General features: G+C 63.4%; 48 protein-coding genes, 1 tRNA gene and 1 pseudogene (1 of these 50 running past the window's edge). 21 read left to right on the forward strand and 29 right to left on the reverse strand.

Translation table 11 applies throughout. From position 1 onward, the window contains the following. Positions 1-161: 161 nt before the first annotated feature. Positions 162-238, forward strand: a tRNA-Met gene (locus NKI96_RS24645). A 319-nt stretch (positions 239-557) separates the two neighbouring features. Here NKI96_RS24645 and NKI96_RS24650 read toward each other — a convergent pair. Continuing rightward, entirely contained in the window at positions 558-1,352 is a 795-nt protein-coding gene (locus tag NKI96_RS24650; protein ID WP_023685704.1) for a SapC family protein, read from the reverse strand. Positions 1,353-1,590: 238 nt separating this feature from the next. Between NKI96_RS24650 and NKI96_RS24655 the strand changes: the two genes are divergently transcribed. Both NKI96_RS24655 and NKI96_RS24660 read left to right on the forward strand, forming a co-directional pair. Further along, a complete protein-coding gene (locus tag NKI96_RS24655; RefSeq protein ID WP_023672960.1) occupies positions 1,591-1,860 on the forward strand; it encodes a DUF6916 family protein in 270 nt (89 codons plus the stop codon). A 72-nt stretch (positions 1,861-1,932) separates the two neighbouring features. After that, entirely contained in the window at positions 1,933-2,511 is a 579-nt protein-coding gene (locus NKI96_RS24660; RefSeq protein WP_023672959.1) for a 2OG-Fe(II) oxygenase, read from the forward strand. Positions 2,512-2,526: 15 nt separating this feature from the next. Here the strand turns inward: NKI96_RS24660 and NKI96_RS24665 are convergent, their stop codons facing one another. The 5 genes from NKI96_RS24665 to NKI96_RS24685 all read right to left on the reverse strand — a co-directional run bounded on the left by NKI96_RS24665 (position 2,527) and on the right by NKI96_RS24685 (position 17,098). Next, on the reverse strand, positions 2,527-3,054 hold the full coding sequence (locus NKI96_RS24665) for a GNAT family N-acetyltransferase (protein ID WP_023833000.1): 528 nt from the start codon (positions 3,052-3,054) through the stop codon (positions 2,527-2,529). Positions 3,055-3,064: 10 nt separating this feature from the next. After that, on the reverse strand, positions 3,065-3,592 hold the full coding sequence (locus NKI96_RS24670; RefSeq protein WP_023686661.1) for a phage tail protein: 528 nt from the start codon (positions 3,590-3,592) through the stop codon (positions 3,065-3,067). 9 nt (positions 3,593-3,601) lie between these two features. Next, positions 3,602-4,123: a phage tail protein gene (locus NKI96_RS24675; RefSeq protein WP_023672956.1), complete on the reverse strand. Its 522-nt coding sequence runs from the start codon at positions 4,121-4,123 to the stop codon at positions 3,602-3,604. A 12-nt stretch (positions 4,124-4,135) separates the two neighbouring features. Beyond that, positions 4,136-4,642 carry a phage tail protein gene (locus tag NKI96_RS24680; protein ID WP_023672955.1) on the reverse strand — a complete coding sequence of 169 codons (507 nt, stop codon included), beginning with the start codon at positions 4,640-4,642 and terminating at the stop codon, positions 4,136-4,138. Positions 4,643-4,759: 117 nt separating this feature from the next. Then, entirely contained in the window at positions 4,760-17,098 is a 12,339-nt protein-coding gene (locus tag NKI96_RS24685; protein ID WP_352806721.1) for a hypothetical protein, read from the reverse strand. 262 nt (positions 17,099-17,360) lie between these two features. On the opposite strand from NKI96_RS24685, the gene NKI96_RS24690 reads away from it, so the two are divergent. Further along, positions 17,361-17,909, forward strand: coding sequence for an invasion associated locus B family protein (locus tag NKI96_RS24690; RefSeq protein ID WP_031197668.1), 549 nt, complete (start codon positions 17,361-17,363; stop codon positions 17,907-17,909). Between the two features lie 55 nt (positions 17,910-17,964). On the opposite strand, the gene NKI96_RS24695 is transcribed toward NKI96_RS24690, so the two are convergent. The 9 genes from NKI96_RS24695 to NKI96_RS24735 form a co-directional block, all read right to left on the reverse strand. After that, positions 17,965-19,473, reverse strand: a complete 1,509-nt coding sequence (locus NKI96_RS24695; RefSeq protein ID WP_023692049.1) for an aldehyde dehydrogenase family protein — start codon at positions 19,471-19,473, stop codon at positions 17,965-17,967. A 20-nt stretch (positions 19,474-19,493) separates the two neighbouring features. Next, the gene (locus NKI96_RS24700; RefSeq protein WP_023672951.1) at positions 19,494-19,838 is read right to left on the reverse strand and encodes a cupin domain-containing protein; all 345 of its coding nucleotides are present in this window, start codon (positions 19,836-19,838) and stop codon (positions 19,494-19,496) included. A gap of 23 nt (positions 19,839-19,861) precedes the next feature. After that, a complete protein-coding gene (locus NKI96_RS24705; RefSeq protein ID WP_023672950.1) occupies positions 19,862-20,203 on the reverse strand; it encodes a cupin domain-containing protein in 342 nt (113 codons plus the stop codon). A gap of 21 nt (positions 20,204-20,224) precedes the next feature. After that, positions 20,225-20,575 (reverse strand): cupin domain-containing protein, encoded by a 351-nt coding sequence (locus tag NKI96_RS24710; protein WP_023692048.1) that lies wholly within the window; start codon positions 20,573-20,575, stop codon positions 20,225-20,227. After that, positions 20,572-21,846: a glycosyltransferase gene (locus tag NKI96_RS24715; RefSeq protein WP_023672948.1), complete on the reverse strand. Its 1,275-nt coding sequence runs from the start codon at positions 21,844-21,846 to the stop codon at positions 20,572-20,574. Before NKI96_RS24715 ends, NKI96_RS24710 begins: the two co-directional genes overlap by 4 nt. 9 nt (positions 21,847-21,855) lie before the next feature. After that, positions 21,856-22,929 (reverse strand): ABC transporter ATP-binding protein, encoded by a 1,074-nt coding sequence (locus tag NKI96_RS24720; protein ID WP_023692047.1) that lies wholly within the window; start codon positions 22,927-22,929, stop codon positions 21,856-21,858. Beyond that, entirely contained in the window at positions 22,926-23,717 is a 792-nt protein-coding gene (locus tag NKI96_RS24725) for an ABC transporter permease (protein WP_023672946.1), read from the reverse strand. Before NKI96_RS24725 ends, NKI96_RS24720 begins: the two co-directional genes overlap by 4 nt. Before the next feature lie 186 nt (positions 23,718-23,903). After that, entirely contained in the window at positions 23,904-24,746 is an 843-nt protein-coding gene (locus NKI96_RS24730) for an ABC transporter permease (RefSeq protein WP_023672945.1), read from the reverse strand. A gap of 94 nt (positions 24,747-24,840) precedes the next feature. After that, positions 24,841-25,905 (reverse strand): polyamine ABC transporter substrate-binding protein, encoded by a 1,065-nt coding sequence (locus tag NKI96_RS24735; protein ID WP_023685711.1) that lies wholly within the window; start codon positions 25,903-25,905, stop codon positions 24,841-24,843. Between the two features lie 234 nt (positions 25,906-26,139). Here NKI96_RS24735 and NKI96_RS24740 point away from each other — a divergent pair, with 234 nt between their 5' ends. The 5 genes and pseudogenes from NKI96_RS24740 to ggt all read left to right on the forward strand — a co-directional run bounded on the left by NKI96_RS24740 (position 26,140) and on the right by ggt (position 32,687). Beyond that, on the forward strand, positions 26,140-27,078 hold the full coding sequence (locus NKI96_RS24740; protein ID WP_023685712.1) for a GntR family transcriptional regulator: 939 nt from the start codon (positions 26,140-26,142) through the stop codon (positions 27,076-27,078). Between the two features lie 10 nt (positions 27,079-27,088). Beyond that, positions 27,089-28,366, forward strand: a complete 1,278-nt coding sequence (locus NKI96_RS24745; protein ID WP_352806724.1) for a glycosyltransferase — start codon at positions 27,089-27,091, stop codon at positions 28,364-28,366. A 14-nt stretch (positions 28,367-28,380) separates the two neighbouring features. Further along, entirely contained in the window at positions 28,381-29,763 is a 1,383-nt protein-coding gene (locus tag NKI96_RS24750) for a glutamine synthetase family protein (RefSeq protein ID WP_023712270.1), read from the forward strand. A gap of 2 nt (positions 29,764-29,765) precedes the next feature. After that, a pseudogene (locus tag NKI96_RS24755) lies at positions 29,766-31,065 on the forward strand (NAD(P)/FAD-dependent oxidoreductase). Between the two features lie 35 nt (positions 31,066-31,100). Further along, complete coding sequence (ggt, locus tag NKI96_RS24760) at positions 31,101-32,687, forward strand: gamma-glutamyltransferase (protein WP_352806726.1); 1,587 nt, start codon at positions 31,101-31,103, stop codon at positions 32,685-32,687. A 22-nt stretch (positions 32,688-32,709) separates the two neighbouring features. Here the strand turns inward: ggt and NKI96_RS24765 are convergent, their stop codons facing one another. The 5 genes from NKI96_RS24765 to NKI96_RS24785 all read right to left on the reverse strand — a co-directional run bounded on the left by NKI96_RS24765 (position 32,710) and on the right by NKI96_RS24785 (position 37,096). Then, on the reverse strand, positions 32,710-32,874 hold the full coding sequence (locus NKI96_RS24765; protein ID WP_023714150.1) for a hypothetical protein: 165 nt from the start codon (positions 32,872-32,874) through the stop codon (positions 32,710-32,712). Further along, positions 32,871-33,926, reverse strand: a complete 1,056-nt coding sequence (locus NKI96_RS24770) for an ABC transporter ATP-binding protein (protein ID WP_352806728.1) — start codon at positions 33,924-33,926, stop codon at positions 32,871-32,873. Before NKI96_RS24770 ends, NKI96_RS24765 begins: the two co-directional genes overlap by 4 nt. A 12-nt stretch (positions 33,927-33,938) precedes the next feature. Beyond that, positions 33,939-34,772 carry a carbohydrate ABC transporter permease gene (locus NKI96_RS24775; protein WP_352806731.1) on the reverse strand — a complete coding sequence of 278 codons (834 nt, stop codon included), beginning with the start codon at positions 34,770-34,772 and terminating at the stop codon, positions 33,939-33,941. Between the two features lie 10 nt (positions 34,773-34,782). Continuing rightward, positions 34,783-35,715, reverse strand: coding sequence for a carbohydrate ABC transporter permease (locus NKI96_RS24780; RefSeq protein ID WP_352806734.1), 933 nt, complete (start codon positions 35,713-35,715; stop codon positions 34,783-34,785). 67 nt (positions 35,716-35,782) lie between these two features. Further along, entirely contained in the window at positions 35,783-37,096 is a 1,314-nt protein-coding gene (locus tag NKI96_RS24785) for an ABC transporter substrate-binding protein (protein WP_023826303.1), read from the reverse strand. A gap of 237 nt (positions 37,097-37,333) precedes the next feature. Between NKI96_RS24785 and NKI96_RS24790 the strand changes: the two genes are divergently transcribed. Genes NKI96_RS24790 through NKI96_RS24810 form a run of 5 tightly spaced genes read left to right on the forward strand, consistent with a single transcriptional unit; the run spans position 37,334 to position 42,371 of the window. Next, positions 37,334-38,011: a beta/alpha barrel domain-containing protein gene (locus NKI96_RS24790; protein WP_023820479.1), complete on the forward strand. Its 678-nt coding sequence runs from the start codon at positions 37,334-37,336 to the stop codon at positions 38,009-38,011. Continuing rightward, complete coding sequence (locus NKI96_RS24795) at positions 38,011-39,468, forward strand: xylulokinase (RefSeq protein WP_352806738.1); 1,458 nt, start codon at positions 38,011-38,013, stop codon at positions 39,466-39,468. Before NKI96_RS24790 ends, NKI96_RS24795 begins: the two co-directional genes overlap by 1 nt. 14 nt (positions 39,469-39,482) lie before the next feature. Beyond that, positions 39,483-40,775 carry an iron-containing alcohol dehydrogenase gene (locus NKI96_RS24800; protein ID WP_081731197.1) on the forward strand — a complete coding sequence of 431 codons (1,293 nt, stop codon included), beginning with the start codon at positions 39,483-39,485 and terminating at the stop codon, positions 40,773-40,775. Positions 40,776-40,782: 7 nt separating this feature from the next. Further along, a complete protein-coding gene (locus NKI96_RS24805) occupies positions 40,783-41,586 on the forward strand; it encodes an HAD-IIB family hydrolase (RefSeq protein WP_023820482.1) in 804 nt (267 codons plus the stop codon). Between the two features lie 2 nt (positions 41,587-41,588). Further along, positions 41,589-42,371 carry a DeoR/GlpR family DNA-binding transcription regulator gene (locus NKI96_RS24810; protein ID WP_023820483.1) on the forward strand — a complete coding sequence of 261 codons (783 nt, stop codon included), beginning with the start codon at positions 41,589-41,591 and terminating at the stop codon, positions 42,369-42,371. 10 nt (positions 42,372-42,381) lie between these two features. On the opposite strand, the gene NKI96_RS24815 is transcribed toward NKI96_RS24810, so the two are convergent. The 6 genes from NKI96_RS24815 to NKI96_RS24840 all read right to left on the reverse strand — a co-directional run bounded on the left by NKI96_RS24815 (position 42,382) and on the right by NKI96_RS24840 (position 48,249). Continuing rightward, on the reverse strand, positions 42,382-42,891 hold the full coding sequence (locus NKI96_RS24815) for an L-2-amino-thiazoline-4-carboxylic acid hydrolase (protein WP_023704257.1): 510 nt from the start codon (positions 42,889-42,891) through the stop codon (positions 42,382-42,384). Between the two features lie 58 nt (positions 42,892-42,949). Then, complete coding sequence (locus tag NKI96_RS24820) at positions 42,950-43,726, reverse strand: ATP-binding cassette domain-containing protein (protein ID WP_352806741.1); 777 nt, start codon at positions 43,724-43,726, stop codon at positions 42,950-42,952. Further along, positions 43,723-44,724 carry an ABC transporter ATP-binding protein gene (locus tag NKI96_RS24825; protein ID WP_023820484.1) on the reverse strand — a complete coding sequence of 334 codons (1,002 nt, stop codon included), beginning with the start codon at positions 44,722-44,724 and terminating at the stop codon, positions 43,723-43,725. Before NKI96_RS24825 ends, NKI96_RS24820 begins: the two co-directional genes overlap by 4 nt. Continuing rightward, positions 44,721-45,551 (reverse strand): ABC transporter permease, encoded by an 831-nt coding sequence (locus NKI96_RS24830; RefSeq protein WP_023735154.1) that lies wholly within the window; start codon positions 45,549-45,551, stop codon positions 44,721-44,723. Before NKI96_RS24830 ends, NKI96_RS24825 begins: the two co-directional genes overlap by 4 nt. Further along, positions 45,548-46,534 carry an ABC transporter permease gene (locus NKI96_RS24835; protein ID WP_352806744.1) on the reverse strand — a complete coding sequence of 329 codons (987 nt, stop codon included), beginning with the start codon at positions 46,532-46,534 and terminating at the stop codon, positions 45,548-45,550. Before NKI96_RS24835 ends, NKI96_RS24830 begins: the two co-directional genes overlap by 4 nt. Positions 46,535-46,644: 110 nt before the next feature. Beyond that, positions 46,645-48,249 (reverse strand): ABC transporter substrate-binding protein, encoded by a 1,605-nt coding sequence (locus NKI96_RS24840; RefSeq protein WP_352806746.1) that lies wholly within the window; start codon positions 48,247-48,249, stop codon positions 46,645-46,647. Positions 48,250-48,612: 363 nt separating this feature from the next. Between NKI96_RS24840 and NKI96_RS24845 the strand changes: the two genes are divergently transcribed. After that, positions 48,613-49,803, forward strand: coding sequence for a M24 family metallopeptidase (locus tag NKI96_RS24845; RefSeq protein ID WP_352537066.1), 1,191 nt, complete (start codon positions 48,613-48,615; stop codon positions 49,801-49,803). Positions 49,804-49,972: 169 nt separating this feature from the next. Here the strand turns inward: NKI96_RS24845 and NKI96_RS24850 are convergent, their stop codons facing one another. The 3 genes from NKI96_RS24850 to NKI96_RS24860 are packed head-to-tail and all read right to left on the reverse strand — an operon-like array spanning position 49,973 to position 52,455. Beyond that, a complete protein-coding gene (locus tag NKI96_RS24850; protein WP_023753232.1) occupies positions 49,973-50,389 on the reverse strand; it encodes a cupin domain-containing protein in 417 nt (138 codons plus the stop codon). 4 nt (positions 50,390-50,393) lie between these two features. Continuing rightward, entirely contained in the window at positions 50,394-51,248 is an 855-nt protein-coding gene (locus tag NKI96_RS24855; RefSeq protein WP_352791265.1) for a phosphoenolpyruvate hydrolase family protein, read from the reverse strand. 10 nt (positions 51,249-51,258) lie between these two features. Beyond that, positions 51,259-52,455: a Tm-1-like ATP-binding domain-containing protein gene (locus NKI96_RS24860; protein ID WP_023754223.1), complete on the reverse strand. Its 1,197-nt coding sequence runs from the start codon at positions 52,453-52,455 to the stop codon at positions 51,259-51,261. Between the two features lie 111 nt (positions 52,456-52,566). Between NKI96_RS24860 and NKI96_RS24865 the strand changes: the two genes are divergently transcribed. From NKI96_RS24865 to NKI96_RS24890, 6 genes are all read left to right on the forward strand, one after another. Beyond that, positions 52,567-53,250: a TetR/AcrR family transcriptional regulator gene (locus tag NKI96_RS24865; RefSeq protein ID WP_023704248.1), complete on the forward strand. Its 684-nt coding sequence runs from the start codon at positions 52,567-52,569 to the stop codon at positions 53,248-53,250. Between the two features lie 359 nt (positions 53,251-53,609). Then, a complete protein-coding gene (locus tag NKI96_RS24870) occupies positions 53,610-54,926 on the forward strand; it encodes an ABC transporter substrate-binding protein (RefSeq protein WP_023669849.1) in 1,317 nt (438 codons plus the stop codon). Between the two features lie 68 nt (positions 54,927-54,994). Continuing rightward, the gene (locus tag NKI96_RS24875; protein WP_023682997.1) at positions 54,995-55,900 is read left to right on the forward strand and encodes a carbohydrate ABC transporter permease; all 906 of its coding nucleotides are present in this window, start codon (positions 54,995-54,997) and stop codon (positions 55,898-55,900) included. A 1-nt stretch (position 55,901) separates the two neighbouring features. Continuing rightward, the gene (locus NKI96_RS24880; RefSeq protein ID WP_023682998.1) at positions 55,902-56,861 is read left to right on the forward strand and encodes a carbohydrate ABC transporter permease; all 960 of its coding nucleotides are present in this window, start codon (positions 55,902-55,904) and stop codon (positions 56,859-56,861) included. After that, entirely contained in the window at positions 56,858-57,079 is a 222-nt protein-coding gene (locus tag NKI96_RS24885; protein ID WP_023669846.1) for a hypothetical protein, read from the forward strand. Before NKI96_RS24880 ends, NKI96_RS24885 begins: the two co-directional genes overlap by 4 nt. Beyond that, positions 57,076-57,671, forward strand: partial view of an ABC transporter ATP-binding protein gene (locus tag NKI96_RS24890; protein ID WP_023692023.1) — the 5' portion only. 508 nt of this gene lie beyond the right edge of the window; 596 of the gene's 1,104 nt are visible here — the first part of the coding sequence; its start codon is at positions 57,076-57,078; its stop codon lies beyond the right edge, outside the window. The genes NKI96_RS24885 and NKI96_RS24890 overlap by 4 nt, the downstream gene beginning before the upstream one ends.

Consider the following 57,671-nt stretch of genomic DNA (forward strand, 5'->3'; position numbering starts at 1 on the left):
TCTGTAAGCCATCCTGTTCATAGGCCCAGGCTTACGTCCAGATAAGCAAGCAAACGCTTGCTTCAGATCCGGAGCAGGCAAGAGCTTGCCCTGGAGAGTCCGGAGCAAGCAAGAGCTTGCCCTGGAGAGTCCGGAGCAAGCAAGAGCTTGCCCTGAGGTGACGCGGGGTGGAGCAGCCCGGTAGCTCGTCAGGCTCATAACCTGAAGGTCACAGGTTCAAATCCTGTCCCCGCAACCAACAAAAAAAGCCCGCTTCACGCGGGCTTTTTGCGTTCGGACCGTGATCGATGGCCGCGACCGGCTATTCAACGATCGAGGAGGGCAGCAAGGCTGGCGTGCTCGACTTTATTGACAGGTCCGCGAACCGGGGGGTGATGCCGCCTCGGCGCATTTCGGCGAGAGCTACACGTCGAGCATTGGGAGTTCGCCAGCCCGTCATGGCAAGCGATCTGCACGACAACAGCATGATTCGAGCGGCGGAGAGATCGTCGTACGAAGGCGCGAACCGTTGATTTAAACAACCCGCGCCTTGCCGAAGCTTTTCGTCGCGGGCCGCGTCAGCCAGCTCGCCGCAATGACGCCTGGAAGACCAGCGAGGTCCAGCTGTTGCTCGAGGCGAGATGGCAATAGAGCAGCGCAAGCGCGCCGGATTTCCTGAGATCGAGAAACGCCTCGTCGCTCAATTTGTTGAAGGCCGGCTCGTCGATCACCTGAAAGTCGGTGAGGTTGAGGGTCTCGCCGCCCTCCAGCGTCACCTTGCTCTGCCGCGGCGCGAACAGGCCGTGCGCATCGATCTTGTCGATCATGGCGCGAGTCGCATTGAAGTCGGTCTGGAACTGGCTGCAGAAGGCGAGCGCCTGCTTCGAGGCCTCGGCCGGCTCGTTGCCGTCGAAGAAGGGCGCGATCTCGTCGCTGTCCTTGGACGAAGGCATCTGCTCGACGACGCGTTCGCTGGCACGGTCGATGCACAACGTCAGGCGGCCGGTCGTTTTCGATTCATCGGCGAGGATGAAGGGGTAACGGCGGACATAGGCGGGAATGTAATGCGGCTCCGCCCATTTGCCGTCGGCGCCTACGAACAGGTTCTGGTCCTGGCGCAGACCGGTGATGATGACAGGCGCCTTGGCGTCGCCAATGAAAACGATCGGATAGGAGCGCATCGCCGCCGGCATTTCCGATGCGACGACGGGGATGGCGTGCGCGGTGCGGGCAAAGGAGAAATCGGCCCGCGCCGTAAGGCCGAGTGAGCCGTGCCGCAGCGGATTGAGCGCCTCGGGTTTTTTGTAGAACAGCGGCAGCGCGTTGGTCGCGGTGCTTCCGGCCGGGGCCGTGTCTGTTTTCGCGTCAGTCATCCCTAGTGTTCTCCTCTTATACCATTCCGGTTTAGGCCAGTGGCTGCCGGTGCGCAACGCGTTGACGGCTGCTTCACCCTACGTGGCCAAGATAAATCTATCTGTTTGTTTGATCGTGCTCTTTTGTACTTCTGGAGATCGAGCTCTATAGACAGCACGCCATGAAGCGGCGAGATTGGCTGACGGGATAGACATCTCAAGAGAGCCGTCTGAAAGACAGACGAACCAGGGCAGGCGCATGGCATCGCTTTCGGATTTCGAGCAGGGGCAGAGCTTTTCCGTCGAAGCCGGCGGTCAGACGCTCACGATGGAACTGAGCGCGGTGCAGCCCATTGCCAACAGCCCGCGCGACGGCGGTGGCTTCACGCTGCTGTTCAGGGGGCCGCGCGACGCGGCGCTGCCGCAGGCTATCTATCGGTTCAACGGCAAAAGCGGCGCCCATGAGATCTTCATCGTGCCGATCGCTGCCGATGAGGCAGGGCGGCTTTACGAGGCGGTATTCAACTGATTTTTTTCGACCGGATCGGCCACGGGGACGCTCCGGCCATCAGGGCGATTTGGCAGCGCGGCGGCTCGACATATGATCGACTATATCGAGATTGCGGACGTATTTGACGGAGCGGCGTGTAGCGCACTGTGCGCGGAAATTCGGGCGGCCTTGGGCCGTCCGGCCGGCCTGCTGGGGCGTGCCGACCAGAAGATGGCATGGCCGGAGATCCGAAAGACCGTGCGCGCCGATGTTTCGCAGGCCACTGAAGAGCGAGTGAGTGCCCTGTTGGCGCAGCAGAAGGCGGCTCTGGAGCGGCATTTCGGGCTGCTGCTCGGCCAGGTCGAGAAACCTCAGTTCCTTCACTATCGGCAAGGCGATTTCTTTGTGCCGCACCAGGATGGCAACACGCCGCTCATTCACGACGAGTCGCGGTTCCGAAAGATCTCGGTGGTGATCTTTCTCAACCGTCAATCGGACAACCCTTCGCCAGAAAGCTATGCAGGCGGCTCGCTGGTCCTGCATGGGCCTTACAGCGGCCCGGACCTGCGCATTGCCATGCCGGCATTGCCGGGCTCTCTCGTCGCCTTTCGCTCGGAAACGACGCATGAAGTCACCCCGGTCACGTGCAACGAACGTTTCACCATCGTCTCCTGGTATCGCGGCACGTGACGACCGGCACGGCCCTTACGGCGAACGGATCATCAGGTCGTAGACGCCCTTGTCCTCGGCAACGGTGAAGCCGAGGCGCTTGTAGAGCCGCCGCGCTGGATTGTTCTTCTCGACATGGATCGAGACCGACTTGCCGACGGCGGCGGCCTCATCGATGAGATCGGCGAGCAACGCACCGCCAGACCCCTTGCCGCGATGCGCCGGCAGGAAGGCGATATCTATGATGCAATGCTCGCTCGCCGAGCGCTCGATATACAGGCGACCGATATCTTGCCTTGCCTGCTCGATCACCAGCCAGTCGGCGTTGGGATAGTATTTCTGGTAATGCGCGTGCTGCGCTTGAAACTGCATGTCGAGGAACGCCGTTTTCTGCGCGTCGCTCCACGGCGTGACGGCAAGTTCTTCGGCGCGGGTCGAGGCGTAGAGCGCCGACAGGAACGGCAGATCGGCGTCCGCCATCGGGCGGAACGTCAGATCAATCCGCGCCGCGCGCACCCAGCAAAATATAACAGGCCCGTTGTCCACAATCGGAAGCTGGATCATGGAGTGGCGCTTACGGACGCGCCGGATAAACGCCTTGCATGGCAATGATGAACGTCATCGCCAGATAGGGAGGCAGGTTGTTGTGAGGCAACGTACTGCCCGTTATGCTCAGTGCCTGGGGGTCCATCTGGACCAGATTTTGCGAAGTGTTGTTCTGATAAAGCGTTCCGCCCCCCGACTTCCCCAGAACAACCGCATCGGTAAGAGTTCCCTGGGCGCCACTCTCGGTGGATATCGCGACAAAATGATTATGTTGCGGCATTTCCGTTTGCAGAAGGGTGACGGACGTTTCGCCACCCGTCTCGCCGAGAAACCGCTCCGACAAGCCATTGCCCTGTCCTTGCCCCATGGGCGCGGAGCCAGCCATATTCGGCAACGCGAAGGTCGACTTGCCGTCGCCGCCGTAAACTGTGCCCAGCAGCGAAAACAGCGCCGTATTCTGCGAGATTGGCAGGAGCTGGCCATCGCAGGTCGCCCACCCCGTCGGGGCGAAATCTCCGGCAAAAATTCGAATTTCGGCGACGAACGGATTGGTCATGGCAAGTCTCTAGCTTTGCTGGGGGAAGATGCCAAATAGCGAGATGATGAAACTGACGGCGAGGAACGGCACCATATTGTCGTGAGGCTGGCTGCCGCCGGCCGGCGAAATGGCTCCGGCGGCCATGTTGCCATCAGGTGCGATACCCACATAGGGCGTCAGCAGGCTCGATGTCGCCAAGACACCGCCGGACGGACCCGGATTCTTGGCGATATTCGACGAACCGGTCCAGGTATGGGAATGGTTCGGCATTTGTTGGGTTGAAACAGTGACGGATTCGACCCCGCCCAGTTCTCCGATGATATAGGTCTGGCTGACCAGCGGGCCCTTGCCAGCATGGACGGGGATGCGGGATGCGAGGTTGGGCAGGGCGAATGTTTCCTCCCCGTCGCCGCCATAAGTCGTACCGATCAGATTGAACAAAGTTTCGTTCTCGGAGATCGGCATCAACTGGCCTTGGCAGAACGCCCAGCCATTCGGAGGGAAATTGCCACCGAACATCCTGATCTCGCCGACAAAAGGTTGGCTCATCGAAGCGTCCTCTTAATTTCGCGACGGGAATATGCCTTGCAGGGCAATGATGAAATTCAAGACGAGATAGGGCGATCTGTTCTCATGCGGCTGGCCGCCACCGACGAAAGTGATGTTTTCCTTCGCCATAGCCACCGCGCTGCCAGGCGGCTGATAGATCGGGCTGGCGTTCGCCCCCAACAGCGCGCCGGATGGATTGTTGACGTTGCCGGCAGTGTTCGATGCGTTGACGAAATGGTTGTGTGTCGGCATTTCGCCGAGCGTGAGCGTGTGAAACTCTTCGCCGCCCTGGCCGCCGACAATTGCACCGATAGGGCCGCCCGTATGAACCGGCGCACGTCCCCTCATATCCGGAAGGGCAAAATTTGTCTGGCCGTTGCCGCCGTACCTGGTGCCAAGAAGTGAGAACAATGGCTGGTTCTGGTTAAGCGGCAACAACTGGCCGTTACAAAATGCCCAGCCGCGCGGTGCATAGTTCCAGGAAATGATCTTGACTTCACCTAAATAAGGCTCACTCATCCCCGTCCCCTCCGTTGGCCGCTTACTGTCTGAATTCTTGTATTATGCCTAAGTAAGACAACAAGTCGATATCAGATTCATAAAATATATTTCCTAGGACGAATCCAAGGTTGCTGACTACGGTGTCGCGGCAGGCAGCAGTGGCAGCGGCTGGTTGAAGAACGTCCGGGTGTCCGTCAGCGCCGTTGCCCCGCCATTGATGGTTTCGATACCGGCCTCGCTCGCCTGCGGTACGTTGATCGTGCCGTCGGCGCCGCCGAGGCCGTCCGCGAGGAAGCGGATGGCATTGGCGTTGTTGACGTTGGTGATGGTGTTGGCATGAACGTCGGCATTGATGATAGCGCCGGCAAATGTGGCGGTGACCGTGATGCCGCGGCTGTCGGCATTGTCGCGAATGGTGTTGTTGGTGACCGTCGCGTGCACGGTGCCCGGCTGCACGAGCTGCGTGATCGAGACGCTGTCGCCACCGCTTATGCCGTTGACGCCGATGCTCTGGATAATGTTGTTGTCGATCAGCACCTTGGCGACGCCGAGGCTTTCATGCCCAACCCTGATGCCGTTGCCGGTTCGCGATCCCGAGGTTGCTACGCCTTGCGTACCGATGACGTTGTTGGCGATTGTGCCGTCAAGCGTCCGTGCGAGGTCGCCGCTGCTGAACACGTTGATGGCCGTCGAGTCGCTGTTGGTGACGGTGTTGTTCCGGACGGTGAAATTCAGATTGCCGCCCGTGCCGGCGCCGGAATTGCTGCTCTGGGTAAGGTTGATGCCGTTGTTCAGATTGTTGAATAGATTTCCCGTGGTCTCGCCGATGTGAGCGTTGACGGTGCCGTCATTGGCAATGACGAACAGACCGGTTCCAGGGATGACTCCCGGTCCGGGATAGGCGTTGTTGCCGGTGAAGGTTGCGCCGTCGACGGTCAGCGTCATCGTCGGCGCGCCGGCGACACCGGCGCCGTCCGCCTCGAAGATGAAGTCGCTGCCGGCATTGTTTGAGGCGCCGTTGTTCGAGAACGTGCCGCCGCTCACCACCAGGTTCGCCAACGTGCCGCCGGAATTGATGACCTGCACGTTATGGGTGAATGAGTTGGAGACCGTGAGGTTGGTGAACGTGGTGACGTGCGAGGCGTTGCCGGTAAGTTCGTTGAACAGGATTCCGGACTCGGTGTTGGCATCGGCATTGCTGTTCAGGGTCAGACCGTTGAGCACCACACCGTTGACGCGCAGGCCCTTTATGCCGTTGCCCGCATTGTCGCTGATAATCATGTTGCTCAGGCTGACATCCTGAGTGTCGGTCAGGCTGACGCCATCGCCGGTCGAGTTCTGGATCGTGCCGCCGCTGCCCCCCGTCGCGCCGGTGCCGGTCACCACCAGATTGCCGCTGGTGCCGGTGTTGTTGAGCACGATGCCGTTGGCTGCACCATTGGACGCAATGCTCCTGAACGTCACGTCGCCGGCGCCGATCGTCGTGTTGGCGACATTAAGGGCCGTGCCCGTGCCGGACACGATGGTGTTGCCGGTGCCCTGCACCGTCATCGTGCCGCCGGTGGTGGCTGCCGGACCGGGGCCGGTGGCGCTGAAACCGGCGCCGCTGGTCGTGGCGATGACCAGCCCGCCATTGGTGAAGTTGATCGTCGCGCCGGCATTGTCGCTCAGGCTGACGCCAGCCGCCGTGGTCGAGGTGATCGATTTCGACGCGCCGGAGAAGGTGATGATGCCGGCGACATTGTCGTCCAGCAGGATGCCGATCTGGCCCGCCGCATTATGCGTGATGTTGCCCGACAGGGTGATGTTGCCGGCGGTCAGGGCGCGATCCTGGATGTTGACCGCCTGGCCGGTGCTGCCGCTGGTGATCGCGCCGGCATAGGTGAACGCCGCCGTGCCGCCGCTGTTGGCGGTGCCTAGGCCATCGCCGATACGGATCACGGCGCTTGTTCCGCCCACCAGCGCGCCGGTGCCGAGGTCGATCGCTCCCGAACCGGTGACGGAATCGAGGATGACGGCGCTGGTGCCGCCGGCGCCTTTGTTTGTGGAAGCGAAGGTCACGCCGCCCGCCGCGATAGCAACGCTGTCAAGGTTGACCGCGACGCCGCTGCCGGTCGAAATCGTGTTGCCCGAGCCGATAACGGTCACGGTGCCAGTACCGTTGCTCGTGGCGTTGAAGCCGGTGCCGGAGGTGGTGGTGATGGCTAGGCCGCCGCCGGTGAAGTTGACCGCCGTGTTGGTGTTCGCCGTCAGGTCGACGGCATTGTTGGCTCCGGTGGTCAGTATCTTGCTGGCGCTGGAGAAGTTGATCGTGCCGCCGGTGTTGGCGTTGACGAGGATCCCGTTGGCCACGCCGCTGGTGGCGCTGAGAGTGCCCGACAATGTCGTGGTGCCGGCGGTACGGGTGGAGATGCTGACGACGTTTCCGGCCGTGGTCTTGGTGACCGAGCCGGCATAGCTGACATTGGCCGAGCCGCCGGTGACCAGGAAGGCCGCGCCGGTCGCGCCGCCGAGCGCACCGGAGCCGAGGCTGACAGTGCCGGCGCCGGTGACATTGGTCAGCGACACGTTGTTGGTGCCGCCGGTCGAATTGGTCGAGGTGAAATTGATGCCGGTGGTGGCGATGCCGTTGAGGTTGACCGCCTGCGCGGAAGTGGAGCTCACCGTGCCGGTCGTGACATTGACCGTGCCGCCATTGCTGGCGCTGAATCCGGTGGTGCCGCTTGTGACGATGTCGAGGTTTGCGAAGCTGACGGTCGAGGCCGTGGCGCCGTTGTTGATTGCGACTGCGGTGCCGGTCATCGGCGTCGTGGTGCCGAGATCGACCGTACCGGTGAAGCTCACCGTATTGGCCGCCGTCGCGCCGGAAATGCTGATGCCGCTCGCAGCGCCGTTGGCGATCACCGAGCCGGCGAAGGTGAAGCTGCCGCCAGCGCGGGTCGAGATCGTGGCCGCCGCGCCCGACGTGCTGATGATGGAGCTGGCGCCGTCGAAGCTGATCACCGCGTTGCCGCCGGTCACCGAAAGGCCGCTGCCGCCCGATATATCGACATTGATACCGGCAATCGTGCCGCCAGCGCCCGACGCGCCGCCGAAGGCGATGCCGGTGCCGGTCGCTGCGGTGGTGATGTTGACGTTGGTCAGCGTCGTCGTGCCGACGGTGTTGTCGAGCCTGAAGGCAATGCCGGTGGCGCCGGTGCTGGTGACGTTGGTGATGGTGGTGTTGGACGCGTTCAGCCACACATCGCTGGCGTTGCCGGAGAAAGTAACGTTGTTGATCGTCGTGCTGTTCGACGGGGTAATCTCGATACCCTGCGTGGCGAAATTGCTGATGGTCATGTTGCTGATGACGGTATTCGCAGCACCCGCGCCATTGTCCTTGACGCCACGCGCGGCACCCGCCGGGCTGCCATTCAGGATGAAGCCGTCGATGATGTTGCCGCTGGCGCCGAGCGTGATGACATTGTTGCCGGCGCTCGTCGTCAGCGTCGCGGCGCCATTGGGCGTCTGGTCGATGATCGAGATGCTGTTGCTGGCGAGCTGGATGGTGGAGGGCACCGTCAGCGCCAGATTGATGTTGCCGTTGCCGAAGCCGCGCACCTGCTCGACGGTGGCGAGAGCCAGCGTGTCGTTGCCATTGCTGCCTGCCGCGGTGATGGTGCCGCCATCGTTGACGAGAACCAGGATGTCCGTCGCCACGGCTGCTGCTTCGGCGGTGGCCAGCGTCGCGAGATTGTTCTGGTCGCGACCGCTGCCGTCACCGGTCGCGGACGCGCCGACGAAATAGACCTTGCCGACTCCGAAGCCCAGGCCGGGAGCCGACTGGAAGTTCACATCCTGGAAATTGTAGGTGCCGGTAACCGGCGCACTGGATGCGTCGATGCCTACATTGGCGCCGATGGTCGAGAGCTGGTCGGTCGCCGATTCGCCGTCGCCATAGGTGAAAGCGAGGTTGGTGGCGCTGTTGAGGAACACGCCGGTGTTGACGCCGGCAATGCTGGAGCTGGCGCCGCCGACAACGGCATCGCCGAGGCGTACCGTCTGGCCGCCAGTGGCGCCACGCAGGTCGACGCCTATCGAGGTGCCGGCGGCGGCGGCATTGGTGACATCGAAGTCATTGGCCGTCACCGCCGCATTGATGGTGGCACCGTTGAGATCGAAGGCCACGCCCGTGGTGCTGTTCAGGCCGATGTCGAGATCGTTGAAGGACAGCGCCGCGCCAAGCGCGCCGGAAACATCGACACCACGCGTGGTGATGCCTTGCAGGTTGACCGTGCCGAGAATGATGGCGCCGCCGCCCGACGAGGCGATATTGGTCAGCGAGATGCCGGTTGCGGCGGCAGTGGCCGAAACACTGTCGAAATTCATGCCCTCAGCGCCAATCGTAACGCCATTGAGGTTCAACGCGGTGCCGCCGGCAGTCGTGGTGATGCTGTTGTCGCTGAGGAGCGCGCCGACGCTGACCGTGCCACCGCCGCTGGCGTTGAAGCCCGTGCCGGAGGTGGTGGTAATCACCAGGCCACCCGTATCGAAGTTGATCGTCGCGCTGGTGTTGGTCGTCAAGTCGACCGCCGTATTGGCGCCAGTGGTCAGCGTCTTCGTGCCACCGCTGAGAGTGATGGTCCCGCCGGAGTTGCCGTGGACATAAATACCATTGTCGAAACCGCCGGTGGCGCTGAGCGCGCCGGACAGTGTGACCGTGCCGCCGGTGACGCCGGAGATGTCGACGATCTTGCCGGCGGTGGTCTTGGTGACCGTGCCGCCATAGCTGACGGTCGCAGCACTGCCATTGAGCAGGAATGCGACGCCCGAAGCGCCGCTCAATGCGCCGGATCCGAGGCTGACTGTTCCGGTGACATTGGCCAGGCCAACATTGTTGGTGCCGCCGCCCGACGAGGTCGAGTCGAGCGCAATGCTGGCGGCGACGTTGATGAGGTTGATCGCCTGGCCGCTGGTCGAATTTACCGTCTGGGCTGCAGCGGAAGCGGTGATGCCCATAACGCCACCGGTCCCGACAATGCCGGTGCCGCTGGTGGTATCGATGGTCAGGCCGTTGAGGAAGTTCACCGTGCCGGCGCTTTGCGAGAAGCCGACGCCGCTGCTCGTGTCGATGTTGGCGAGGCCGGCGATGTTGAGGTTGCCGCTGACCCAGTTGATGCCGCCGCCGGTCGTCGCGACGTTGTTCACCGTCACCGTGTTGAAGGTGAACGTGCCGGTGTTGGCGCCGGTGACGTCGATGCCGAAGCTGCCGGTGCCGGTGATGCTGGTTGCGCCGGAGACATTCACCGCCCCGGTGACGCCGTTGAGGATGATGCCGCTGGTGGCGCCGCTCGAGGTGATGCTGTCGAAATTGACACCGCCGGCGCCGAGTGTGCCTTGCAGCGACAGCGCGGTCTGGCCCGTGGCGTTGATCGTCGTCGAACCGGCATTGGCGACGGTGAGGCCATTCAGTCCCGAAAGGCTGAGGCCGGTGGCCAACGATGTCGTGATGTCGAGGCCGCCATTGAAGTTGACCGCAGCTGCCGCGCTGCCGCCCGAAATCGAAACGCCGTTGCCGCCGGTGATCGTCACCTGGTCGGTGAAGGTCACCGCGCCGCCGGTGCGGTTGGCGATATTGATGCCGCCACCGGTCAGCGTTCCCGGAGTGGCGCTGTTGGGCAGGATGCCGCGCGACACCGAAATGGTGCCGGTGCCGCCGTTGACGTCGATCAGCGTGCCGGCAACGTTGATGTTGTTGTTGATGATCGACAGATTGCCGTTGAGGCCGGCGACCTGGATGGCCGTCTGACTAGCGGCGACGTTGCTGATCGTCACGCCTTCGATGGTGATGCCGCTGGCATTGCTGAAGCCGACCGCGCTCTGATCGATGAGGAAGGCGGCACCGGTCGCGCTGCTGAAGTCGAAAGCGGTGTGGCGCACGGCGTTGTCGCCGAGCAATTGCATCAGGTTGGCCGTCCCGCTGACCACGGCCTCGTCGCCGGTGATGTTGCCGCCGGTGGCGCCAAGATTGCCCTGGACGTTGGCCGGCTGGATCGTGCCGGTCGAAACCACATTGCTGTTGCCGAAGCCGGTGATCGTCTGGCCGGAATCGAGCGTGAAGGCGGTGGCGCCGAGATTGATCGTGCCGACGAAGGCGAAGTTCTGCGTGCCGGTCAGCGCATCGGCGGCGGCGAGCGAAATGGTGTTGACGCCCATGCTGAGATTGCCGGTCGTGCCGGCGGCGATGAAGCCGCCCGACTGCGAGACCAGCGTGATCGAACCGGGCGCGGTGGCGAGGTTGGCGCTGCCGGTGAAGAACACGTCGTCGAAATCGTAGTTGCCGAGCGTCGGATCGAGACCGACCGTGTTGACGGTGAAGCCGCCGGCGGCGGCGATGATGAAGGATTCCAGCCCGTCGGTCGAATCGCCGTCGCCGAAGGTGAAGTTGGCATTGGCGGAGGTCGCCGTGGTCTGGCCGGACGACAATTCGACGCCGATGCCGACATTGTCGATCTTCGAGCCCTGCAGGAAGGTGATGACCTTGTTGCCGGTGGTCGACGACAGGTCGATGCCGCGCGAGGTCAGGTCGCCCAGGCCGGTGATCGTCGTCAGGCCGAAATCGGCCGTCGTCGAGGAGCCGCTGAAGTCGATGCCGGTCTGGTTGGCGCCGACATCGTCGATGGTGGTCGTGCCGAAGCTGACATCGTTGTTGGTGCCGGCGAAGTTGATGCCGGCAGTGCCGCTCGTGGTGCCCAGCGTGACCTGGGTCGTGCCGAAGGTCACCGGGCCGGCATTGCCGACAGTGTTGATGCCGATGCCGCCGGCGCCCGTCACGGTCACCGCCCCGAAGGTTGCCGATGCGGTGCTCGCGACACCGGAGACGGACAGGCCGGTGCCCAAGGCATTGGTGATCGATAGCGGGGTGGTAACATTCAACGTTGCGGTGCCGATCAGGCCACCGACCACCGCGCCGCCGCCACCGCTTGCCGACAGGGTCGGGCCGGTGAAGCTGAACGCACCGCCTGCCGGGGGCAATGTCGAGCCGATGGCGAACAGATTTCCGGTGCCGGTCGACGTGACGCTGCCGCTGAACTGGGCCGAGCCGCCGATGGTGCCGTCGATCTTGACCGCCGTGCCTGGTGCTGTTGCCGAGCTGGAGATGTTGGCCGAGACCGTGATCGCGGCGCTGCCGCCAAAAACCACGACGCCGTTGCCGGTGCCGGAACCGGTGATGGTGCCGCCGATGTTGATCGTGCCGGTGTTGTTGGTCAGGCTGACGTCGTCGCCCGAAACCAGCGTCGTCACCAGATTGTTGACATTGACCGTCGCGGCGCTGCCTTGCACCACGAAGCCGGGGCCACCGCCAACAACCGTGTCGATCGTCGTCGTGCCATTGAAGGTAACGGCGTTGGCCACGTTGGTGAGGCGGATGGCGTCGCCATTGACGCGATTGATGTCGACAGCGCCGAAGGTGACGCTGCCGCCGCTGGTGTTTTCGATGAGGATGCCGGTCTGCACGGCGCCGCCTGAGCCGTCGACGGTGACGCTGTGGAAAATGACGCCGCCTGCGCCGATGGTCAAACCGCCGGCGCCACCGAGATGGATGCCGTTTTCGACAGGGCCGAGCCCAGATGCGGTCGTGTTGGTGCCGGTGACGGTGAGCGTGCCGCCATTGATGGCGCTGAAGGCAAGGCCGCCATCGGTGGTGAGGTCGAGCCCGCCGGTGAAATTGATCGTGCCGCCGGCATTGCCGGTCAGGTCGATGGCGTTGGCCGCGCCGGTGCTGGCGGTGATTTGGCCGGCGAAGGTGGCGGAGCCGCCGGTCATGCCGCTGATCATGACCGCGCTCGCGGCACTCGTCTGATTGATGATGCCGTTGTAGGTGAGGTTAGGCGTTGCTCCAAGAATGCTGAGCGCCGTGCCCGTCGTGCCGGCGATCGAACTCGCATTGTCGAAGGTCAGCGTGCCCGTGGAACCGCCCGTGACGCTGACGCCGATACCGGCGCCGGTGATATCCAAATTGTTGAAGGTGCCGGTGCCGCCGAAGTTGCTGGCCAGCAGGCCGGTGCCGCTGACGCCGCCCATCGTCGTGTTGGTGATGTTGATCGCACCCGTTGCGCCGGTCAGGTCGATGCCGGTTACGGCGCTGCTGATCGTCACCCCGGTGATGGTGGCCGCGTTTACATTCGATCCGTTGATCGCCGAGCCCGAACCCGCATTGCTGACGCTGAGGTCGGCGACGCGGTTGCCGTTGGCGAGATCGATGGTGCTGCCGGCCGAGTTGTTGAGAGTGGCGGCGCCATTGCCGAACGGATCGACCTGGGTGCCCGAAGTAACCACCTCGGCGCCGGTGACGTTGGCCGGCGGCCCGCCGAGAGCGACGGTGTTGCCGTTGGCGAAGGAGACGATCTGCTGGCCGTCGGCAAGCGTGAAGCCGTCGGCATCGGTGTTGATGGTTCCAGCGCCGTTGTTGACAAGGACGAAGATGGTGTTGGCGTCGGTCGTCAGACCGTCGGCGGCGTCGGCGTTGATAAGGTCGCCAACGCTCGCGCCGGAGCCGGTCCCGGTGTTTGCTGCGCCGACGAAGATGACGTTGGCGGTGTCGAACAGCTGCGGGCCGACCAGATGGGTGGCGTTGAAGGCATAGGTGCCGTTGCCGGCTAGCAGGCCGCGCATGTCGAGCGAGGCGGTCGTCCCGGTGATCGAACTGGTGCCGACACCGGCGCCGAACGAGAAGGTCGTGTTTGCGCTGGTGCCTGCCGCGCCGTTGGTGCCCATCTGGACGCCGGTGCCGGCGGAGATCACACCGGTGCCGATCGTCACCGAGCCGCCGGTGGTGCCGGAAAGGTCGATGCCCTTGGAAGTGCCAGCTCCGGCAATGTCGAGCGACGTGGCGGTGAAGGTCGACTGGCTGCCCGACAGGTCGAGCCCGGTCTTGCCTGTGGGCAGGCCGGTGATGTCGATGTTGGCGAAGCTGATCGTGCCGTTGGCGCCCTGGACGTCGATGCCGCTCTGGGTCGGCTGGCCGATGCTGGCGTCGCCGAACGTTACCGCGCCGGAATTGCCATTGAGGAGGATCCCGTTCACGCCGGCCTGGTTGATCGTCACCGTGCCGAACGTGGTGGCGCCGGAACTGTTGTTGATCGAGATGCCGTCGCGCGATGGCTGGGTGATGGTGGCCGCGCCGCCGAAATCAACCGTGGCGGCGCTGTTTGTGATGAAAATGCCGTCGAAAAGGGTGTTGGAGGTCGTCGTCGTGCCGGTAACGGAGAAATTGCCGCCGACGTTGCCCAGGCCGATTCCACTCTGTCCGCCGGACTGGCTCACCATGTCCAGCGTGACATTGAGCGCCATCGGGTTGATAAGCCCGAAAGTGACGACATAGACGGCCTGGAGGCCGTTGCCCGAAACCGTGCCGCCGGTCGTCGTCAGGCTTCCGCCGCCCGTCGAGTTGACGAAGATGCCTAAGCCGCCATTGTCCTTTGCATCGAGCGTCTCGAATCCATAGTTTCCGCCGCTGACGATGAACAGGCCGTGGCCGGTATTGTTCGAGAGTGTCGTCGTGCCGGTGAAACTGTAAGTTCCGCCACCATTGTCGATGAGCAGGCCGCTGCCGGTATTGCCGCTTGAGTTCAAATTGTCGGCGGAAACATTGTTGATGGCGCCATCGAACAGCACGCCGTTCAGGCTGGCGCCTGAAACATTCAGCCCCGACATCGTGACATTGCTGACGCCGCTGCCATGCACGCCATTGCCGTTCGCCACACCGGCGATGTTGAAGTCGAGCAGCGACGTGTTGTTGGCCAGCGTCACGGCGTCGCCGGTGCCGGTATTGGTCAGCGTGGCTGCGCCGCCTGGATCCGAGACGACCTGGTCATGCTTGACGTTGTCACCGGTGACGTTGACGGGAATGCCGCCGAGCGAGAAAGTACGCCCGTTGCCGAACGAAGCCATTGTCTGTCCGGCACTCAGCGAGAAGCCGCCAGAGGCGTCGATGGGCGTCCCGTCATTGACCAGCACGAAGATCGCGGTGCCGTTGGTGATAAGGTCAGCCTGGTTAATCGCAAGCAGACTAGACGTGGAAGAGCCGTCACCCAATGATCCGACGCCGCCGACGAAAATCACATTCTGCTGGTCGAACAGCTGCGGGCCGCTGAAGGTCGTCGAGCCGAAAGCATAGAGCCCGAGCGTCTGGTTGAGCCCCCGCGCGTCGAGGGAGGCGGTGATGCCGGCAATCGAGCCGCCGCCGAAACTGAATTGGGCATTGGCCGAATTGGCCGGCGAGCCGGAAATGCCGAAGCGCACGCCGGTGTCGACATTGGCGATCGCGCCGCCATCGGTGATGACGATCGTTGCCCCGCCCGCGCTCGGGGAAGACAGATCGATGCCGATCGAGCCGGCGGCGCCTGTGCCAGTGATGTTGAGCGACTGCGCGGTGAAATTCGTCTGGCTGCCGGAGAAATCGAGGCCGACGCCGGAGCCGAGGCCAGCAATGACGATGTTGCCGGCAATTATTGATGTGTTGGCGCCCGCAAACACCATGCCGTCGGTGCCGGGATTGGTGATGTCGATGTCGCCGAAGCGGATCGCGGCCGGCGAATCCGTGATCGCGATGGCCGGTCCGGTCGTGTTCGAGATCGTCGTCGCGCCGTTGACGGTGAAGCTGCCCGAAAGATTCTCGAGCACGACGCCCGATGCGCCGCCGGTCTGGGTGATCGAATCCAGCACGATATGGGCGGTGATCGGATCGATGAAGACACCGACCCCGTCGTCGCCGAGCGCCTTGTTGCCCGACACCTGGCCGCCGTTGATGGTGATCGAGCCGGCGACCCCGGTGCCCTTCACGGTAATGCCGGCATCGTTGTTGTCGAGCGCGTTGAGGGTGGCGAAAGTGTAGGTGCCGTGGCCGGTTATATCCAGGCCGTCGTCGCCGTTGCCCTGCAGCAGCGTCGTGCCGGTGAAGTTATAGGTGCCGTCGCCTTCGATATGCAGTCCGTCGAGGCCGTTGCCGGTCGCGGTGAAGTTCGAACCATTGACGCCGGTCGAGGTGCCGGTGAAGTCGGCGCCGTGGCCGCCGGTGCCGGTGACCGTGACGTTGGTCAGCGTGGCGCCGGCGATGTTGTTGCCGAAGATGCCGTCCTTGCCGCCGGTGATGATGATGCCGCTCAGCGTGTTGCCATTGGCGAGCGTCAGGACGTTGTTGGCGGGGTTGGTGCCCTGGAGGGTGCCGTTGGAGCCGCCGAAATTGTAGGTGCCGATGCTGCCGTCGACGAGCCGCGCCTGGACGCCCCCGCCACCGCCGATGACGGTCTGGCCGTTGGCGAGCGTCACACCGGCTGTCGTAATGTTGCCCTTGCCGCCGAGCGCGACGACGACGCCGTTCGCGCCGGCGCCGGCGACCGCATTGTCGAGCGTGGTCGGGTCGCCGATCGTGCCGAGGCCGAGCGCGTCGTTGTCACCATCGGCAAAGAAGAACTGGCCGAATGCCGTGTTGGTGGCGGCATTGATCGCCACCCGCGTCGACGTGCCGGTAACTTTGTCCTGGCTCTCGATGCGAACGCCGATATCGCCACGCACGCGCTCGTTAACGCGTTTGCGCAGGCCGGGGCTGACCGGATAGACCGGCTCGGCGCCGTCATCGGCCGAAGACGAGCCCTTGTCGAAAGCGTTGAGCGGCACCGTCAGCCGGATGCTGCCGGCGAACTGGGTGTCATCGCGGTTGTCGTTGCGCACCTCGCCGGTGAAGGTCAGCGACGTGCCTTTGCCGATGACGTCGCCGATGGAATATTCCAGGCCGGCCTTGGCGCCGGTGATGCTGCCGTCGTCGCCGTCGGGATCGCCGAAATGGTAGGCGCCGACATCGAAACGCAGTGAATGGTTCTCGGGCAGGTTGAGCGGCACCTGAACGCCGACCTCGCCCTCGATGCCCCAGGCCGCGTAATCGCGGTGGGCGATGGCCGATATCTGCTCGATCAGCTGATGACCGACCAGCGACAGGCTCGACTCTTGCCCGGCCGTGCTGCGGTCGCCGCTGATCGGCAGATAGACGTTTACGTGCGCATCGTATTTTGAGGTGATGGCCTCGAGGCCGAGCGTCGAGGCGACGAACTGGTGACTGTCGTGGTTCTGGATGTTGAGATAGGCGTAGCCGCCGATCATCAGATCCGGATTGACGATGCGGCGAACGCCGAGGGCGACGTCCTGGCCGAAGCCGTCGTCGAAATCGTATTTCGAGCGCACATCGAGAAAGAGAACGGATTCGAGGTTCTGCTTCAGCGGCAGGAAACCCTCGATCGCCGTGTTGCCGCCATTGTTGTTGGCGCCGATGATGGCGCGGACCTGCGGCTGCCACAGTCCGGTGTCGCCGGCATGGGCGGCTATGCCGGAAAGGGCAAGTGCCAGAGTGGACAGCGCAGTCGTCTTCCAGAGATGTCTGGAAAAACCTGACCGGCGATACTTGGTATTCGCCCGGAACCTTCTTCCGTGCGTCGCCATGTCATTGATCTGCCGAGTTTTCTCGGTCGTCTCCATCCCTTGCGAACCCCGACGAGTACACGCTCCGTCGATAATACTATCCGAATCCCAGTGTATAGCGAGCATCGATCGTTTGCTTTACACATACAAGATTTCAAAGTTGTTTATTGTGGTAATCCAGCAACAGTAATTTAGCCGACGCTCATGTACCGTATTGGCTTCCCCGCCAGGCTCGGCTGTTGTATCAACGCGCTCGGCGAAACCCTGACACGACGAGGATCGGGTGGCTTCATTGCTGAGAACCGTTTGTGGGCGGGCCGCCTGGGTCGGCGCGCTATGGCTGGTTGTGTCGGCAGGGTCGGTGCTTGCCGAAGAGCCGAAGTCAACCAAATCTGCCGAGACGAAGCCTGCAGAAGGCAATCCGTGGGCGCTAAACTGCGCCAGCGGATCGGCCGGCACCGAGCTTCAATGCCAGGTCTCCCAAAACCTTACCGAGGCCAAGACGGGGCAGCGCGTTCTTACCGTTACGGTTCGCCGCGACAATGGCAACGGCAACCTCGCCATGCTGCTGGCCTTGCCGCACGGGCTGTTCCTGCCTTCCGGCGCCTCGTACCAGATCGACCAGGGGCAGAAGACGACCATCGCCATCCAGACCAGCGACCAGAACGGCGCCTATGCCGCGACCCCTTTGTCGGCGGACCTCGTCAAGGCGATGAAATCGGGAACCAACCTGAACATCGGCATGGAGTCGGTGACGCGCAAGCCGGTGACCATTCCGGTCTCGCTTGCCGGATTCACTGCCGCGATCGACAAGCTTCAAGCGTTGAAATAGCCGGCCTATCTCGGCAGATGCGTAAGCATCAGCTTACGTTTTGGACTGGCCGGGCTCACACGTGCTTGCGGCCGCCTGTCTCGCGGAACCAGCTGTCGGGGTAAGGGTACCACCAGTCCTGGATCGCCGGTCTGTGGTCGATGATGACCATCTTGGAGCGTCGGAAGGCGTCGAGTCCCTGGCGTCCCAGCTCGCGGCCAAGGCCTGATGCCTTCCAGCCGCCGAAGGGCAAGGCGTCATTGTCGATCAGCGGGTTGTTGACCCAGACCATGCCGGCCTCGAGCCGCTCGGCCGCCTCATGCGCCTCGGCGAGGTCGGTGGTGAACACCGAGGCGCCGAGGCCGAACGGGCTGTCATTGGCAAGCCGGATCGCCTCGTCGAAATCCTTGACGCGGCAGATCGCGGCGACCGGTCCGAAACACTCTTCGCGTACGATCGCCATATCGGGGGTGACGCCGGTCAGGATCGTTGGCTCGTAGAACCAGCCAGTGTTGTGCGCCGGCGGAATGCGCCCGCCGGCAACGGCTATAGCGCCGTTGCTGATAGCATCATCGACCAGCCGCATCACTTTCGCCCGGGCGGCTTCGCTGACCAGCGGGCCGATCTCGGTCTTGTCCATGCCATTGCCGATGCGCAGCGCCCGCGTCTCCTCGGCGAACAGCTCGACGAAGCGATCGTGAACCGAGTCGACGACAAAGAAGCGTTCGGCCGAGGTGCAGACCTGGCCGGTCAGGTGGAAGGCTGCGGTGACGCTGCCGGCAGCGGCCACCTCCAGCGGCGCGTGCTCGCTGATGATCAGCGGATCGCTGCCGCCGGCTTCGATGACGCAAGGCTTCATGCGCTCGGCGCAGGCGACTGCCACGGCTTTGCCGGCGGCGAACGAGCCGGTGAAGGCGACAGCGTGGGTGCGCTCGGAGGCGATCAGCGCCTGCGCGGTGGCGGCCGTGCCGGGCAGGCAGGAGACCAGCCCTTCGGGCAGCGAGCGGAACACGGTCATGTAATCGAGTGTCGACAGCGTCGTGGCTTCGGCCGGCTTGATGATGCAGCCATTGCCGGCGGCAAGCGAGGCCGCAACGGTCCAGCACATCAGCAGGATCGGGAAGTTGTAGGGCATGATGTGGACGGAGACGCCATACGGCTCGTAGCGCGCATACTGGAACGAACCGGCCTGGGTCGTGCCGGCGATCTTGCCGGCATCGTCGCGCGCCATCTCGGCGTAGTAGCGGAAGATCGGTGCGCAATTGGCGATCTCGCCGATCGCTTCGGGATAAGGCTTGCCCATCTCGCGCACCATCAGCTCTGCGCAGCGGGTGAAGTCTGCCGCCTCGATAGCGTTGGCGACGGCGTGCAGGTGTTTGGCCCTGCTCTTGGCATCGAGCTTCTTCCAGGCGGCTTGTGCCGTGGTTGCGGCACACAGCACCGCATCGATCTCACCGTCCGTTGCGGCGGAGATCGAGCCGACGGTCTCCAGCGTCGCCGGATCGATCACCGGTTTTGCCGTGCCGGTCATCGGCCGGTAGTCCGGATTGACGAAGAAAGCCGGTCGGTCAGCGGAGAATTGCATGGTCATCCTTTCAGGTCCGCTCAGCGGATCATGTAGACCTTCTTGATGGTCTCATGGACGGTGCAGACGCCTTTCCAATTCTGAGGAAAGAACGCCGCCGTGTCCGGCTCGATCTGGATGACCTCGCCCGATTCGTGCACATAGGTGCAGCGGCCCTCGAGGAAGTGGCAGAACTCGTCGCGGGTGACATGGCAGTGCCATTTGCCGGGGGTGCAGACCCACAGGCCGCATTCCGAACGGCCCTCCGGCCCCTTGTAGAGCAGCTTGCCCGAGGTGTGGGACACGCCCTCGATCATGGTCGGGATGACGCCCCAGTCGACGAGGTCGGTGATGGCAAGTGGGGATTGCATGATGGGCGTGGTCATGGCGATTTCCTTTAAAAAAGTGCTCAGCGGCACATGAAGGCCTTGGTCAGTGTTTGCGTGATGGTGGAGGTGCCGGCCCAGCCGGCGGGGAAGAACACCAGCATGCCGGCCTCGACCGGGATCTCTTCGCCATTCTCGCGGACATAGGTCCCGCGGCCCGACAGGAAATGGCAGAACTCGTCGGCGGCAAAGGTAACCTTGCGGCTGCCTGGCGTGCACGACCACAGGCCGCATTCGCTTGAGCCGTCCGGGTTCTGCGAGAGGATCCTGCCCGAGGCGCGCGGCGAGCCGGCAAGCGTGTTGCTGCCCCCGCCCCAGTCCTCCAGTTTCACGGTCGAGGCCTTTGGCCAGTGCGGTGTCGGCATATTGGGAAGCTCCGTTGCTGTTCAAGCCAGCATGTAGACGTTGCGCATGGTCTCATGCACGGTGCATTCGCCTGTCCAGCCGGCAGGGAACATGACCACGGTCCCGGCTGCGACTTCTACCACCTCCCCAGCATCCGACCGGTACGTCGCGCGGCCGGCGACGAAATGGCACAATTCGTCGCGCGGAATCGAGAGCCGCCAGCGGCCGGGCGTGCAGACCCAGATGCCGGATTCCGGCTGGTTGTTGGGTCCTTTGTGGACAAGCCTGCCGGTCGAGTGCGACGCGCCGTCGAGCGCGTCGGACTGGACGCCCCAGTCGACGAGGTCGGTGCGGGTGGAGGCTTGGTAAAGGTGCGGGGCGGAGGAGGTCACAGCAACTTCTCCAGCAACCCTGCGGCCTTTTCCGGTCCGTTCTGTGCCCGCATCTGCGACGAGGTCTTCGCCAGCTTGGCCTTCATCTTGGGGTCGGTCAGGCAAGCCTCGATCCTGCTGACCAACTGGGCGTCGCTCCAGTCGTAGCGCGGCATGCCGAAGCCGTGGCCGGTTTCCTGGACGCGGGTGGCGTTGTCGTGGCCGTCCCAGACATAGGGCATGATGATGGCCGGCTTGCCGAAATAGAGGCACTCCGTGAACGAGTTGTTGCCGCCATGGTGGATGACGGCATCGACCTGCGGGATGACTGAAGGCTGCGGAAACCAGCTCTCGACGATGACGTTGTCCGGCACATCCGTGTACAGGTCCTTGTAGCCGCCGACATTGACCAGCGCGCGGTAACGGGTCTTGCCCAGTGTTGTGATGATGCGCTTCAACAAATCGACATCGCCAGCGCCGAGGCTGCCGAAGGAGACATAGAGCAGCGGCCCGTCATTGTTCTCGGCGAAGGTCGGCACGGCGTATGGCTTTTCCTGCCGCACGCAGCCTTCGAGATACTGGAATTTCGTCGTATCAAGCGGATGGCGGCGTTTGAACTTTGCCGCTTCGGGATAGAGCAGCAGATTGAGATAGGGCGAGGCCTCGAAGAACTGACCGACCGGGTATGGCGCTTCATTGTTTGCGGTGAGGAAGGCGTTGAAGTCGTCGTGGATGGGCTTGATCACCGCATTGAAATGATCGCGATAGCGCTGGTGGCCGACATGGTCGTTCTCGCCGCAACCGGAGAGATGCGGCGGGATGTCCTCATCCTCGATCTCGTTTTCCGAGCAGGAGATGACGCGCACCCAAGGCTTGCCGAACTGTTTGATGGCCGGAAACAGGATGACATTGTCGACGCAAATGACATCAGGCTTGATGGCGGCCAGGACTCGCGGCAAATCCTTCTGCGCCCATTTGGCGCTGTCGACAATCGCGGTCCAGCAATCCTTCACGTAATTGTCGACCTGATCGTAGGGCGATTTGCGGAAGTTCGGGATGTGGCCGTTGATGAAGTCTTCCCAGAATTTCGCCATCTGCTCGGGCGGCATCGGCTCCGACAGGTTCACCGGATGCGCTTCGAAGCCGTAACCCTTGTAGACATCGACAAAGCCGGGGTCGGACAGGAACACTGCCTTATGGCCGCGCGCCTCGACGGCTTGCGCGATGCCGACCGAATTGAGCGCCGGGCCGTAGGCCGCTTCGGGAAAAAACGCGATCGTCTTCTGCGCCATCAAGCTCTCCTATTCCTGAAAAATTCTGACATCGGCGGCGTCCCAGCCGAGTTCGACCTGATCGCCCGACGAGACCGGCCGGCGGTCGGCGGCATCGGCGGTGACGCGCACCAGAAATGGTTTTGGCGACAGAGGCGTGCGGACATGCAGCTGCAGGTCGAGCCCGTGATAGGCCAGCGCCTCAACCGTGCCGGCGATGCGGTTGGCGGTCTCGGCTGACGGGAACAGCCGGATGCGCTCGGGTCGCACCGAAGCGACAGCGGAAGCGCCGGGTGTGAGCTTGGCGGGAACCTTGCCGGTGATGCGCGCGCCGTTCGCGGCGATCACGCCATCCGCAGACATCTTGCCCGGTACGAAATTCATCACGCCGATGAAGTCGGCGACGAAACGGTCGGTGGGATGCTCGTAGATCACGTGCGGCGTGTCGCATTGCAGCAGCTGGCCGTCCTTGAGCACCGCCATGCGGTCGGCCATGACGAGTGACTCTTCCTGGTCGTGGGTGACGATGACGAAGGTGATGCCGACTTCGTGCTGCAGGCGCTTCAGCTCCATCTGCATGGCGCCGCGCAGTTTCTTGTCCAGCGCGCCCAGCGGTTCGTCGAGCAGCAGCAACCGAGGCCGTTTGACCAGCGCGCGGGCGAGCGCGACGCGCTGCTTCTGGCCACCCGACAATTGCTCAGGCTTACGGTCGGCGAAGGGGACAAGCTCGGTGGTGGCCAGAATGGCCTCGACGCGGGAACGGATTTCAGCTTTCGGCAAGCGCTCCATCTCCAGCCCGTAGGAGACATTGGCGCGCACGCTCATATGCGGGAACAGCGCGTAGGACTGGAACATCAGATTGACCGGCCGCTTGTTGGGCGGGGTCCGGGCGATGTCTTTGCCATCGAGCAGTATGCGGCCGTCGGTTGGCGTCTCGAAGCCGGCCAGCATGCGCAGCAGCGTGGTCTTGCCGCAGCCGGAGGGTCCAAGCAGCGCGAAGAACTCGTTTTCGCGGATGTCGAGCGAGATGCCGTCGACGGCGGTGACCCGGCCGAACTTCTTCGAAACGTTATCAATGGCCAGCAGCGTGCGCGGTTCGCTCATTGGCCGATGATCCCACGGTTGAGCCGCTGCGACAGGGTCAGCGCGGTGATGGATACCGCCATGACGATGGTCGCCAGCGCGTTGATCTCCGGCGTGATGCCGAAGCGGATCATGGCGTAGATCTGCATAGGCAGCGTCGTCGAGGCGCGGCCGGCACCGGCGGTGAAGAAGGCGATGATGAACTCGTCGACCGAGAGCGTGAAGGCAAGCAGAGCGCCGGCAATCACTGCCGGCGCGATGACCGGCAATGTCACACGCCGGAAGGTGGTCAGAGCCGAGGCGCCGAGGTCGGCGGAGGCCTCGACGATCGACCAGTCGAAACTCTTTAGCCTTGCGCGCACCACCGAGCAGACGAAGGCGAGGTTGAAGACGACATGGGCGAGGATGATGGTGTGCAGGCCCATGGTCAGGTTTAGCATGGAGAAGAACGACAGCAGAGCGATCGCCAGGACGATGTCGGGGATGATCATCGGTGCGAAGATCAGCGCCTCGAGACCCCTGCCGTATTGCCGGCGCATCTCGATGCCGATGGCCAGCAGCGTGCCGAGCAGCGTGGCGATGGCCGTGGAGACCAACGCCACGATCAGCGTGTTGAGCGCAGCGGAAAGGATGGCGGAATTGCCGGCCAGCGAGGCATACCATTTCAGCGAAAAGCCCGACCATGCCGTCGGCAATCCGCCTTCGTTGAAGGACAGCGCCACCAGCACGGCGATGGGGATGTAGAGGAAGGCGAAGACGAGGGTGAGGATCGTCCGCATGCCGAGCGTACGGGTGAAGGAATGGGTCATCGCCGGCCTCCGACAATTGGAAGGCAAGCGAACGACCAGAGTCCTTCTCCCTGTTCACGGGTAGAAGATACCGGCAGGCAGACGGGGGGCAGCGCTGAGCGTCGCAAAGGTTGACGCCGCCCCTCATCCGCCCCTTCGGGGCACCTTCTCCCGGTGAACGGGGAGAAGGCAAGAATTGCGCAGCGCTCAGCCATCGGCGTCACCCTTTGCCTCAGCCGCACGCCCCGCAGCGCGGTCGGCGGCGAGCGCCTGCGCCATCAGCACCAGAAGCATGATGGCGATCAGCGCCATGGCGAGCGCTGCGCCGAACGGCCAGTCATTGGCAGTCAGGAACTGGTCGTAAACGAGGTTGCCGATCATCTGGAAGCGGCCGCCACCGAGCAGCGCCGGGGTGACGAAATTGCCGATCGACAGCACGAAGACGAAGACAGCACCCGCAGCGATGCCGGGCACGGTCAGCGGCAGGATGACACGTCGGAAAGTGGTGGCAGCGGAGGCGCCGAGATCGCGCGATGCCTCGGCCAGTTCCGGGTTGAGGCGCGACAGCGGCGCGTAGCAGGCGAGGATGACGAAGGGCAGATAGTTGTAGACGAGGCCCGCGATGACCGAGCCTTCGGTATAGAGCATCGAGGGCGGTTCGCCGGTGTAGCCGAACCAGCGCAGCAACTGGGTGATCAGCCCTTCGCGGTTCAGCAGCACGATCCAGGCATAGGTGCGGATCAGATAGTTGGACCAGAACGGCAGCACGGCGAAGAACAGGAAAATTGGCTGCCACCGGCGCGGTGCGGCCGCGATCGCATAGGCTGCGGCATAGCCAATCACCACCGCAATCAAGGTCGCGGTGCCGGCGATACGTGCTGAGTTGAGGAAGATGCCGGCATAGAGCGGGTCGAAGACCAACCCGAAATTTTCCAGCGTCAAAGTGTAGTCGATGCCGCCATAGACGCCGCGCCGGAAGAAGGCGAGCGCCAGCACCAGGGCGCATGGCACCACCATCAGCGCGGTCAGCCAGACCAGCGCCGGGGCCATCAGCAGAGAGGAACGAAGTCGGGTCTGGGACAATTTCTCGGGTACCGCTCAGGGCCGGCGGCAGAAGTGCTGCCGGCCGTGAAGTCTGCGCCGCTTACTGCGCGGCCTTGATCTCGCTGACGATCTTGGAATAGTCGCGCTGGGCTTCGCCGACGTCACGCAACTGCTCGAACTTGACGAGATCGGCCACCGGCATCGCCATGTTGGGGAATTTGGCCAGGAAGTCGGCCGGCAGGCTTTCCATCGCCGGCTTGTTCGGCACCTTGTAGTCGATGTTCTGCGCCGCCCAGGCGTGGTTCTTGGCGTCGAGCATGAAGTTGATGAACTTGAAGGCGTCGTCCTTGTGCTCGGACGCCTTCATCACCACCATCGTGTCGACCCACAGGTCCGAACCTTCTTTAGGGATGACGTATTTGATCTCCGGCTTGTCGGCGATGCCGTAATTGCACCAGCCGTCCCAGGCCTGCACCATCAGCGCCTCGCCGGAAACCAGCTTGGAATAGAAGGTGGTGTCGTCATAGGCGAGCAGGGTCTTCTTGGCGGAGATCAAGAGGTCCTTGACCTCGGCCATCTTGGCCGGGTCGGTCTCGTTGACCGAATAGCCCTTGTCGAGCTGCCCGGCGGCCAGCAGCCAGCGATCGGTCGCCAGCATGGTGGTCTTGCCCTTCATCTCGTCGGAAGGGGCGAGCAGGTCGCTCCAGCTCGTGGGCGCCGTCTTGACAAGGTCAGAGCGGTAGCAGAGGCCCGTCGTGCCCCAGGTGTAAGGCACGGAGAAAGCGTTGCCGACATCGTGCGGCAGCTTGGTCGCTTCGGGATAGAGGTTGGCGAGGTTGGGGATCTTGGCATGGTCGATCGGCTCGGTCAGGCCAAGCTTGTTTAATACTTCGGCGAAGGGCGAGGAGACGAAGACCACGTCATAGCCCTTGCCGCCGGCGGCAATCAGCTTGCCCATGATCTCTTCATTGGTGGCGTGCACCACCACTTCGCCGGCAACGCCGGTGGCGGTCTTGAAAGCGGCCATGGCGTCGGGTGCCATGTACCCATCCCAGTTCGAAATAACGAGGTCGGCTGCGGCGGCCGGCACCGAGAGCGTCAGGGCGAGACCGAGAGCGATTGAGGATGTATTGAGCGCACGGCGCCGCAGGCTGGTAGCGGTCATGGCAGTCTCCCATTCGGTTTGATCGTCGAAATCATTTGCCGGACCAAGGCCGGCGACGCGCGCGCCTGCCTTGATCCTGTTCCCTCGGTCTTTTCTCGCCGATTGTGCCGACAGTACTATTGCAGAAAAAAGTACGTCAATCCATAATCTGTCAACGACGGAGGAATTTGGCCGATTGTCCCTGTTCCGGCGATCAGCCAGACCAATGCGCCACATTCGCATTCGAGAAAAGTCATGCAAGCCGTAGCCAGACGACCTCGCACCAACCATCTCGATCTGGCGCAGCGCATCCTGGATGTGGCGCGGCAGCGTGGCTTCGAGCCTGGCGCCCGCCTGCCCGAACAGCAGATCGCCTCACTGTGCAATGTCTCGCGCACGCCCGTACGCGCCGCACTCGGCCTGCTCGCGGAACGGGGCGTGGTGCGCTGGGAGGCCGACAGCGGTTATCATCTGACGGTCGACCTCGCCGCCCAGCCCGCCATTGCCGCCGAACTACCCAGTGCGGAGGAAGACGAGCTCGCCGAAGCCATCCTGCGCGACCGCTCGGCGCGACGGTTGGACCAGACGGTGACCATCGCGGGGCTGATGCGACGCTACGACGCTGATCGCAAGACGGTACTAAAAGCACTTAACAAACTGACCGACGAGAATCTTCTGGATCGTGCGCCTGGGCAATCCTGGTTGTTTCGCCGCGCGCCGGACGATCCGGAGGCGCAAGGCGAAAGCTACGAGTTCCGCCTGGTGCTGGAGCCGGCGGCCATCCTGACGCCAGGCTTTCGGCTGGACGGGGCGCGGGCAGCAATGTTGCGGCAAGGCATGGAAGCGCTTGCAGCGCTGCCGGACGAGACATTCGACACGCGCGAGTTCCAGCGGCTGGACATGGATTTTCATGGCATGATCGCCGAGGGCTGCGCCAACCGTTTTGTGTCGGATGCATTGGCCGATCATCTCCGCCTGCGCCGGCTGCCGGGCATCTATTCCGGCGTCAACGTGTTTCGGCTGCGGCAATCGTTGCGCGAACACTCGGGCATACTCGACTATCTTGAAAGCCGGCAGTATGAGGTGGCTGCCGATCTGCTTCGCATCCACCTGCGGCTCTCCCGCAGCCAGCGACCGCAAGCAGCCAGCCGCGGAGCTCCCGCACTGTTCGGCATGATCAGCCGGCCGGATTGAAGAGGAATAATTGACGCGTAAAGCCAGCCCGACCATCGCGCTGTTTCCCGAAGCCAGTTTCGGCGCCGCGTTGAATTGCGTCGGTATCGCACAGGCATTGCGCGCACGGGGCGCTCGCCCCGTCTTCATCTGCCATGCCGGCTTCTCCGGCGTCTTTACCGACTATGGCTTCCAGGAATACCATCTGCCGACGGATGAGCCGCTGAGCGACAGCGACCGCCAGAGCTATTGGCAGGCCTTCGTGCGCCGGCACCTGCCGCATTTCCGGCTGAGCCCGATCGACCAGCTCGAGACCTATGTCGCGCCGACCTGGCAAGCGATCGTCGACACCGCCGTCAACGCCCAGGCGCCGCTGCGCCAATTGCTGGCGCGGCTGAAGCCGGACGCGGTGGTGCTCGACAACGTCATCATGTTCCCGGCGATCGCCGCCGCCGGCTGCCCGTGGGTGCGCGTCGTCTCCTGTGCCGAGACGGAACTGCCGGATGCCGAGGTGCCGCCCTATCTCTCGGGGATGGGTGCCGACGACCCGCAACGTGCGGCGTTCGAAGCGCGCTATCTCGCGGCCTCCGCACCCGCGCATGAGTGCTTCAACCGTTTTCGCGCGGATGCCGGCCTGGCGCCGTTGCCCAAGGGCCTGTTCCTCGAGACATCACCCGACCTCAATCTGCTGCTGACGCCAGCGATCGTACGGCGTGAGCGGGCCGAGCCGCTCGACCCCAAACGCTTTGTCTATCTCGAAGGCTGCGTGCGTTCGGAAGGGCCATTCGAGGTGCCGGTGTTTCCGCGCAATGGCGGGCCGCTGGTCTATGTCAGCTTCGGCAGCCTCGGCGCGATGGATGTCGGGCTGATCGAGCGCATGCTCGCCGTCTTCGACAGGCTGCCGGCGCGCTTCATCGTCAATGCCGGCGGCCTGCGCGACGCCTATCGCGCGGTGCCGGACAATGTCTATCTCGACGCTTGGTTTCCGCAGCCTTCGGTGGTGGCGAAGTCGGACCTGTTTATTCATCACGGAGGAAACAACAGTTTTTGCGAGGCGCTGCGCTTCGGCGTGCCGTCGCTGATCATGCCCTATTGCTGGGACGGACATGACAATGCGCAACGCGCGGGAGAGACGGGCGTGGGCGACCATATCGGCCGCGACGCCTGGACCGAAGGGGGATTGGAGAGAGCCATTCTCGGCCTGCTGGCCGACGATGCGATGCGCGCCCGCCTCAGGGACAATGCTGCCAAGATGGCGCTGACCCCTGGAACGGATGTGGCCGCGCAAGCCATACTCTCTCTCTCATAGGTACGTGAACCAAAATGCAGGACAAAAACACCAACACCGCTCTCTTCACCGGCAACGATCCCAAGGCCTGGCTCGCCCAGCACGGCATCACGGAGGTCGAGTGCCTGGTGCCCGACATGAATGGCGTGCTGCGCGGCAAGGCGCTGCCGACAGCAAAATTCCTCAAGGCGCTGGAAGACCGCGCACTCTACCTGCCGAGCAGCGCTTTCCTGGTCAGCATCGATGGCCGCTACTCCGGTTCGATCGACGAAGGCTTTGCCTATCAAGACCCGGATATGCGCATGGTGCCTGATATGTCGACGCTGTGCCTGGCGCCGGGCGGTGGCCCTGGCAAAGCCTATGTCTTCGCCGACGCCTTCCACATGGAAGGCAAGCCCTGGATGGCCTCGCCACGACATGTGCTGCGCGCCGTGCTCGATCTCTACCGGAAGCGCGGTTGGCGCGCGGTGGTGGCGCCGGAAGTCGAATTCTATCTGACCGCGCCCAATCCGAATCCCGACCAGCCGCTGACAGCACCGGTCGGCGCCAATGGCCGCGCCGAGGGTTCGCAGCATCCCTATGACATGGTGGCGCTGGAAGAATTCGAGCCGGTGATAAGGCGCGTCTATGACTATGCCGCGGCCGCCGGTCTGCCGCTCGACACGCTGATCCATGAATCCGGCACCGCGCAGCTGGAGATCAATCTGCTGCATGGCGACGCGGTGCCGCTGGCCGACCAGGTGCTGCTGTTCAAGCGGCTGACGCGCCAGGCGGCGCAGCAGAGCGGCATGCACGCCACCTTCATGGCCAAGCCGATCGCGGCGCAGGCGGGAAGCTCGATGCACCTGCACATGTCCGTCGTCGATGAGAAGACGGGCGCCGCGCTGTTTGCCGACAGAGATGATGCAGACACCGAAATGTTCGGCCATTTCATCGGCGGCCTGCAGAGATATGTGCCCGAGATCATGCCGCTGTTCGCACCCAACGTGAACTCGTTCCGCCGCATCCGGCCGAACCACAGCGCACCGGCCAACATCGAATGGTCGCATGACAACCGCTCTTGCGGCCTGCGCGTGCCGGCAGGTGGCCGCGCCGCCCGGCGGGTAGAGAACCGCTTGCCGGGAGCGGATTGCAATCCCTATCTGGCGATCGCCGGTTCGCTGCTTGCCGGCTATCTCGGCGTCGAGCAGAAGCTGGCGCGCTCGGCCGAGGCATCTGGCAATGCCTACAAGATCAAAAGCACGCTGCCGAAAACCATGGAGGAGGCGCTTGATCGTTTCACCGCTTGCGAGCCGGTGCGGGCACTGCTGGGCGAGGATTTCTTCCAGACCTATCTGCGCGTCAAGAGCGTCGAACTCGACCTGTTCCAGAGCGTGGTCACGAGCTGGGAACGCGACCATTTGCTGCTGAAGGTGTGATCATGGCCTCCAGCTCGACGGGTTTCAATTCGGGCCTCGATATCGGCAAATCCTATTATGTCGCCACCGCCAATCCGGCGCCGGACCATCCGGCGCTGGCGGGAGATGTCGACGCCGATTTGGTGGTGGTGGGCGGCGGCTGCACCGGCCTGTCGGCCGCCCTACACGCCGCCGTGCGCGGCCTGAAGGTGGTGCTGCTCGAAGGCGGCAAGATCGGCTGGGGGGCATCGGGCCGCAATGGCGGCCAGATGATCCCCGGCTTGCGCAAGGGCGCCAAGGGGCTGGTCAAGCTCTATGGTCCCGAGCGGGCGAAGGTGCTGTTCGACCTTGCCTTCGAGGCGCGCGGCCTGGTGCTCGACATCATCGAGCGCCACGCCATCGATTGCGATCTGCGGCTGACCGGCCATCTCGTCGGTGCCGTTAATGGCTCCGACCTCAGGGATCTCGAAGACGAGGCCAAATGCCTCGAGAGCGTGATGAAGTTCCGCGACGTCGAGATCCTGTCGGCGGCGCAGGCACGCGGCAAGGTGGACACGCCCTCATGGCGCGATGTATGAGCCGCTCGGCGGCCATATGCATCCTCTGAACTACACGCTTGGCCTTGCCCATGCCGCCGTGGCCGCCGGTGTCGTCATCCACGAAAATTCCGTCGCGGTGAAGCTGGAGCGCGAGCCTTCGATCCGGGTCTCGACGGCGCAGGGGTCGGTAAGGGCCAAACATGTCGTGCTGGCCGGCGACGCGTTGCTGCATGGGCTGGAGCCGCGCGTCAACAGCCGCATCATGCCGGTCGGCAACTACATCGTCGCCACCGAACCGCTGGAGGGCAAACACAATGTCATCCCGGCCAATGTCGCGGTGTCCGACACGCGCTTCGTCGTCAACTACTACCGCATGTCGGCGGACGGTCGGCTGCTGTTCGGCGGCGGCGAGCGCTACACGCCATCGCCGCCGGCCGACATTGCCGGCTTCGTGCGGCCGCATATGGAGGCCACCTTCCCGCAACTGAAGGGCTGCCGCATCGATCATGCCTGGGGCGGCCTGGTGTCGGTGACCACGTCGCGGCTGCCGCATGTCGGGCACTATGGCGAGGTCTATTTCGCGCATGGCTATTCCGGCAAGGGCGTCATCCTGTCAACGCTGTCGGGCAAGCTCTTGGCCGAAGCGATTACGGGCGACGCCTCGCGGCTGGACCTGTTCTCGACGCTGACGCCGATGCCGTTCCCGGGCGGTACGGCGCTGCGGGGCCCGCTCTATGTGCTGGGGATGTTGTGGTACGCGATGCGCGACCGTATCAAGCATTGAGGTTAGTACCGGCGGGTGGATCATCGGAGGATTGCATGCGTGATTTTCAGTTCCCCGGCCGCTCGCCGGTTCGCGCGACAGAAGCTATGGCGGCGACATCGCATCCGTTGGCGACGCTGGCGGCTATCGACACGCTGCGCTCTGGCGGCAACGCCATGGATGCCGCCGTCTGTGCGGCGGCAGTGCAAGGGGTGGTCGAGCCGCAATCGACCGGCATCGGCGGCGACTGTTTTGTGCTCTACAGTCCCAAAGGCGAGGGCGAGGTGCTGGCCTTCAACGGCTCGGGGCGGTCGCCTGCTGCTGCAAATGCCGATTGGTTTCTGGAGCGGGGCCATGGCGAACTGCCTGGAACCGGACCGCATGCCGTCACCATACCAGGCGCCATCGATGCATGGTGCCGGCTACTCGAGGACCACGGAAAAAAGGGCATCGACGCCGCGCTGGCGCCAGCCATTCGCTATGCCGAACAAGGCTATGTCGTTCATGATCGCGTCGCCTTCGACTGGGCCGACGAGGTCGCTCTGCTCTCAGCCGATGAACATGCCGCGCGCATATTCCTGCCCGAGGGAAGGGCGCCGCAAGCCGGCGATGTGCATCGGCAGCCGCACTTGGCGGACACCTTGCGCATCATCGCCAACCGAGGCCGTGCAGGGTTTTATGAAGGTGAAGTCGCGGACGATCTGGTGGAACGTCTTCGCGCGCTGGGCGGGCTGCATGCATTGGAGGATTTCGCCGAGACCCAAGGCGACTACGTCACGTCGGTGAATACGTCCTATCGCGGCTACGATATCCATCAGATGCCACCGAACAATCAGGGCATGACGGCGCTGATCATGCTGAATGTGCTTTCGGGCTTCAGCCTTGGTTCGTTGGAGCCGAACAGTGCCCAGCGGCTGCATCTCGAGATCGAAGCCGGCCGGCTTGCCTACCAGGACCGCGATACTTTCATCGGCGACCAGGATTTCGTCCAGGTCCCCGTCGAACAACTGCTGTCGGCAGCTTATGCGGAGCGGCTGCGCGCCGCCATCGATCCGGCCCTCGCCATGACGCATCTGCCGCGGCTTGAGCTGCCGCGCAGCGACACCGTCTATATCTCCGTGGTCGACCGCGACCGCAATGCAGTGAGCTTCATCAACTCGACCTTCGGTTCCTTCGGCAGCGGCGTCGTCGGTCCCAAGACAGGCGTCGTGCTGCAGAATCGCGGCAGCAGTTTTCGCCTCACGGAAGGCCATCCAAATCGTATCGCGCCGCGAAAGCGACCGATGCACACCATCATGCCCGGCATGGCGACGCGAGGGGGTAAGGTGGTGATGCCGTTCGGGGTGATGGGCGGCGGCTACCAGCCGTTCGGCCATGTCCATCTGCTGACCAACATGATCGATCTCGGGATGGACCCGCAGCAGGCACTGGATGCGCCACGGGTGTTCTACAAGGACAATGCCGTGCTGGCCGAGCGCGGGATTCCGGCTGAGGCGATCGCCGGCCTGCGTCAGCGCGGCCATCAGGTTTCGATCGCCGAGGAGCCGCATGGCGGCGGCCAGTTGGTGCTGATCGATTGGGAAAAGGGCACGCTCACCGGTGCCTCCGATCCGCGCAAGGACGGTTGTGCGCTGGGCTACTGATCTGCGTTGCTGGAATGCGCATTCAGAACCAGATCAGCCAGACAAGCTGCAGGATTACCAGTGCAATGGCGTCCCAGAAGATGAGTTCGCCCATCGAGAACCAGCGCCGCGACCGGTTGAAGCTGTAGAACAGCCACCAGACCAAGGCTGCGGCGGCAAGCGGCACCAAAGCGAGCAGCGTGCTCACGGCAGCCGCGCTCCCGACACCGCATCGAATGTGTGCAGCGCTGTCGGCGGAAAGCGTAGATAAAGCGGCTGGCCGGGATCGAAAGGGCGATCGTCATTCACAGTCCTGACGATCAGCGCGTTGGCCTCGCTCTTGGCGAAGATCAGGACGTCCGGCTCGACCGGTTCGACGACGTCGACGGCAAACTGGATGGCATCGCTTGCGGAGGCGTCGACCAGCTGGATCTGTTCCGGGCGAATGCCGAGCACGATCGGGCCGTCAGGCTTTCCCGGCAGCGGGCAAGTGAAACCGCTGGCGTGGAAGACGCCGGCGCGGACATCGCCATCGAACGTGTTCATCGCTGGACGGCCGATGAATTCGGCGATGAAGCGATTGGCAGGCCGCCGATAAATCTCGCGCGGGTCGTCGTACTGGATCAGTGCGCCTTCGCGCAACACCGCGACCCTGGTCGCCAGCGTCATCGCCTCTTCCTGGTCGTGTGTGACGAAGACGAAGGTCTTTTTCAGCTCGCGATGCAGACGCTTCAGCTCGGTGCGCATGTGGAGCCGCAACAAGGCGTCGAGATTGGACAGCGGCTCATCCATCAGACAGAGGCTAGGTTGCCAGACCAGGGCGCGGGCCACAGCCACGCGCTGCGCCTGGCCGCCCGACAATTGCGAAGGGCGGCGGTCGAGGTAACGGGTGATTTCGAGCAGCTCGGCCATGGCGCGGACGCAGCGGTCAAGCTCGGCGGCCGGCATTTTTCGGATGCGCAAGGGATAGGCGATGTTCTCGTAGACGCTCTTATGGCTGTAGAGCGCATAGTTCTGGAACACCATGCCCATGCCGCGCAGGCGCGGCGGCAGGTCGGTGACATCGCGACCCTCGACCATGATGCGGCCGGCCGTGGGACGTTCAAGGCCGGCAAGCAGCCGGCAGGCTGTCGTCTTGCCGGAACCAGAGGGCCCGAGCAGAACCAGGAATTCGCCGGGCTCGAAAGCAAGATCGAGCGCCTGCAGCGCCACCGTCCCGTCCGGGAAGGCCTTGGTGACGCCGTCGAAAACAATTGCCATGCAAGGATCCCTTCAACCCTTGACCGCGCCGAAGGTGAGGCCGCGGACGAGCTGTTTCTGGACAAGGAAAGTGAAAAGCACGATCGGCAGCGTTGCCACGATCGCGACTGCCGCGACCTGTCCCCAGAGCGTGCCATGCGGCGTCACCAGTCCGGGTATGCCGACGGTCAGCGGCCGCCCGTCGAAAGCGACGAGGATGAAGGCATAGAGGAACTCGTTCCACGACAGGATGAAGCAGAGCACCGCTGTGGCGCCGATGCCGGGTGCGGCCAGCGGCGCGACGACGAGGAAGAATGCGCCGAGCCGCGAGCGGCCGTCCATCATCGCGGCTTCGTCGATCTCCCTGGGGATTTCGGCGAAGAAGCCGCGCATCATCCAGACGACTAGCGACAGGTTGAAGGAGGTGTGGGCGATCACCACGGCGTAGATGGTGTCGATCAGGCCAAGCGAGGTGAAGAACAGGAACAGCGGCACGGCGATCGAGATCGGCGGTGCCATGCGCGTGGTCAGGAAGAAGAAGAACAGGTCTTCCTTGCCGGGGAAATTGGAGCGGGCAAAGCCGTAGGCAGCCGGCGCGCCGATGACGATGCAGAGCACCGTAGACGACACCGAGATCAGCACCGAGTTGATTGCCAGCGGCCAGTATTCCTTGTCGATGAAGACGGCGGGATAGTTGGCAAGCGTCGGCGAAAAAATCCATTTCGGCACAGAAGACAGAAGATCGACGCGGTTCTTGAACGACGCCAGCACCATCCAGACATAAGGCGTCAGCGCCACCACGACGGCGACGAGCAACACCGCCCAGGCAAAGCTTTTCCAGGCGCGGTTGGTGGATTGATCGATCATCGCCGCGCCCTCAAAACGCCGCCGCCTGCTTGCGGCTCGACCAGTAGACGGCCTTGTAAAAGACGGAGCACAGGATCAGCACGACGAGATAGATCATGAAGGCGACCGCGGCGCCGTAGCCGAGGTCCCAGTTGCGGAAGTTGACGCGGTAGGCGTAGATCGACACCAGTTCGGTCAGCGTTCCCGGACCGCCGCCGGTCATCAGGAAAACCTTGTCGAACTCCTTGAAGGCATCGATGCCGCGCAGCAATAGCACCAGCGCGATGACGGGCCGCAGCAGCGGCAGCATGACATCGCAAAAGATCTGAAACGGTTTTGCGCCATCCATCATCGCCGCCTCGAACGGCGCGCGCGGCAGGCTCATCATCCCGGCGAGCATGATCAGGGTGACGAAGGGCGTCCACTGCCAGACATCGATGGCGACGATGGTCGGAAACACCAGGTCGGGTGCCGAAAGCACCGCCGAATTCTGCGCCAGCAGGCCAACCTTGCGCATGTAGAAGGTGAGCATGCCGAAATCGCCCTGCAACAGCAGCCGCCAGATCAGCCCGACGGCGACCGGCGCAATCATCATCGGGATGAGCAGCAGTGTGGTGAGAAGCCGCTGGCTGGCGACGAAGCGGAAGATCAGGAAGGCCAGCGCAAAGCCGAGCAGGAATTCGAGGCCGACGGCGATGATGACGAATTTCAGCGTCAGCAGGAACGATGCCCAGAAGAATGGATCGTTGCGCATCAGCTTGCGGAAATTGTCGAAGCCGACGAAGGCGCCCCCATGGCTGGCATCAGCGAAGCTGAGGTCGGTCAGCGCGGTGTAGACCATGTAGTAAAACGGGCCGACCAGGAAGACGACGACGAGCAGTGTCGCCGGCAGTATCAAGAGCGGTCCCACCCCACGGTCGAGAAGCGGCATTCCGCGGCGCGGCGATGGAGTGCGGTTCGTCACGGGCGTTTCCTGCGGACAAGAACGGCTACCCGCTTGTGCGGGTAGCCTCTGCGCGACATCTCAAGGCCTATCGTGCCGGATAGGTCATTGGTGCGCAAGAACCGAGCAATGTCGAGATATCGGTGGCGGCGGTGTCGAGGGCGGCCTGCGCCTCCTTTTCGCCGGCGAGGTAGGACGACAGTTCGCGCACCAGTATGTCGGTCATCTCGGCCGATTGCGGCAGCGTCGCCTTCGGCACCGCGTGCTCGTTGGCCTCCATCGAAGCCTTGGCATAGGGCAGCTTCTGCACCTCCGCCGAAGCATAGACATCGGGCCGACCTGAAGCGCCGCCATTGAGATGCTGCTCGAGCTGGCGGTCATAGCCCATCATCCACTGGACGAAGAGGAAGGCGGCCTGCTGGTTCTTCGAATAGACCGGGATGAGATAGGTCCAGCCCTCGACCTGGCCGATCTTGCCGCCGTCGCCTTGCGGCACGAGATCGAAGCCAACCTTGCCGACCACGGTGGAGGCCGTGGTGTCGACCGATACGGCATAGGTTGCGTCGTTCCACATGATCAGCTCGGCGACCTTGGCTTGCTGCATCAGCGCCATGACATCATCCCAGAAATAGTTGAGGCTGTCCGGCGGCGAGAACTGCAACAGGCTCTTGTAATATTCGAGCGAGGCGACGGCCTTGGGGCTGTTGACGATGACCGGGCCGCAGGCCGAGCCGCTCTTCACGTCGAGCACGTCGCCGCCGAACGAATAAAGGAAGTTGAGCCACTCATACCACAGCGCCTCATGGCGCTTGCCCTGCAGGGCGGTGCCGTAAAAGCCCTGGTCGGGGCGATAGAACCATTCGGCGATATCGCGATATTGCTTCCAGTCCTTGGCGGGAGCGAGGTCGTAGCCATACTTGGCCTTGAAGCCTGCCTGCTCCTTGGGATCGGCGAGCAGGTCCGAGCGATACCACATGAACATGTTGAGCACTGTGAAGGGGAAGCCGTACTCCTTGCCGTCATACCAGGAGATTTCGTGCCAGGCGGTCTGGTAGAGCTGCTTCTCCGGCTCGAAGCTCGGATCGCGCAAAGCCGGGTCGGCCATCATCTTGGCGATTTCGACCAGATGGTTGTTGGTGGCGAACTTGCCGAGTTCGCGATGCGGCTGGATGATGACGTCGTAGCGGCCGCGGTGCGAGTTGAGATCGAGCTGCACCTTGTTGACGGCTTCCGAGTGCTCGTACATCTCGACTTCGACATGGATGCCGGTCTGTTTTTCAAACTCCGGCGCCATCTTCTTCAGCGCTTCGAGCGGCGGCAGCGCCTCGCCGACCATGCGGATGGTCTGGCCGCTATAGGGTTTCGACGCCTCTTTCAGATCCCACGCGGCCGCTTGTGTCACTTGCCACGTCAGGGGCCACACAAATACGACTGCGACGAGCAGTCTGGACGCGGTACGTCTCAGCGGCTTGAGCATTCTTCCCTCTCCCTAGAAGTCGTGCCTGGCGGGCCGGCGCCCGTTTTGTCATAAAATGTGTGGTACTGCAAATCGAAATGTGGCACCTTGCAACAAATGGTTGGGAGGTGTTAACAGACCGGCAGCAAACCGGCTTTCCCGACCGGGCGAGGGACCTTTCGGATGGACTTCATCTTCATGCTGACGCGCAACGATCGCACGGTCGAGGACTGTCTCGACCTGGTCGATTTGATCGAGCCGGTCGGGCTGAAGCATGTCGGCTTCAAGGATATTGGCGTCGAGCCGGATGTGCTGCGCAAGCTCGCTGTCGCCATTGGCCGGACAGGCGCCACCACTTACATGGAAGTTGTCTCGACGGCGGCTGAGGCCTGCCTTAATTCCGCGCGCATCGCCAAGGATCTCGGCATCCAGCGCCTGCTCGGTGGTACTCAGGTCGACGAGATCATGGCGTTGCTGGAGGGGAGCGGCACCGAATACTACCCTTTTCCCGGGCGGCCGGTCGGCCATCCGACCAAGCTCGGCGGTTCGGCCGAGGATGTCGAGGCCGACTGCCGCGCCTTCGCCGAGAAGGGTTGTGCGGGATGCGACATCCTCGCCTATCGCGCCACCGAGGCCGACCCGGCCGAACTGGTACGCGCAGCCCGGCGCGGGCTTGGTCCGTCGCGGCATCTGATCGTCGCCGGCGCCGTGGCATCAGCCGATCGGATCAAGGCGATCAAGCTGGCCGGCGCCAACGCTTTTACCATTGGCACAGCGGTGTTCGACGGTTCCTATTCGCCGACGAAAGGTTCTATCCTCTCGCAACTGCGGGATGTTCTCGCGGATTGCGAGCGTGTCTAATGCCAGTCATCGGCATCGATCTCGGCACACAAAGCCTGAAGGCGATCGTTGTCGATGACGAATTGCGGCTGCGTGGCGAGGCCGCTGTGTTGTACCAGCCGGCCTTCCCGGCGCCCGGCTGGGCCGAACAGAACCCGGCGCTGTGGCTGGCGGCGCTCAAGCCGGCCATTGCCGGCGCGCTCGACAAGGCTGGGCTTGCACCGTCCGACATCAAGGGCATTGCCATTGCCGGCCAACTCGACGGCTGTGTTGCGGTCGACAGCAGCGGCCAGGCCCTGGCGCCGTGCATCATCTGGATGGATCGGCGCGCGGCGGCAGAGATCGCCGGCATCGATCCGGACTTCATCCGCGAGCGCACCGGTCTTGTCCTCGATGCCACGCATATGGCGGCGAAAATCCGCTGGGCCGCGCGCAACCTGCCAGAAGCGCGCCGGGTGGCGCTCTGGCATCAACCGGTATCGTTCGTGGTCGCGGCGCTGTGCGGTCGTGCCGTCATCGATCACGCGCTGGCCTCGACAACCATGCTCTATGGACTGAAGGAGCACAACTATGCCGGCGATCTGCTGGCGGCCTTCGACATCGATGCAGACAAATTGCCCGGCATCGACGATGCATCTGAGATCGCCGGCGCCTTGACGCACGCCGGCGCCGAGCTCACCGGCCTGCCTGTGCGCACGCCGCTGGCGGTTGGCACCGGCGATGATTTTTCGGCCGCCATAGGCGCCGGGGTTGTCGTGCCCGGTGTCGTCGCCTGCAATCTCGGCACGGCCGAAGTGGTCGGCGCGGTGTCCGGCACGCTTCGCCTCGACCCCGGCGGCCTGGTCGAGACCCATGGCTTTCTCGGCGACGGCTATTTCATCTCCAATCCCGGATGGCTCTCGGGCGGCGCGGTGACGTGGTTTCTAACAACCTTCGGCGTCGATTCGCCGGCGGCGATGTCGGAACTGGCGGCGACGGTGGTTGCCGGCAGCGACGATTTGCTGTTCTTGCCCGCGTTGTCCGGTGCCATGGCGCCGCGCTGGATCGCCGAAGCGCGTGCCGCTTTCTACGGCCTGACATCCTTCCACGGCAAAGCCGCTTGTGCCCGTGCCGTGCTGGAGGGCTGTGCCTTTGCCATGCGCGACGTGGTCGACCGGCTGGACGATCTCGATATCGCGACGGATCGCATCCGGCTCTCAGGCGGTGGCGCGCGCAGCCGGGTATGGGCGCAAATTCGTGCCGATGTCAGCGGCAGGCCGGTCGAGATCGCGGGTGCGGCCCATGCCTCGCCGATCGGTGCGGCAATCCTTGCCGCCGCAGCCATCGGCCTTACCTCCTCAGTGCAGCAGGCGGCTGAAAGGCTGGCCGGCCGCATCGAGACGATCGACCCTGATCCTTCCGCCAAGGCCACCTACGACAGAAGTTACCGCCGGTATCGCACCTTGTTCGATGCCCTGACCCCGCTTCATGCTGACTGACCGGACTGCATCCTATGTCCAGACAAATGCTCGATCGCCTTATTGCCGGCACGCTGCCTGACCCGGATAGCCAGGGAATGCTGTCGGTGCCGCTGAAGACCATCGTCATAGGGCGCGGTCTCGGCGACGAAGCCGATGCGCTGGTCAAGCCACTGCCGCTCGGCCGCAGGCTCGCCGTTGTCATGGATCCCGACACAAGGCTGGCTCTCGGCGAGAGAGTGTCGATTGCGCTGCGCGGCTCCAGCGATGTCGACAAGATCATCCTGCCGCGCCATCCGCATCCGGACATGGACGCGGTGCGATCGGTGATCGCACGCACGAAAGACGCCAGCGGCCTGGTCGCGGTCGGATCTGGCTCGATCAACGACATCACCAAATATGCTGCCCATCTCACCCAAAAACCTTATGCGGTGTTCGGCACCGCGCCATCGATGAACGGCTACACCTCGGTGTCGGCGGCAATCACCGAGGACGGCCTGAAGAAATCGCTGACGGCCAGCCTGCCGGTCGGCGTCTTCCTTGATCTCGATGTCATGGCGCGGGCGCCGCACCGGCTGATCGCTGCCGGCTTCGGCGATTCGATGGCGCGGCCGACCGCGCAGACCGATTGGCTGATGGCGCATCTGTTGCTCGGCACGCCCTACAGGCAGGCGCCGTTCATGCTTCTGGCCGAGGACGAGAAGGCGCTCATCGCCAAGGCCGGCGAACTCGGGACCGGCGACCTTGAGGCGATGGAAGTGCTGGTGCGCACGCTGGTCATGTCCGGTCTCGGCATGACACTGTGCGGCGGCTCTTATCCGGCCAGTCAGGGCGAACATCTCATCGCCCACTATATCGACATGCGGGGCCAGGGATTGCCCGAGGCGCATCACGGCGAGCACATAGCGGTGACGACGTTGACGATGGCGCGGCTGCAGGAGCGCGTGCTGGCACTGCCGGAGCTGCAGCTCGCGCCGTCCGCGGATACGCCAGAACGCTTCATCGAAATCTTCGGCGAAACGCTCGGACGTTCCTGCTGGGCGGCATTCAAGCCCAAGCTGCTGGACCGCGAACGGGCAAACGCCATCAACACCATGCTGGCCAAGCAATGGCGCTCGCATCGTGAAAGGCTGGTGCGGGTGGCACGCCCGGCGCGCGAGATCGCGGCAGCACTGCGCGCCGCCGGCGCGCCGACCACGCCGCAGGAGGTTGCCATACCGGCTGGCTTCTACGACGAGGCGGTCGCCAATGCCCGGCTGATCCGCGACAGGTTCACCATGCTCGACGTCGCGGCTGCCTCGCTCGAAACGGTTGCGGCGGGAGCCTGAGCGGGTGCTGCGTCCGCTTGCCGACTTCACCGCGCTGGACCGGCGCAACATCGCCGTCGTTCTGACCGATATCGACGACACCTTGACCGACAAGGGACGGCTGCCGGCAAAAGCCTATGCGGCGCTCGAGCGGCTGAAGCAGGCCGGCTTCCTTGTCGCGCCGGTGACCGGCCGCCCTGCCGGCTGGTGCGACCTGATCGCGCGGCAATGGCCGGTCGATGGCGTGATCGGCGAGAACGGCGCTTTCTATTTCCGCTATGACGACGCCAAAAAGCGGATTGTTCGCCACTACGCCAAGAGCGCTGCCGAACGGCAGGCCGATGCCGCGCGCCTCAAGGAGATCGAGCAAACCGTTCTGCGCGAAGTTCCGGGTGCGGCGGTCGCGGCCGACCAAGCCTATCGCGAGGCCGATCTGGCGATCGATTTTTGCGAGGACGTGGCGCCGCTGCCCAAAACCGAGGTTCTGAAGATCGTCGGCATCTTCCAGCGCTATGGCGCGACGGCGAAAATCTCGTCCATCCACGTCAATGGCTGGTTCGGCAAATACGACAAACTGTCGACAAGCCGGCTATTCTTGCAGGACTGTTTCGGTATAGATATCGACCACGACAAGGACAGCATTGTCTTCGTCGGCGATAGTCCAAACGATGCGCCAATGTTCGGCTTCTTCCCCAACAGCGTCGGTGTCGCTAATGTGCTGGACTTCGCCGGCGAACTTCCGGCATCTCCTGCCTTCGTCACAAGCGGGCGCGGCGCGCAAGGGTTTGCCGAGCTTGCCGACGCACTGATTGCTGCAAAGGGAATGGAATAATCATGGATCAGGGCCGACTGACGAAGAAGGAGCGGCACGCGCTTATCCTTTCGGAAGTGCGCCGGTCGGCGTCCATCCGCATCTCCAAACTTGCACGGCGCATCGGCGTCGCCGGCGAGACCATCCGCCGCGATCTCATCGAACTCGGCGATGCCGGGCTGATCAACCGCACCTATGGCGGTGCGACGATCTCGCTGGTGACATCAGAGCCGGTGATTTCGGAGCGCGGCCTGACCCTGGTCGAGGAGCGCGCCCGCATCGGCCGCGGCGCAGCGGGCCTGGTCCAGAAGGGCCAGATCGTGATGATCGATGGCGGTTCGACCACTTATGAGGTGGCGCGCAACCTTTCGCAGCTGAAGCGCGACCTGACCATCATCACCAATTCCACCGGCGTGGCCTCGGTGGCCGGCGCCAATCCGACCTTCCGCGTGCTGCTTTGCCCCGGGACCTATGACAGCCGCGAAGGCAGCGTGCTTGGCGAAGACACGGTCGAGTTCGTGCGCCGCTACAATGCCGACGTCGCCATTATCGGGGCATCGGGGATAAGCGCCGATGGCCCGAGCGACATGATCTCGGGCGCCGCGGCCGTTAAACGCGCAATGATATCGCGTTCACTGTCGACGGTGCTGGTGGTGACCCACGACAAGTTTGGCCGCAGCAGTCTGGAACGCATCTGCGGGCTCGATGACATTGCCGATATCGTCACCGACAGCGAACCGAAGGCCGACCTGCGCACTGCTGCCGAACAGGCGGGCACGGAGCTGCATGTGTTTGCCGCCGACTGATCAGCATTGGCTATCCGGCGGCATCCCGGTTGGTCAGCGCGATGTGGCAGCAGCCGGGGCCGTGGCCCGGCGTCCAGGTGACATTGTCGAAGCGCACGCCCGTTGCCTCGAACAGACCACGGTCGAAAGCGCCGGCGATGCGGCAGAGCGTGGCGAGTTTTTCATCACCGACACCGGCCTCGACCCAGGCGTCCTTCAGCGGACAACGCTTCACCTTGAATGCGATGTGGTCCGGCCCGCGCTCGACATCGGTCGGATACATCAGGCCGCCATCCGGGCTGACGGCCAAAAATGCCTCGCCGATGGCCGGCGCGTCGTTAGGTCCGAAACGGGCGAAGGCGGCGGCCGCCACCTCCTTGCCGCGCTGCTCGATGGTGCGGATCATGATCGCCTCGGCCTTTTCCGCGCCGAGTTCGCCGGTCAGCTCGTCGAGAAACAGACGGTAGAGATCGGCGCGGTTGCGGAAGGCGGAATCGAGTTCGCGCGAGAGTTTTTCGGCTCTGGCTTCTGGTTCGGTCATGATGTGTCCTTGCCTTTGACCATGATCTTGTCCGCAAACGGGTTTGCACTTTGCGGGATCATGGCCGGATCCTGTTCAATCTTGGCGCGGCCGCCACCAGCGCCTTGCCGACCGCCGATTGCGGCCCGTCGATGATGGTGCGGGCGTCGCCGCTCTCGGCGATCCGCCCGGCGTCGAGAAGGACGACGCGGTGAGCGATCGCACGGACCACGCCGAGATCGTGCGAAATGAAGAGATAGGCGATCCGTTCCCTGGCTTGCAGGTCGAGCAGCAACGCAAGGATCTGTCCGCGGACCGAAACGTCGAGCGCCGACACCGCCTCGTCGAGCACGATCAGCGACGGGTTTGTCGCAATGGCGCGGGCGATGGCGACGCGCTGGCGCTGGCCGCCGGAGATTTCGTGAATGGCGCGCGGGGCGAGATCGGCTGCCAGCCCGACGCGATCCAGCAAGGCAGCAATGCGGGCCGGCCTCTCGGCGCGGGAAGCGATGGCATGGATGCGCAAGGGATCGTCAAGCACGCGAGCCACCGTGGCGCGCGGGTTGAACGCGGCGAGCGGATCCTGGAACACCATTTGCAGGCGCGCGCGCTTGGTGCGCAGAGCCGCACCCTTCAAGAGCAGAAAGTCATCGCCTTCGAACTGGACGGTGCCGACGTCGGGCTCGATCAACCTAAGCACCAGCCGCGCGATCGTCGACTTGCCGCTGCCGGAGGGCCCGGCCAGCGCCAGCGTCTCGCCGGGTTCGATGGCGAAGGAGACACCGTCGACGGCCGCGATGGCCTTGCCGCCACGACGGTATCGCTTGGTAAGACCGGAGACGGTGAGCAAGTTCATGCCGGCGCCCGTCGTAGCAGCGGATCGGCGTCGAGGCCGAGATGGGCGTCGAGCAGCGTTCGCGTATAGGCATGGCGCGGGGCGTTTATGATTTGCTCCGTCGGGCCGAGTTCGATCAGTTCGGCGTTCCGGAATACAGCGATACGCTCTGCGAGTTCGGCGGCCAGCGCGATGTTGTGGCTGATGAACAGCAGCGTCATGCCGTCCTCCGCCACCAGTTGCCGAATGAGGCTGACGATTTCGGCTTGCACAATGGTGTCCAGCGCGCTGGTCGCCTCATCGGCGATCAGCAGTTTCGGACCGGCTGCAATGGCCGCGGCAACAGCAACGCGCTGCTTCTGGCCGCCGGAGAGCTGGTGCGGGAAAGCACGCATGGCGGTTTGTGGGTCGGGCAGCCGGACACGTTGGAGCAGGGTTTTGGCTTTGGCGTAAGCTTGTGGCCAGTCGAGGCCGAGGTGGGTGCAGGCGACTTCGGCGATCTGTTTGCCGACGGTCATGACGGGGTCGAGGCTGGCGGAGGGGTCCTGGAAGACGAAACCAATGTCGCGGCCGGGAAGGGGGAGCGTGCTGGGCTCGGTTAATTTGAGAGGTCGGCGTTCCGTCACACCCCCCTCTGTCCTGTCGGACATCTCCCCCGCAAGGGGGGAGATTGCTCTCTCATCTCCGCCTTCGCCAACCACGAACGTTGCAGAAGGGAAGCCGTCGGCAAAGCTGCTGATCTCCCCCCTTGCGGGGGAGATGTCCGGCAGGACAGAGGGGGGTGGGAAGGATCGCGGCGCCTGAAATTGCCACTTGACATGCCCTTCAATCTTGGCTGACCCCGGCAGCAGTCTAGCCACCGCCAGCGCCAGCGTGCTCTTGCCCGAACCGCTTTCGCCAATGATCGCCAGCCGCTCGCCGGCAATAACATCCAGGCTGACCCCCTTCAGCGCCGTTACCTCGCTGCCATCGCTGAAATAGCGCACAGACAGATCGCGTATCTCAGCCAGTGCGGTCACGACAGGCTCCTCCGCACCGCCGTCGTTTCGACCACGCCTTCGCCGGTGAGATAGACGCCAAGCACGGTCAGCACCAAGGCGATGCCCGGAACGATCGACAGAAAGGGCGCGGTGCGCAGCACAGTGCGGCCCTCGGCGATCATGCCGCCCCAAGTGACGCGATTGGGGTCGCCGAGACCGAGGAAGGACAGCGCTGCCTCGGTGAGGATCGCGGCCGCCACGATCACCGAGGACAAGGCCAGCACCGGCGGCAACGCGTTGGGCAACACCTCGCGAAAAGCGATCTCAAGCGGATGCATGCCGATGACGCGAGCGCCGGCGACGTAATCGCGCTCGCGGATCGACAGCACTTCGGCGCGCGCTACACGCGCCGGTCCGGTCCAGGCGCCAAGCGCTATTGCCGTGACGACGACGCCGAGCGACGGCCCGACGACGCTGACGAAGGCCAGCGCCAGGAGAAAACTCGGCACGGTCTGGAAGGCATCGGTGATGCGCATCAGCCCCTCGTCGACAAGGCCGCCGGCAAAGCCGGCCAGCGTGCCGACGACCGCGCCGATGAAGAGTGCCGCCGCTGCCGCCGCCAGGCCAACCGCGAGCGAGGTGCGGGCGCCGTGGAACAGTTCGGCCAGCACGTCACGGCCGAGCCGGTCGGTGCCGAGCGGCAGCGACCAGTCCTGGAAGGGCGGCAGCAGTGCTGGTCCGGCAATGGCCTGCGGGTCGCCGGGGAAGAGCAGCGACGCAAACAGCGCCATGGCGAACAGAAGCGCCAGGATGATCGCGCCGGCGACCGCTTCCGGCCGGCGCAGGAACCGCGGCAGCGCGCTCACGCGCTGGCCTCGCCGGCGCCGACGCGCGGGTCGAGGAAGGCGTAGGCAATGTCGACTGCAAGGTTGACGGCAATGACGAGGACGGCGCTGGTGAGGATGATGCCGAGCAGCAGCGGCGTGTCGCGCGAAGCGACCGCTTCCTGCGCCAGCCGGCCGAGCCCGGGCACGGCAAAGACGCTTTCGATGACGACGCTGCCGCCCAGCATCTGCGCCGATTGCAGGCCGAGCATGGTGACCAGCGGCAAGAGCGCGTTGCGGGCGACATGGGCGAGCACGATGCGGCGGCGTGACAGCCCCCTGGCGCGGGCGGCGAGTACAAAATCCTGCCGCCACGCCTCGGCCATGCCGGCGCGCATCATGCGCAGATAGAGCGCGAGATAGATGAAGCCGAGCGCGGAAACCGGCAGGACGAGGTGGACGGCGATGTCGGTGGCGCGGTCAAAACCGGTCTTGTCCGAGGCCAGGCTCTCGATGCCGCCGATCGGCAGCCAGCGCAGGTCGACGGCAAAGACGACGATTAGCACCAGGCCAAGCCAGAAACCCGGCACGGCATAAAGCGCCAGCGAGCCGATCGACAGGAAGCGGTCGCGAAAGCTGCCGGGTCTGGCGCCGGCGTAGATGCCGAGCGCCGAGCCCAAACCGAAGGAGAGCGCGGTGGCGGTCACCATCAGGAGCAGTGTCGTCGGCAGGCGTTCCAGGATAACATCGCGAATTGGCCGCGAGAAGGTAACGGACTGGCCGAGGTCGAAATGCAGCAGCGCCCAGAGATAGTTGGCGAGCCGTGTCAGCTCGGACTGGTCGAGGCCCCAGCGATGACGCAGCAATTCGATCATGCCGGCGTCGCCGCCGGTCGAGACGATGTAGGCGTCGACCGCGTCACCGGGGGCGGCTTCCAGGAGGAGGAATGTGCCGATGATGACGATCAGCAGCACGAAGATGCTGCCGACGAGGCGACGGCGCATGAGGGTGAGGGCGCGGGTCATGGGAAAGGCATAGCGCTGCGCCAGTCGGGAGAGGTGCGGTGTGACGAAACGCGGCCCTACGCCATGCCTTCACACCAATTTCTTTGCGAACTTTCATCCGCGCAAATGTGTCACGATTCCAGATAGGTGTCCGCCCAGTTCGACACCGCCCATCGCGGGTTGTTGGCGATGTTGCCCACGGTATCGCGCGCGACGCTGATGAAGCTCCATTCGGCGACGTTGATCAGCGGCAGGTCCGCCGCGACCTGTTTCTGGAATTCCTTGTAGAGGTCGGTGCGCGCTGACGTATCCAGCGTCTCCGAAGCCTTGGCGATCAGCGCGTCGAGCGCGGCGTTCTTGTAGCCGCCCTGGTTGGAGAACGGCACGCCGTCGGGAATGCCGCTCTGCACCAGGATGGTGGTCGAGATCGCCGGGTCGCCGCGGAACACCGGCGGGCCGACGGCGAGGTCGAAGGCGTGGTCGGTGTAGACGGCCTTGATGTGCGCGGCCGAGTCGTTGTTGACGATCACGGCGTCGATGCCGATTGCCGCCAGCGCCTGGCGCAGATAGTCGCCGAACTGCTTCGTCTCGTTGAAATAGGGTGCCGGCAGGAGTTTCAGCGCAAAACGCTTGCCGTCATCGGCGCGCTTGTACCCCGCGTCGTCGAGCAAGGCGTTGGCCTTGGCGACGTCGAAGGGATAGGTCGGCACGTCGGCGGTGTAGAATTGCGGGTCGTTCTTCGGCACCGGGCCGGTGGCGGCAGCGGCATAGCCGAGGAACACCGTCTTGACGACAAAATCCTTGTCGATGGCATGCGCGATCGCCTGGCGGACCTTCACGTCGGCCAGTTCCTTGCGGCGATGGTTGATCTCGACGACAAGCTGATAGGTCAGCCCCTCATAGCCCTTGGAGATGACCTTCAGGCCCGGCACCTTGGAGATGCGGTCGAGATCGGCGAGCGGCACGGCGGAGAAGGCGGCGAGCTGGATCTCTTCGGCCTCGAGCGCCGCTGCAGCCGACGTGCGGTCGGGCAGCACCTGGTAGATGATCTCGTCGAGATACGGCTCGTCCTTGGCCCAGTAATCGGCATTCCTGGTCAGCTTGTAATACTGGCCGGCCTTGTATTCGCCGAACTTGAACGGTCCCGTGCCGATAGGCGCGTTGTTGGCCGGGTTGTCCTCGATCTTGCCGACTTCGTAGATATGTTTCGGCATCACGCTCGACAGCGCCGGCAAGGCGTTGCGGATCAGCTGGAACGGCGTCGGCTTGGCGAATTTGAACACGGCGGTGAGATCGTCCGGGGTGTCGACACTGGCCAGATCCTTGAACACGGTGCGGCCGAGATTTTGCAGCGGCTTCCAGATCTGCAGCGCGGAGAAGGCGACGTCGGCCGAGGTGAACGGCTTGCCGTCATGCCATTTGACGCCCTCGCGTAGTTTGAACGTCACCGACAGGCCGTCGGCCGCGCCCTCCCAGCTGAGTGCCAGCCGCGGCTGGAGCCCGTCCTTGCCGTCGAAGGAGGCCTCGGCCAGCGTTTCGACGATCTTGCTGGAGATGAAGAAGACGCCGTTGGAGGCGACGATGGCCGGATTGAGGTTGCGCGGCTCGGAATCGGCGGCAAGCACGAGGCGGCCGCCCTTCTTCGGCGTCTGCGCCCAGCTGAATGTGGGCATGGCGGTGGAGGCCAGCAGTAAAACTGAGCCGCCAAGCAGCGTGCGTCTGGAAATATCCGACATGATCAACCTCCGTCCTCTCCGCGACCAGATGGGCGCACCCCTCGAAGCTGGCGGCACCCGCCAGCATCCTCGCGGCGATTATGGCCCTTGCCAAGGGTTTCGCCAGAGACGGAATTGGCGCATCCTTGCTTGGCTTTGAAATTTTCGTCCTCTGGACCAGTTTTAGAGGTGGCCCTTTCATTCTGATATTCTGGTAGGACCAGATTGCCTTAGTGTGCAGCAATGACGAGTGGTGACAGCCTGCCGAAGCAATCTAACCTGTTTCTGGCTGGACCAGAGTTAACGAAATGGTGCAGATTTGATCGAAGCCAAGGGATTGGGCGCAGTACGGCCGGCGATCCCACTGATATCAGGGAGAGAAAGATGAACATCGCCCCGGGCAAGAGCGCCGTCAGCAATATCCCGTTCGATCAGGTGAGGGTCGACCGGCTGATGGAAGAGGCCGGCATCGATGTTCTGCTCGCGACCTCCAAGCACAACACGCAGTATCTGCTTGGCGGCTACAAGTTCATCTTCTTTGCCGCCATGGATGCGATCGGCCATAGCCGTTACCTGCCTATCGTCCTCTATGAAAAGGGCGGGCCCGGTCATGCCGCCTATATCGGCAACCGCATGGAAGGCGCCGAGCACCAGAACAGCCCGTTCTGGACGCCGACGCTGCATGCCGCCTGCTGGGGCACGCTCGATGCTGCCAATCTTGCGGTCGAGCACATCAGCAAGATCGGCAAGGCCGGCGCCCGCCTCGGCATCGAGCCGGCCTTCCTGCCGTCGGACGCCTATGCGCTGATCCGCAAGGCGTTGCCGGATGCCAGGCTGATCGACGCGACCGGCATGCTGGAGAGCATGCGCGCCATCAAGACGGACGCCGAGCTGGAAAAGCTGCGTATCGCCTCCGAGCTGATCACCGATTCCATGTTGGCGACCATCCGGTGGGCGCATGAAGGCACGACCAAGGCGGAGATCATCGAGCAGCTGCGGCGTGAGGAAACCAATCGCGGCGCGCATTTCGAATATTGCCTGCTGACGTTGGGCGCCAGCCACAACCGCGCGGCGTCACCGCAGGCGTGGAAAAAGGGCGAAGTGCTGTCGATCGATTCCGGCGGCAATTATCACGGCTATATTGGCGATCTCTGCCGCATGGGCATTCTGGGCGAACCGGATGCCGAGCTTGAGGATCTATTGGCCGAGGTCGAGACGGTGCAGCAGGCGGCGTTCTCGAAGGTGAGGGCGGGCACCATCGGCGGCGACATGATTTCGCATGCCGAGGGTGTGCTGAAGGCCTCCAAGGTCGCGCCCTACACGGATTTCTTCGCCCACGGCATGGGGCTGATCACGCATGAGGCTCCGTTCCTGATGACCAACCATCCGGTGACCTATGAAGGCACCTATGCCGCCAAGCCGCTGGAGACAAACATGGTGCTGTCGGTGGAGACGACCATGCTTCACCCGACGCGGGGGTTCATCAAGTTGGAGGACACGTTGGCGGTGACGGATGCGGGATATGTGATGTTTGGGGATCGGGCGCGGGGCTGGAATAGAGGTGGGATAGCCTAGCTCGGCGCTACCCCCTCACCCGGATTGCCATCCGAATTGCGAAGGGCAATTCGGGCTATCCGACCTCTCCCCGAGGGGAGAGGAGTTTGCGCCGGCGCTGGCTCCTGCCTCTTCTCCCCTCGGGGAGAAGGTGGCCGCGAAGCGGCCGGATGAAGGGGGCCTTTCGCGATTACTTCCCCGCCGGGATCAGCCTGAAATCCGGCAGCTCCCGCAGCACCAGTTCCGGTCCGGCCGGCGAATAGACGACGAAGAGCTGCATCGGCCCATCGCCGGTATTCAGCGTCGAATGGAAACGGCTTTCCGGCACATAGATGGTGCAGCCGGGGCCGACCTTGGCGACGACCGGATTGCCGTTCTCGTCTTCGACCATTTGCTCGCCATTGCCTGAGATGACGAAGATGATTTCTTCCGCGCCGGGGTGGTTGTGGCGGGTGTGGCCCTTGCCTGAGGGCAGGTCGACGACGCCGCCGGAAAAGCGCTCAGCGCCATTCACTTCAGGCGCGACCGTCAGCGACAGCTTGCCCCAGTCAAAGCCGAAGGCGCTCACGTCCTTCGGGTATACGAACACCTTGCTCTTGTCGGTCATGATCTCATCCCTTCTTTTTCTTCTGGTCGTGCGGCGTGACGGCCTTGAAATCCGCCGTCTGCCTGGCGATCGCGGCTTCAGCCGGCAGCCGTTCCATCGAACTCGCGCCATAAAAGCCGTGCAGGCCCTTGCAGCGGTCGAGGATGTAGCGGGCGTCATCCGGCATCGAGATCGGCCCGCCATGGCAAAGCAGGATGACATCCTTGCGCACCGAGCGCGCCGCGTTGGCGATGGCGTCGATCTCGACCACGCAGTCGTCGAGCGACTTGGCCGACGTCGCGCCGATCGAGCCGCCTGTCGTCACCCCCATATGGGCGACGACAATGTCGGCGCCGGCTTTTGTCATGGCGCGCGCCTCGTCGGGGTTGAAGATATAGGGCGTGGTCAGAAGATCGAGCTTGTGCGCCTCGGCGATCATGTCGACCTCCAGCCCGAACCCCATGCCGGTTTCCTCAAAACTCTGGCGCATGCTGCCATCGAACAGGCCGATGGTCGGGAAATTCTGCACGCCTGAAAAGCCCATCGTCTTCAGCTCGGCAAGCAGCAACGGCATGATGACGAAGGGATCGGTGCCGTTGACACCGGCCAGCACCGGCGTCTTTTTGACCACCGGCAGCACCTCATAGGCCATTTCCTTGACGATCTCATTGGCGTTGCCATAGGCGAGCAGGCCGGCAGCCGAGCCGCGCCCGGCCATGCGGTAGCGGCCGGAATTGTAGATGATGATGAGGTCGATGCCGCCGGCTTCCTCGGCCTTGGCCGACAGGCCGGTGCCGGCGCCGCCCCCGACGATGGGCACGCCGTCGGCGATCATCGCCTTGAACTTCTTCAATATGTCCTTGCGCGGTATTGCGGGCATTTGTTGGCTCTCACTGTCTGGCGATGTCGAGGAAGGCCGCGGTTGCGGCTTTGGCAAATTCCGGATCGTTGATGTGCAACGGCAGGCGTGTGACCCGGCGTGTGGCGCTCGGCCTGATGGTGCGCTCGATGGCACCGAACAGCACGGCGTCGGCTTCGGGGTCGAAGAAGGCGCCGCCCTCGATATCGAGTGCCGAGACACCTTTTTCGGGGATCAGGAAATGCACAGGGCCCTCGCAGCGAGCGAGCCTGGTGCCGATCCACTCGCCTATACCGCGGCATTCGTCCACCGTGGTGCGCATCAGTGTGACGTTGGGATTGTGCTCGTAGAACAGCCGGCCCCTAAACTTCTCGGGAATGGTCGGCGGCGCCCAGAAATTGACCATGTCCAGCGCGCCGACCGAGCCTACATAGGGCAGCTTGGTGCGGGCGATGGCGCCGAAGCGGTCCTCCGTCGCCGGCAGCACGCCGCCGAACAGCAGGTCGCAGACTTCCGTCGTGGTGATGTCGATGACGCCGGCGAGCAGGCCCGAGTCCGCGAGCTTCTCCATCGAGCGGCCGCCGGTGCCGGTGGCGTGGAAAACCATGCAGTCATAGTTGGCGCGCAACTGATCCGCGATGGCGGTCACGCAAGGCGTGGTGACGCCGAACATGGTGAGCCCGAGTGCCGGCTTGCCGGTGGCAGTCGGCGCCGGCCTGGCGGCCATGCCGGCGATTGCCTGCGCCGCATTGTGCAGCACGACGCGTGACAGCCGGTTCAGTCCCGCCATATCGGTGACCGATGGCATCATGATGATGTCGGAGACGTCGACATAGGGCGCGGTGTCGCCGGAGGCGAGCGTCGAGACCATGATCTTGGGCAGCCCAAGCGGCAGCGCGCGCATGCCGGCAGTGATGATCGACGTGCCGCCGCCGCCGCCAATGCCGATCACGCCTGATATGTCGTCGCGCGACTGAATGAAATTTGTGAAGGCGGCGCTCATGCCGGCCACTGCCGTGCCGCGATCATCGATGCCGAGCACGCCACTGGCTCCACCCGGATGATGCGCCGCGACCTCGCTGGCCGGGATATCGACCGGCACCGTGGCACCGCGCGTTCCGATGTCGACGCGGGCAACCGAACTGCCGGTGGCGGCAATAGCATCGGCCAGGAAGGCAAGTTCCTCGCCCTTGGTGTCGGCTGTGCCCACCACGTAGATGCGCTTCATCGCGTTTCTCCCGTCACCGGCCGACCGGCGCCGGGCCGCCTGTCGCCCTTTGCCGGCCTTTCGGTGGGCAAAGGTCATTGCAATTTTTTGAGACGCGCGTATCGTATTGACATGGAAGTCTCACGTCAACAAGCCGCTGGGAACGACGACGCCAACGAGGCTGCAGAACGCGGCCCACGGGCCCGCACAAAACGGCTGATGCTGAAGACGGCGACGCGGCTGATGCAGGCGGGCGTCACCCCGTCGGTCAGCGAAGTCGCGGAGGCGGCGCAAGTGTCGCGCGCCACCGCCTATCGCTATTTCCCCAGCCAGGCAGCCCTGGTGCAGGCGGTGGTCGACGAGGGGCTTGGGCCGATCCTGACCTGGCAATCGACGTCCACCGATGCCGGGCGGCGCGTTGCCGAATTGTTCGATACCGCCATGCCGCGCATCGAAGCTTTCGAGGCAACTTTCAAGGCAGCGCTGAAACTGTCGCTCGACCAATGGGCGCAGCGGCAGGCGGGCACGCTGGGCGGCGAGCCGCAATTCACGCGCGGACATCGCGTCCAGCTGCTGAAGGATGCCATCGCACCGCTCAAGGGCCGGCTGCCGCCGCGCGAGTTCAAGCGCCTGGCGCAGGCGCTGTCGATGATGTTCGGCGTCGAAGTGCTGATCGTGCTGAAGGATATATGGGGGCTCGATAGCCGCGGCATGCGGTCGGTCGCGCAATGGGCGGCGGGCGCCCTTGTGCGCGCCGCGGTGGCGGAATCAACGGCTGAAATCGATGCGGCCCCGACGGCGGCATTGGCGAAATAGCGCCAATCTGGTTCGACCAGATTTGGATGCCCACTATTGATGTTAACCGGGATGGCAGTGCCGAAACAAGGCTCTCCTATATCAACGAGTAGGAAAATTCAGGGAAAACAGTCGGATACATGAAAAATCCGGTTATACAAGGTCCGGTGGTGATCCAAGAAAGAGCTTGACGGCTATCCAAAATTGGTAATACCAGATCAGGACAGAAAAAGCGGATCAAAAGTGAGAGCTGCGATCCATTTCCGGCAAAGCGAGGAGGCTTGGAACCGGAAAGGTGCGATCTCGGGAGGAACTACCAGGGCCGGCTTCACCGCCGGCTCGCATGACAAGGTAGAATGCGCACAAGGGAGGAAATCATTATGCGCAAGACAATGACCAGCCTGCTTGCTGGTATCGGCTTAGTACTTGCCTGCGGAACGTCCGTCTACGCGCAGGACAAGGAGCTCACCATCTTTTGGGCGGAATGGGATCCGGCCAATTATCTGCAGGAACTCGGCAACGAGTACGAGAAGGAAACCGGCGTCAAGATCACGGTGGAAACCACGCCCTGGTCCGACTTCCAGACCAAGGCTTTCACCGAGTTCAACGCCCATGGCGACGCCTATGATATGGTCGTCGGCGACTCGCAATGGCTCGGCGCCGGCTCGACCGGCGGCCACTATGTCGACCTGACCGACTTCTTCAACAAGCACAAGCTTGGCGAAGTGATGGCGCCGGCAACGGTGAAATATTACGCCGAATATCCGGGCGGCAGCAGCAAGTACTGGGCGATCCCGCTCGAAGGCGACGCTGTCGGCTGGTCCTATCGCAAGGACTGGTTCGAGGACCCGAAGGAAAAGGAAGCCTTCAAGGCCAAGTACGGCTACGATCTCGACGTGCCGAAGGATTTCAAGGCGCTGCGCGACATCGCGGAGTTCTTCTATCGGCCGGATCAGAAGCGATACGGCATCGCCATCTACACCGACAATTCCTATGACGCGATGGCGATGGGCTTCGAAAACGCGCTGTTCTCCTTCGGCGGCGAACTGGGTGACTACAAGACCTACAAGGTCGACGGCTTCATCAACTCCGACAAGGCAATCGCCGCACTCGACGCCTACAAGGAACTCTACACGTTCACGCCTCCGGGCTGGGCCAAGTCGTTCTTCGTCGAGGACAACCAGGCGATCACCGAAAACCTGGCCGCGATGAGCATGAACTACTTCGCGTTCTTCCCCTCGCTGATCAACGAGGCGTCGAACCCGAACGCCAAGAACACCGGCTTCTTCGCCAATCCTCCAGGCCCGAACGGCGATCAGTTCGCCGCACTCGGCGGTCAGGGCATCTCCATCGTCTCCTACTCCAAGAAGCAGGAAGAGGCGACGAAGTTCCTTGAATGGTTCATCAAGGACGAGACCCAGAAGAAGTGGGCAGCGCTCGGCGGCTACACCTGCAGCGCCGCCGTGCTCAAGTCGGAGGAATTCCAGAACGCCACGCCGTACAACAAGGCCTTCTACGAGACCATGTTCAAGGTGAAGGACTTCTGGGCGGTGCCGGAATATGCCGAACTGCTGCAGCAGCTCAACCAGCGCGTCTATCCCTACATGATCGGCGGCGAAGGCACCGCCAAGGAAACGCTGGACGCGCTCGCAGGCGACTGGAACGCGACGTTCAAGAAATACGGCCGCGGCCAATAAGCAGCTTTTCTCGCGGAGGAGGCATCCGTGCCTCCTCCGTTCTTTTTTTCCGAAACGGGAGCAGGGTCTTGGCGACCACGATGATCACCACGCTGGACACTTCCTCGCGGGCCGCTGCACGCGGCTTGAGCGACATGTCGATCCGCAACCTCTTCATAATCCCGACGATCCTGTTCCTGATCGTCTTCAACATTTTCCCGCTGATCTATTCGCTGGGCTATTCCTTCACCGATTTCCGCGCGTCGACCAACGCGCCGGCAAATTTCGTCGGGCTGCAGAATTATCGCGACCTGCTCAACGATCCCTATGTCTGGTCCAACTTCGCCATCACCGCGAAGTACGTCATCATCTCGGTCGCGGGTCAGCTGCTCGTCGGCTTCGGCGTGGCCATGCTGCTCAACCGGGATATTCCCCTCAAGGGTCTCATCACAACGCTGCTGCTGCTGCCGATGATGCTGTCGATGGCCGTCGTCGGTCTGTTCTGGAAACTGCTCTATGATCCGTCATGGGGGGTCATCAACTATGCGCTTGGCCTCGGCAATTTCGAGTGGCTGGCGGATCCCAAGATGGCGCTCTATGCGGTTGCGCTGACCGACATCTGGATGTGGTCGCCCTTCGTCATGCTTTTGTCGCTGGCCGGCCTTTCGGCGGTGCCGAAGCATCTCTACGAAGCAGCGGCGATCGACCGCGCCGGACCGTTCTACACCTTCTTCCGCATCACGCTGCCGCTGGTCGCGCCGATCCTGATGATCGCGGTCATCTTCCGCACCATGGAAGCGTTCAAGACCTTCGACCTCGCCTATATCCTGACCAGCCAGCCGACGGCCGAGCTGATCTCTATCCGGCTGTACAAGATGGCGTTCCAGGAATGGCAGACCGGGCGCTCCTGCGCGCTCGCCTACATCGTGCTGATCATGGTGCTGGCCATCACCAACATCTACGTCAAGTACCTCAACAAGGTGAAGGAGCGCTGAGATGGCCGCCGTCCGCACTTCTTCCGAAATAGGCTTCAATCGCGTCGCCATCGTCGCCGTCCTTTTGGTGACGATCATCTTCCTGGCGCCGATCTACTGGATCGCCTCGACGGCGTTCAAGCCGCGCAACCTTGCCACGACCATCCCGCCGACGGTGGTGTTCCAGCCCGAGATATCGCCGTTCGTCAAGCTGTTCACCAAGCGCTCGCAGATGCGCAACCCGCCGTCGCCGGAAGAGTATGCGGCGGCACCCTGGTGGGAACGTGTCGTGTTCGACGGCGGTGAAAAGATCGTGCGCGACGGCAAGGGCCAGGTGCAATGGTCCGGCTATCCGAGCCGCTTCATGAACTCGCTGATCATTGCCATCACCTCGACGGTGCTGGCTGTCGGCATGGGTACCTTCACCGCCTACGGCTTCTCGCGCTTCAAGGTGAAGGGGGAGGCGGATCTGCTCTTCTTCATCCTGTCGACGCGCATGCTGCCGCCGGTGGTGGTGGCGATCCCGATGTTCCTGATGTACCGGGCCGTCGGCCTCAACGATTCCCATATCGGGCTGATCATCCTTTATACCGCCTTCAACCTGTCCTTTTCGGTGTGGCTGATGAAGGGGTTCATGGACGAGATCCCGAAGGAGTATGAAGAGGCAGCGCTGGTCGACGGCTACACCCGCATGGAAGCCTTCTTCAAGATCGTGCTGCCGGAGGCCGCCACCGGCATCGCCGCGACCGCGGTTTTCTGCTTCATCACGGCGTGGAACGAGTATGCTTTCGCGCTGATCATGACCAACCGCCGCGCCCAGACGGCGCCGCCCTTCATCCCCAGCCAGGTCGGCGCCGGCCTGCCCGACTGGACGGTGATCGCCGCCGGAACCTTCCTGTTCCTGCTGCCGGTCGCAATCTTCACCTTCCTGCTCCGCAACCATTTGCTGCGCGGCATGTCCTTCGGAGCGATCCGCAAATGAGCTTTCGAGCCATCAACCAGAAATATCTCGAACCGGGGTCTCAGGTGCTGATGGTCCTCGGCATCATCGCGCTTTGCCAGCCGTGGAACCTGCTGCTGCACAGCTATGGCGTGACCATCATCCTGATCGGCCTGATCGGCTTCAACATCACCTCGAAGATCGCGCCGGCGGAGAAGGCCGGTACCGGCCAGGTGCGCAATCCGGGAGCAGAGCATTGACCCAGATTGAGCTTCGCGGCGTCCAGAAATTCTTCGGTGCGGTCCAGGTCATCAAGGACCTCAACCTCAAGATCGACGACAACGAGTTCATCGTGCTGCTCGGTCAGTCGGGTTGCGGCAAGACGACGACATTGAGGGCGGTTGCCGGGCTGGAGACGATCGACGGCGGTGACATCCTCATCGACGGCAAGCCGGTGCAACACCTCAAGGCCGCCGACCGCGACATAGCCATGGTGTTCCAGTCGTTCTCGCTCTACCCGCATATGAGCGTCTATGAGAACATTGCTTTTCCCTTGCGCGCGACGCGCAAGAGCAAGGCCGAGATCGATAGCGAGGTGCGCTCGGTCGCCAAGACGCTGCAGATCACGGAACTGCTGGCCAAGAAGCCGTCGGCGCTGTCGGGCGGCGACATGCAGCGTGTGGCCATCGGCCGGGCTCTGGTGCGGCGGCCGAAGGCGATGCTGATGGACGAGCCGATCGGCGCCCTCGACGCCAAGCTGCGCGAAGAGATGCGGGCCGAGATCAAGCGGCTGCACATCAAACAGGGCTCGACCACCATCTATGTCACGCACGACCAGATCGAGGCGATGAG

The sequence above is a fragment of the Mesorhizobium sp. M0292 genome (assembly GCF_040321695.1).
In the GTDB taxonomy this organism is placed as follows: domain Bacteria; phylum Pseudomonadota; class Alphaproteobacteria; order Rhizobiales; family Rhizobiaceae; genus Mesorhizobium.

Bases quoted from the DNA above. Each gene is read 5' to 3' on its own strand.
- NKI96_RS24650 (WP_023685704.1), bottom strand. From the start codon at position 1,352: ATGACTGACGCGAAAACAGACACGGCCCCGGCCGGAAGCACCGCGACC.
- NKI96_RS24655 (WP_023672960.1), top strand. From the start codon at position 1,591: ATGGCATCGCTTTCGGATTTCGAGCAGGGGCAGAGCTTTTCCGTCGAA.
- NKI96_RS24660 (WP_023672959.1), top strand. From the start codon at position 1,933: ATGATCGACTATATCGAGATTGCGGACGTATTTGACGGAGCGGCGTGT.
- NKI96_RS24665 (WP_023833000.1), bottom strand. From the start codon at position 3,054: ATGATCCAGCTTCCGATTGTGGACAACGGGCCTGTTATATTTTGCTGG.
- NKI96_RS24670 (WP_023686661.1), bottom strand. From the start codon at position 3,592: ATGACCAATCCGTTCGTCGCCGAAATTCGAATTTTTGCCGGAGATTTC.
- NKI96_RS24675 (WP_023672956.1), bottom strand. From the start codon at position 4,123: ATGAGCCAACCTTTTGTCGGCGAGATCAGGATGTTCGGTGGCAATTTC.
- NKI96_RS24680 (WP_023672955.1), bottom strand. From the start codon at position 4,642: ATGAGTGAGCCTTATTTAGGTGAAGTCAAGATCATTTCCTGGAACTAT.
- NKI96_RS24685 (WP_352806721.1), bottom strand. From the start codon at position 17,098: ATGGCGACGCACGGAAGAAGGTTCCGGGCGAATACCAAGTATCGCCGG.
- NKI96_RS24695 (WP_023692049.1), bottom strand. From the start codon at position 19,473: ATGCAATTCTCCGCTGACCGACCGGCTTTCTTCGTCAATCCGGACTAC.
- NKI96_RS24700 (WP_023672951.1), bottom strand. From the start codon at position 19,838: ATGACCACGCCCATCATGCAATCCCCACTTGCCATCACCGACCTCGTC.
- NKI96_RS24705 (WP_023672950.1), bottom strand. From the start codon at position 20,203: ATGCCGACACCGCACTGGCCAAAGGCCTCGACCGTGAAACTGGAGGAC.
- NKI96_RS24715 (WP_023672948.1), bottom strand. From the start codon at position 21,846: ATGGCGCAGAAGACGATCGCGTTTTTTCCCGAAGCGGCCTACGGCCCG.
- NKI96_RS24720 (WP_023692047.1), bottom strand. From the start codon at position 22,929: ATGAGCGAACCGCGCACGCTGCTGGCCATTGATAACGTTTCGAAGAAG.
- NKI96_RS24725 (WP_023672946.1), bottom strand. From the start codon at position 23,717: ATGACCCATTCCTTCACCCGTACGCTCGGCATGCGGACGATCCTCACC.
- NKI96_RS24730 (WP_023672945.1), bottom strand. From the start codon at position 24,746: ATGGCCCCGGCGCTGGTCTGGCTGACCGCGCTGATGGTGGTGCCATGC.
- NKI96_RS24735 (WP_023685711.1), bottom strand. From the start codon at position 25,905: ATGACCGCTACCAGCCTGCGGCGCCGTGCGCTCAATACATCCTCAATC.
- NKI96_RS24740 (WP_023685712.1), top strand. From the start codon at position 26,140: ATGCAAGCCGTAGCCAGACGACCTCGCACCAACCATCTCGATCTGGCG.
- NKI96_RS24750 (WP_023712270.1), top strand. From the start codon at position 28,381: ATGCAGGACAAAAACACCAACACCGCTCTCTTCACCGGCAACGATCCC.
- ggt (WP_352806726.1), top strand. From the start codon at position 31,101: ATGCGTGATTTTCAGTTCCCCGGCCGCTCGCCGGTTCGCGCGACAGAA.
- NKI96_RS24770 (WP_352806728.1), bottom strand. From the start codon at position 33,926: ATGGCAATTGTTTTCGACGGCGTCACCAAGGCCTTCCCGGACGGGACG.
- NKI96_RS24775 (WP_352806731.1), bottom strand. From the start codon at position 34,772: ATGATCGATCAATCCACCAACCGCGCCTGGAAAAGCTTTGCCTGGGCG.
- NKI96_RS24790 (WP_023820479.1), top strand. From the start codon at position 37,334: ATGGACTTCATCTTCATGCTGACGCGCAACGATCGCACGGTCGAGGAC.
- NKI96_RS24795 (WP_352806738.1), top strand. From the start codon at position 38,011: ATGCCAGTCATCGGCATCGATCTCGGCACACAAAGCCTGAAGGCGATC.
- NKI96_RS24800 (WP_081731197.1), top strand. From the start codon at position 39,483: ATGTCCAGACAAATGCTCGATCGCCTTATTGCCGGCACGCTGCCTGAC.
- NKI96_RS24810 (WP_023820483.1), top strand. From the start codon at position 41,589: ATGGATCAGGGCCGACTGACGAAGAAGGAGCGGCACGCGCTTATCCTT.
- NKI96_RS24815 (WP_023704257.1), bottom strand. From the start codon at position 42,891: ATGACCGAACCAGAAGCCAGAGCCGAAAAACTCTCGCGCGAACTCGAT.
- NKI96_RS24820 (WP_352806741.1), bottom strand. From the start codon at position 43,726: ATGAACTTGCTCACCGTCTCCGGTCTTACCAAGCGATACCGTCGTGGC.
- NKI96_RS24835 (WP_352806744.1), bottom strand. From the start codon at position 46,534: ATGACCCGCGCCCTCACCCTCATGCGCCGTCGCCTCGTCGGCAGCATC.
- NKI96_RS24840 (WP_352806746.1), bottom strand. From the start codon at position 48,249: ATGTCGGATATTTCCAGACGCACGCTGCTTGGCGGCTCAGTTTTACTG.
- NKI96_RS24845 (WP_352537066.1), top strand. From the start codon at position 48,613: ATGAACATCGCCCCGGGCAAGAGCGCCGTCAGCAATATCCCGTTCGAT.
- NKI96_RS24850 (WP_023753232.1), bottom strand. From the start codon at position 50,389: ATGACCGACAAGAGCAAGGTGTTCGTATACCCGAAGGACGTGAGCGCC.
- NKI96_RS24855 (WP_352791265.1), bottom strand. From the start codon at position 51,248: ATGCCCGCAATACCGCGCAAGGACATATTGAAGAAGTTCAAGGCGATG.
- NKI96_RS24860 (WP_023754223.1), bottom strand. From the start codon at position 52,455: ATGAAGCGCATCTACGTGGTGGGCACAGCCGACACCAAGGGCGAGGAA.
- NKI96_RS24865 (WP_023704248.1), top strand. From the start codon at position 52,567: ATGGAAGTCTCACGTCAACAAGCCGCTGGGAACGACGACGCCAACGAG.
- NKI96_RS24870 (WP_023669849.1), top strand. From the start codon at position 53,610: ATGCGCAAGACAATGACCAGCCTGCTTGCTGGTATCGGCTTAGTACTT.
- NKI96_RS24880 (WP_023682998.1), top strand. From the start codon at position 55,902: ATGGCCGCCGTCCGCACTTCTTCCGAAATAGGCTTCAATCGCGTCGCC.
- NKI96_RS24885 (WP_023669846.1), top strand. From the start codon at position 56,858: ATGAGCTTTCGAGCCATCAACCAGAAATATCTCGAACCGGGGTCTCAG.